Source organism: Pseudomonas sp. MB-090624 (genome assembly GCF_003205245.1).
In the GTDB taxonomy this organism is placed as follows: domain Bacteria; phylum Pseudomonadota; class Gammaproteobacteria; order Pseudomonadales; family Pseudomonadaceae; genus Aquipseudomonas; species Aquipseudomonas juntendi.
This window is the reverse complement of the sequence record NZ_QJRK01000040.1, coordinates 1-57,671: the sequence shown is the minus strand read 5'-3', so window position 1 is coordinate 57,671 and position 57,671 is coordinate 1. Positions and strand designations below refer to the sequence as shown.

The 57,671-nt window shown below is 62.7% G+C and carries 47 protein-coding genes and 4 pseudogenes (1 of these 51 running past the window's edge); 28 read left to right on the top strand and 23 right to left on the bottom strand.

The window, feature by feature from the left end:
• The 7 genes from DMX12_RS21105 to bioB all read right to left on the bottom strand — a co-directional run.
• Positions 1–1,625 carry the 5' portion of a phenylacyl-CoA dehydrogenase gene (locus DMX12_RS21105; protein WP_029886352.1) on the bottom strand. It extends 181 nt beyond the left edge of the window, so only the first 1,625 of its 1,806 coding nucleotides appear in the window; it begins with the start codon at positions 1,623–1,625; the stop codon falls past the left edge of the window.
• A 289-nt stretch (positions 1,626–1,914) separates the two neighbouring features.
• A complete protein-coding gene (locus tag DMX12_RS21100) occupies positions 1,915–2,211 on the bottom strand; it encodes a hypothetical protein (protein ID WP_009681533.1) in 297 nt (98 codons plus the stop codon).
• Positions 2,212–2,331: 120 nt separating this feature from the next.
• Positions 2,332–3,012 (bottom strand): dethiobiotin synthase, encoded by a 681-nt coding sequence (gene bioD, locus DMX12_RS21095; protein WP_110679374.1) that lies wholly within the window; start codon positions 3,010–3,012, stop codon positions 2,332–2,334.
• A 10-nt stretch (positions 3,013–3,022) separates the two neighbouring features.
• Positions 3,023–3,841: a malonyl-ACP O-methyltransferase BioC gene (gene bioC, locus DMX12_RS21090; RefSeq protein WP_110679373.1), complete on the bottom strand. Its 819-nt coding sequence runs from the start codon at positions 3,839–3,841 to the stop codon at positions 3,023–3,025.
• Positions 3,834–4,565 carry an alpha/beta fold hydrolase gene (locus tag DMX12_RS21085; RefSeq protein WP_110679372.1) on the bottom strand — a complete coding sequence of 244 codons (732 nt, stop codon included), beginning with the start codon at positions 4,563–4,565 and terminating at the stop codon, positions 3,834–3,836. Before DMX12_RS21085 ends, bioC begins: the two co-directional genes overlap by 8 nt.
• Entirely contained in the window at positions 4,558–5,730 is a 1,173-nt protein-coding gene (gene bioF, locus DMX12_RS21080) for an 8-amino-7-oxononanoate synthase (protein ID WP_110679371.1), read from the bottom strand. Before bioF ends, DMX12_RS21085 begins: the two co-directional genes overlap by 8 nt.
• Before the next feature lies 1 nt (position 5,731).
• A complete protein-coding gene (gene bioB, locus DMX12_RS21075) occupies positions 5,732–6,790 on the bottom strand; it encodes a biotin synthase BioB (protein WP_009681528.1) in 1,059 nt (352 codons plus the stop codon).
• Positions 6,791–6,879: 89 nt separating this feature from the next.
• Here bioB and DMX12_RS21070 point away from each other — a divergent pair, with 89 nt between their 5' ends.
• From DMX12_RS21070 to rarD, 4 genes are all read left to right on the top strand, one after another.
• Complete coding sequence (locus tag DMX12_RS21070) at positions 6,880–7,611, top strand: ComF family protein (protein ID WP_110679370.1); 732 nt, start codon at positions 6,880–6,882, stop codon at positions 7,609–7,611.
• A gap of 54 nt (positions 7,612–7,665) precedes the next feature.
• The gene (locus tag DMX12_RS21065) at positions 7,666–8,412 is read left to right on the top strand and encodes a TOBE domain-containing protein (protein WP_110679369.1); all 747 of its coding nucleotides are present in this window, start codon (positions 7,666–7,668) and stop codon (positions 8,410–8,412) included.
• Positions 8,413–8,511: 99 nt separating this feature from the next.
• Positions 8,512–9,486 carry a serine/threonine protein kinase gene (locus DMX12_RS21060; protein WP_009681525.1) on the top strand — a complete coding sequence of 325 codons (975 nt, stop codon included), beginning with the start codon at positions 8,512–8,514 and terminating at the stop codon, positions 9,484–9,486.
• A 64-nt stretch (positions 9,487–9,550) separates the two neighbouring features.
• Positions 9,551–10,438 carry an EamA family transporter RarD gene (rarD, locus tag DMX12_RS21055; protein ID WP_029886359.1) on the top strand — a complete coding sequence of 296 codons (888 nt, stop codon included), beginning with the start codon at positions 9,551–9,553 and terminating at the stop codon, positions 10,436–10,438.
• 294 nt (positions 10,439–10,732) lie between these two features.
• On the opposite strand, the gene DMX12_RS21050 is transcribed toward rarD, so the two are convergent.
• A complete protein-coding gene (locus DMX12_RS21050) occupies positions 10,733–11,251 on the bottom strand; it encodes a glycine cleavage system protein R (protein WP_110679368.1) in 519 nt (172 codons plus the stop codon).
• A gap of 449 nt (positions 11,252–11,700) precedes the next feature.
• Between DMX12_RS21050 and DMX12_RS21045 the strand changes: the two genes are divergently transcribed.
• Positions 11,701–13,878 carry a malate synthase G gene (locus DMX12_RS21045; RefSeq protein ID WP_110679367.1) on the top strand — a complete coding sequence of 726 codons (2,178 nt, stop codon included), beginning with the start codon at positions 11,701–11,703 and terminating at the stop codon, positions 13,876–13,878.
• Between the two features lie 446 nt (positions 13,879–14,324).
• Here the strand turns inward: DMX12_RS21045 and DMX12_RS21040 are convergent, their stop codons facing one another.
• The gene (locus tag DMX12_RS21040) at positions 14,325–14,864 is read right to left on the bottom strand and encodes a response regulator (protein WP_110679366.1); all 540 of its coding nucleotides are present in this window, start codon (positions 14,862–14,864) and stop codon (positions 14,325–14,327) included.
• A gap of 116 nt (positions 14,865–14,980) precedes the next feature.
• Between DMX12_RS21040 and DMX12_RS21035 the strand changes: the two genes are divergently transcribed.
• From DMX12_RS21035 to DMX12_RS21005, 8 genes are all read left to right on the top strand, one after another.
• On the top strand, positions 14,981–16,918 hold the full coding sequence (locus tag DMX12_RS21035) for a DUF294 nucleotidyltransferase-like domain-containing protein (protein ID WP_110679365.1): 1,938 nt from the start codon (positions 14,981–14,983) through the stop codon (positions 16,916–16,918).
• Positions 16,915–17,625, top strand: coding sequence for a PolC-type DNA polymerase III (locus DMX12_RS21030; RefSeq protein WP_009681519.1), 711 nt, complete (start codon positions 16,915–16,917; stop codon positions 17,623–17,625). The genes DMX12_RS21035 and DMX12_RS21030 overlap by 4 nt, the downstream gene beginning before the upstream one ends.
• A gap of 152 nt (positions 17,626–17,777) precedes the next feature.
• Positions 17,778–18,296 carry an RNA polymerase sigma factor gene (locus DMX12_RS21025; protein ID WP_029885025.1) on the top strand — a complete coding sequence of 173 codons (519 nt, stop codon included), beginning with the start codon at positions 17,778–17,780 and terminating at the stop codon, positions 18,294–18,296.
• Positions 18,293–19,249 carry a FecR domain-containing protein gene (locus tag DMX12_RS21020; RefSeq protein WP_110679364.1) on the top strand — a complete coding sequence of 319 codons (957 nt, stop codon included), beginning with the start codon at positions 18,293–18,295 and terminating at the stop codon, positions 19,247–19,249. The genes DMX12_RS21025 and DMX12_RS21020 overlap by 4 nt, the downstream gene beginning before the upstream one ends.
• 133 nt (positions 19,250–19,382) lie before the next feature.
• The gene (locus tag DMX12_RS21015) at positions 19,383–21,815 is read left to right on the top strand and encodes a TonB-dependent siderophore receptor (protein WP_110679363.1); all 2,433 of its coding nucleotides are present in this window, start codon (positions 19,383–19,385) and stop codon (positions 21,813–21,815) included.
• Positions 21,816–22,133: 318 nt separating this feature from the next.
• Entirely contained in the window at positions 22,134–23,246 is a 1,113-nt protein-coding gene (locus DMX12_RS21010) for a PepSY domain-containing protein (protein ID WP_110679362.1), read from the top strand.
• Positions 23,243–23,419 (top strand): hypothetical protein, encoded by a 177-nt coding sequence (locus DMX12_RS29535; protein ID WP_009683340.1) that lies wholly within the window; start codon positions 23,243–23,245, stop codon positions 23,417–23,419. The genes DMX12_RS21010 and DMX12_RS29535 overlap by 4 nt, the downstream gene beginning before the upstream one ends.
• Positions 23,420–23,490: 71 nt before the next feature.
• Complete coding sequence (locus DMX12_RS21005) at positions 23,491–26,301, top strand: dermonecrotic toxin domain-containing protein (RefSeq protein WP_110679361.1); 2,811 nt, start codon at positions 23,491–23,493, stop codon at positions 26,299–26,301.
• On the opposite strand, the gene DMX12_RS21000 is transcribed toward DMX12_RS21005, so the two are convergent.
• The 8 genes from DMX12_RS21000 to glnE all read right to left on the bottom strand — a co-directional run bounded on the left by DMX12_RS21000 (position 26,262) and on the right by glnE (position 36,380).
• A complete protein-coding gene (locus DMX12_RS21000; protein WP_110679360.1) occupies positions 26,262–27,704 on the bottom strand; it encodes a lipopolysaccharide kinase InaA family protein in 1,443 nt (480 codons plus the stop codon). The genes DMX12_RS21005 and DMX12_RS21000 overlap by 40 nt on opposite strands.
• Positions 27,704–28,456: a lipopolysaccharide kinase InaA family protein gene (locus DMX12_RS20995; RefSeq protein WP_029885031.1), complete on the bottom strand. Its 753-nt coding sequence runs from the start codon at positions 28,454–28,456 to the stop codon at positions 27,704–27,706. Before DMX12_RS20995 ends, DMX12_RS21000 begins: the two co-directional genes overlap by 1 nt.
• On the bottom strand, positions 28,453–29,187 hold the full coding sequence (locus tag DMX12_RS20990) for a lipopolysaccharide kinase InaA family protein (protein WP_110679359.1): 735 nt from the start codon (positions 29,185–29,187) through the stop codon (positions 28,453–28,455). Before DMX12_RS20990 ends, DMX12_RS20995 begins: the two co-directional genes overlap by 4 nt.
• A complete protein-coding gene (rfaP, locus tag DMX12_RS20985) occupies positions 29,187–29,993 on the bottom strand; it encodes a lipopolysaccharide core heptose(I) kinase RfaP (RefSeq protein WP_029885033.1) in 807 nt (268 codons plus the stop codon). Before rfaP ends, DMX12_RS20990 begins: the two co-directional genes overlap by 1 nt.
• Entirely contained in the window at positions 29,990–31,114 is a 1,125-nt protein-coding gene (locus DMX12_RS20980; protein WP_110679358.1) for a glycosyltransferase family 4 protein, read from the bottom strand. Before DMX12_RS20980 ends, rfaP begins: the two co-directional genes overlap by 4 nt.
• Positions 31,114–32,172 (bottom strand): lipopolysaccharide heptosyltransferase I, encoded by a 1,059-nt coding sequence (waaC, locus tag DMX12_RS20975; protein WP_110679357.1) that lies wholly within the window; start codon positions 32,170–32,172, stop codon positions 31,114–31,116. Before waaC ends, DMX12_RS20980 begins: the two co-directional genes overlap by 1 nt.
• Positions 32,173–33,222 (bottom strand): lipopolysaccharide heptosyltransferase II, encoded by a 1,050-nt coding sequence (gene waaF / locus DMX12_RS20970; RefSeq protein WP_110679356.1) that lies wholly within the window; start codon positions 33,220–33,222, stop codon positions 32,173–32,175.
• A gap of 224 nt (positions 33,223–33,446) precedes the next feature.
• The gene (gene glnE, locus DMX12_RS20965) at positions 33,447–36,380 is read right to left on the bottom strand and encodes a bifunctional [glutamate--ammonia ligase]-adenylyl-L-tyrosine phosphorylase/[glutamate--ammonia-ligase] adenylyltransferase (protein ID WP_110679355.1); all 2,934 of its coding nucleotides are present in this window, start codon (positions 36,378–36,380) and stop codon (positions 33,447–33,449) included.
• Between the two features lie 383 nt (positions 36,381–36,763).
• On the opposite strand from glnE, the gene aceE reads away from it, so the two are divergent.
• The 5 genes from aceE (at position 36,764) to DMX12_RS20940 (ending at position 45,456) form a co-directional block, all read left to right on the top strand.
• A complete protein-coding gene (gene aceE, locus DMX12_RS20960) occupies positions 36,764–39,409 on the top strand; it encodes a pyruvate dehydrogenase (acetyl-transferring), homodimeric type (protein ID WP_110679354.1) in 2,646 nt (881 codons plus the stop codon).
• 13 nt (positions 39,410–39,422) lie between these two features.
• Positions 39,423–41,063 carry a dihydrolipoyllysine-residue acetyltransferase gene (aceF, locus tag DMX12_RS20955; protein WP_054881578.1) on the top strand — a complete coding sequence of 547 codons (1,641 nt, stop codon included), beginning with the start codon at positions 39,423–39,425 and terminating at the stop codon, positions 41,061–41,063.
• Between the two features lie 249 nt (positions 41,064–41,312).
• Positions 41,313–44,003 carry a bifunctional diguanylate cyclase/phosphodiesterase gene (locus DMX12_RS20950; RefSeq protein WP_110679353.1) on the top strand — a complete coding sequence of 897 codons (2,691 nt, stop codon included), beginning with the start codon at positions 41,313–41,315 and terminating at the stop codon, positions 44,001–44,003.
• Between the two features lie 157 nt (positions 44,004–44,160).
• On the top strand, positions 44,161–44,829 hold the full coding sequence (gene msrA / locus DMX12_RS20945; protein WP_054904284.1) for a peptide-methionine (S)-S-oxide reductase MsrA: 669 nt from the start codon (positions 44,161–44,163) through the stop codon (positions 44,827–44,829).
• 3 nt (positions 44,830–44,832) lie between these two features.
• Entirely contained in the window at positions 44,833–45,456 is a 624-nt protein-coding gene (locus tag DMX12_RS20940) for a glutathione S-transferase (protein WP_110679352.1), read from the top strand.
• Between the two features lie 175 nt (positions 45,457–45,631).
• Here the strand turns inward: DMX12_RS20940 and DMX12_RS20935 are convergent, their stop codons facing one another.
• Positions 45,632–46,132, bottom strand: coding sequence for an ATP-dependent zinc protease (locus tag DMX12_RS20935; RefSeq protein WP_009682544.1), 501 nt, complete (start codon positions 46,130–46,132; stop codon positions 45,632–45,634).
• A gap of 182 nt (positions 46,133–46,314) precedes the next feature.
• Between DMX12_RS20935 and DMX12_RS20930 the strand changes: the two genes are divergently transcribed.
• Both DMX12_RS20930 and DMX12_RS20925 read left to right on the top strand, forming a co-directional pair.
• Positions 46,315–47,202 (top strand): acyltransferase, encoded by an 888-nt coding sequence (locus DMX12_RS20930; protein ID WP_110679351.1) that lies wholly within the window; start codon positions 46,315–46,317, stop codon positions 47,200–47,202.
• Positions 47,203–47,425: 223 nt separating this feature from the next.
• Positions 47,426–48,775: an APC family permease gene (locus DMX12_RS20925; protein WP_110679350.1), complete on the top strand. Its 1,350-nt coding sequence runs from the start codon at positions 47,426–47,428 to the stop codon at positions 48,773–48,775.
• A 219-nt stretch (positions 48,776–48,994) separates the two neighbouring features.
• On the opposite strand, the gene DMX12_RS20915 is transcribed toward DMX12_RS20925, so the two are convergent.
• Entirely contained in the window at positions 48,995–49,570 is a 576-nt protein-coding gene (locus DMX12_RS20915; protein ID WP_110679348.1) for a DUF2780 domain-containing protein, read from the bottom strand.
• Between the two features lie 210 nt (positions 49,571–49,780).
• Here DMX12_RS20915 and DMX12_RS20910 point away from each other — a divergent pair, with 210 nt between their 5' ends.
• Positions 49,781–50,398, top strand: a complete 618-nt coding sequence (locus DMX12_RS20910; protein ID WP_110679347.1) for an RHS repeat-associated core domain-containing protein — start codon at positions 49,781–49,783, stop codon at positions 50,396–50,398.
• Here the strand turns inward: DMX12_RS20910 and DMX12_RS20905 are convergent.
• Complete coding sequence (locus DMX12_RS20905; protein ID WP_110679346.1) at positions 50,392–51,408, bottom strand: IS30 family transposase; 1,017 nt, start codon at positions 51,406–51,408, stop codon at positions 50,392–50,394. The two genes, DMX12_RS20910 and DMX12_RS20905, sit on opposite strands and share 7 nt — an antisense overlap.
• A 372-nt stretch (positions 51,409–51,780) precedes the next feature.
• Between DMX12_RS20905 and DMX12_RS30045 the strand changes: the two are divergent.
• Positions 51,781–52,022 (top strand): annotated as a pseudogene (locus DMX12_RS30045) (hypothetical protein).
• Positions 52,023–52,048: 26 nt separating this feature from the next.
• Positions 52,049–52,195, top strand: a pseudogene (locus DMX12_RS20895) (Putrescine importer PuuP); the annotation flags it as partial.
• Positions 52,196–52,416: 221 nt separating this feature from the next.
• Here the strand turns inward: DMX12_RS20895 and DMX12_RS20885 are convergent.
• Positions 52,417–52,857, bottom strand: a pseudogene (locus DMX12_RS20885) (DUF2780 domain-containing protein); the annotation flags it as partial.
• Positions 52,858–53,017: 160 nt separating this feature from the next.
• Here DMX12_RS20885 and DMX12_RS30040 point away from each other — a divergent pair.
• The 3 genes and pseudogenes from DMX12_RS30040 to DMX12_RS29340 form a co-directional block, all read left to right on the top strand.
• Positions 53,018–53,998 carry an RHS repeat-associated core domain-containing protein gene (locus tag DMX12_RS30040; RefSeq protein ID WP_249122073.1) on the top strand — a complete coding sequence of 327 codons (981 nt, stop codon included), beginning with the start codon at positions 53,018–53,020 and terminating at the stop codon, positions 53,996–53,998.
• A 247-nt stretch (positions 53,999–54,245) separates the two neighbouring features.
• Positions 54,246–54,488, top strand: a complete 243-nt coding sequence (locus DMX12_RS20875) for a hypothetical protein (RefSeq protein ID WP_110679343.1) — start codon at positions 54,246–54,248, stop codon at positions 54,486–54,488.
• Positions 54,489–54,514: 26 nt separating this feature from the next.
• Positions 54,515–54,682, top strand: a pseudogene (locus DMX12_RS29340) (hypothetical protein); the annotation flags it as partial.
• Between the two features lie 201 nt (positions 54,683–54,883).
• Here DMX12_RS29340 and DMX12_RS20870 read toward each other — a convergent pair.
• The gene (locus tag DMX12_RS20870; protein WP_110679342.1) at positions 54,884–55,450 is read right to left on the bottom strand and encodes a DUF2780 domain-containing protein; all 567 of its coding nucleotides are present in this window, start codon (positions 55,448–55,450) and stop codon (positions 54,884–54,886) included.
• 202 nt (positions 55,451–55,652) lie between these two features.
• Between DMX12_RS20870 and DMX12_RS20865 the strand changes: the two genes are divergently transcribed.
• The gene (locus tag DMX12_RS20865; protein ID WP_110679341.1) at positions 55,653–56,654 is read left to right on the top strand and encodes an RHS repeat-associated core domain-containing protein; all 1,002 of its coding nucleotides are present in this window, start codon (positions 55,653–55,655) and stop codon (positions 56,652–56,654) included.
• Between the two features lie 326 nt (positions 56,655–56,980).
• Positions 56,981–57,175, top strand: coding sequence for a hypothetical protein (locus tag DMX12_RS20860; protein ID WP_110679340.1), 195 nt, complete (start codon positions 56,981–56,983; stop codon positions 57,173–57,175).
• Between the two features lie 200 nt (positions 57,176–57,375).
• Here the strand turns inward: DMX12_RS20860 and DMX12_RS20855 are convergent.
• On the bottom strand, positions 57,376–57,671 hold a 296-nt coding region (locus DMX12_RS20855; protein WP_146226857.1), incomplete at its 5' end, for a DUF2780 domain-containing protein.

Genomic DNA, 57,671 nt, shown 5'->3' with positions numbered 1-57,671 from the left:
AGGCGGGCGATGTCGGCCCAGAAGTAGGCCAGGCAGGCGTAGCCGGAATACATCACGTAATCGACCGAGGCCGCACCCACTTCTTCGCGGTCTTTCATGGCAGCCATGCCCACTTTCATGGTCAGCTCGCCCCATTCCTTGTTGATGGCTGCCAGCGGCTCGACGAACTCCTTGACCGCCTCGACACCTTCCTGCGCCTGGCAGAACTTGTGCACGATCTTGGTGAAGCCCTTCAGCGCTTCGCCCTGGGTCATCAGCACTTTGCGGCCGAGCAGGTCGAGGGCCTGGATGCCCGTGGTGCCCTCGTACAGCATCGAGATACGGCTATCACGCACGTTCTGCTCCATGCCCCACTCGGCGATGAAGCCGTGGCCGCCATAGATCTGCACGCCGTGGTTGGCCGCTTCGAAACCGACTTCGGTCATGAACGCCTTGGCGATCGGGGTGAGGAAGGCCAGCAGGGCATCGGCCTTCTTGCGCTCTTCTTCATCCTGGCTGTACTTGACGATGTCCACCTGCTTGGCGGTGAAGTAGACCATCGCGCGGTTGCCCTCGGCGAACGCTTTCATGGTCAGCAGCATGCGGCGCACGTCCGGGTGGACGATGATCGGGTCGGCGGCCTTGTCCGGTGCCTTGGGGCCGGTCAGGGAGCGCATCTGCAAACGCTCGCGGGCGTACTTCAGGCCACCCTGGAACGCGACTTCGGCGTGGGCCAGGCCCTGCAGCGCGGTACCCAGGCGCGCGGTGTTCATGAAGGTGAACATGCAGTTCAGGCCTTTGTTGGCCGGGCCGATCAGGTAGCCGGTGGCGCCATCGAAGTTCATCACGCAGGTGGCGTTGCCGTGGATGCCCATCTTGTGTTCGATCGAGCCGCAGCTCACGCCATTGCGCTCACCCACACCGCCCTCGGCATTGGGCAGGAACTTCGGCACGATGAACAGCGAAATGCCCTTGGTACCGGCCGGTGCATCCGGCAGGCGCGCGAGAACGATATGCACGATGTTCTCGGCCATGTCGTGCTCACCCGCGGAAATGAAGATCTTGGTGCCCGACACCTTGTAGCTGCCGTCAGCCTGCGGTTCGGCCTTGGTGCGCAGCATGCCCAGGTCGGTACCGCAGTGTGGCTCGGTCAGGCACATGGTGCCGGTCCATTCGCCCGACACCAGCTTGGTCAGGTAGGTGTGCTGCTGCTCGGCGGTGCCGTGCGCAGAAATGGTGTTCATGGCGCCGTGGGACAAGCCCGGGTACATGCCCCACGACCAGTTCGCACCACCGACCATCTCGCTCAGGGCCAGGCCCAACGACTCTGGCAGGCCCTGGCCGCCGTGTTCCACATCATGTGCCAAGCTGGGCCAGCCGCCTTCGACGAATTGTTCGTAAGCCGCCTTGAAGCCGGTTGGGGTTTTCACGCCCGACTCGCTCCAGGTGCAGCCTTCCTGGTCACCCACACGGTTCAGCGGCGCCAGTACCTGCTCACAGAACTTCGCACCTTCTTCAAGAATCGCGTCGACCATGTCGGGCGTTGCGTCCTGGCAACCCGGCAGGCTCTGATAGTGCGCCTCGTAGCCGAGCAGCTCGTCGCGAACGAAGCGGATATCACGCAAGGGGGCTTTGTAGTCAGGCATTGCGATGAACCTCTAGGTGAGTTCTGTGGGGTGACCCGCGTGCGCCGCGGCGTCTGTCAAACAGTTGTTTGAAACTTACGTTTAGCTCCGGCTTCTGTCAAGGAGGGACGATAGTGCCATTTACGCCACGAAAAATGGCGTTTATGCCAAGCTCAATAAAAACAATACCCTGTGGGAGCGGGCATGCCCGCGAAAGAGCTGGGCCAGACAATGGGGTTGCCTGAGCTGACGCTTTCGCGGGCACGCCCGCTCCCACAGGGGCTATGTGTTATTCGAAATCGGCGCTCTGTCAGGCGTAGGTATCGATGATCCGGCCGAGCATTTCGTCGGATGCCTTGACGACCTTTGCGCCAAGCTCGACTTCAGTCTTGCCGACCGCCTGTTGCACCAGGCTGGTGGCCAGGTCCATCTGCTGGCTGCGGTCGACCGCACGCAGGCGTTCGGCCTGGAAGTCGCTGGACTGGCTGGTGGCAGTACGTTCGGCGGTGGTGTTGGCGATCTGGCTGGCGGCCTGATCGACGCGGTTCTGGCCGGCTTGTATAGCGCTCAGGCCCGCGTAATAGGCGGAGCTACCGGTGATTTCCATGTCAGGACTCCATTGACGCTGGATAGGTACACAGCTCATTAAAACAGGCCGTCGGTAAAAAGGCCCGTTTAAATCGCTAATGGCCCGGTGCCAGTTGATAGGCCCTGAGTATTCCAGCACCTAATCCAGCAAATCCAGCTGCAAATGCTCAGCCACCTTGTTTGCACTGGCCTGCTTGAGCTTGGGCACCCGCCCCAGGCACGGCGCTGGCAAGCGCTCGGCCAGGCTGGCCAGGTTCTCTTCCAGCCGTGAAGTGCGCGGCTCGATGATGTTCGCCACCCAGCCTGCCAACTGCAGCCCGTCGCGCTCGATCGCCTCGGCGCTGAGCAAGGCATGGCTGATACACCCCAGCCGCACCCCCACCACCAGAATCACCGGCAACTGCAGGGCCACCGCCAGATCTGAAAGGTTCTCCAGCCCCGACAGCGGCACACGCCAGCCCCCAGCCCCCTCGACCAAGGTGAAATCGGCATTTTGTTGCAGCACATTGCGCATAGCCGCCAGCAGCGCTGGCACGTCCAATGTCACCCCCGCCTCGCGTGCTGCCACATGCGGCGCGATCGCAGGCTCGAACGCATACGGGTTGACCTGCTCATACGGCAACTTGATGGTGCTTTCATCAATCAGCGCCTGGGCGTCGCTGTTGCGTAAACCCTTGGGGGTCATCGTGCACCCCGAGGCCACCGGCTTGGCGCCCAGGGTGCTCAAGCCTTGCAACCGCACCGCATGCAGCAACCCGGCCGCGACAGTGGTCTTGCCGACATCGGTATCGGTACCGGCGATGAAATAGGCCTTGCTCATCTCGCTCCCCTTACGCCTGTAGCTTGCGCAACACACCATAGACCACCTGATAGGTGGCTGGCAGCCCGGCAGGCTGGCGAAATGCCTCGTACGCCTGCAGCAGGCCCTGCATGCGTGCCCGGCCAGTCAACCCGGACGGTCGCCCAGGATTGAGATTGTGCGCCCCCAACGCTTTCAGTTCGTGGGTCAGGCTGCGTACGTCCGGGTAATGCAGCACATGCGCACAGCGATGCAGCTCAAGCTGCTCAAAACCGCTGGCGGCACACAGGCGCTGGTAGTCCTCGAAACGGCGGAAGCGGTTTACATGCACCAGGCCGTCCACCGCCTGCCAGCTGGCACGCAGTTCGTCGAGGGTACCTACGCACAAGCTGCTGAAGGCCAGCACGCCGCCCGGGCGCAGTACCCGCAGCGCCTCGGCCAGCACACTGGCGAACTGGTCGCACCATTGCACGGCCAGGCTGGTGAACACCAGGTCGACGCTGGCATCGCGCAATGGCAAACGCTCGGCGTCGCCGGCCACGTGGTAGTGCGCCCCGCGTTGTTCATTGCGGGCATGGCGCAGCATGCCTTCGGCGATATCCACCGCCACACCGCTGGACTGGGCGAACCGCTCGGCCAGGATACGGCTGAAATGGCCGGTACCGCTGCCCAGGTCCAGCCAGCGCAATGGCTGCCAGCCTGCCGGCACTTGCCCCAACAGGCTCAAGCCCACGGCGCGCTGCAACGCGGCTACGCTGTCGTAGCTGGCTGCAGCGCGGGAGAACGAAGCCGCTACCTGGCGCTTGTCGGGCAGCGCGCCGGGCAGGGTCGGACAGGAAAGGTCAGTCATCGCCACTCTCATGCAGGAAACTCTTGATGCCCGCCGCCAGCTCTTGCGGGTACTCCAGCAAGAAGGCGTGGGAACTGTCTTCTACCAGGCCCACCTCCACATCGGGCAGCAGCTCGCTCAAGGCCTTGGCTGCCTCGCCAGGCACCAGCGCATCGCTGCCGGCGAACAGGTGCAGTTGCGGGCCGCCGTAGGCCTGCAGGGCGTCGCGGGTATCCAGCTTGGCCAGCACTTCAAGGCCGGTGGCGAGGTACAGAGGGTCGGTGTCTGGTACGCCGACACCCAGCTGGCGCAGCAGGGTACGCGGCTGCTGGGCGCCATCACTGCACAAGCTGCGAAAGCGCTTCAGGGTGACTCCGGTATGGCTGCGGCAGCCGTCGAGGAAGGTGCCGAAGGTGTCTTCGGCCATGCCATGCGGCCAGTCGCCACGGGCAACGAAACTGGGGTTGCTGGCCAAGGTGAGCAAGCCGCAGCAGTGGTCGCCACGCTTGTGTGCCAGGGCGCTGGCGAGCATGCCGCCCAACGACCAGCCACCTAGCCAGACATCGCCCGGCAATTTACGGTCGAGGTGCTCAAGCCAGCCCTCAACATCGCTGTGGGGCAATTCCGGCAGGGGCATCAGCTCTACCTGCAGACGGGGGTCCTGGGCGCGCAGGCTGGCGGCCAGCGGTTCCAGTGCGGCAGTGCCCAGGCCCCAGCCGGGCAGCAGTACAAGACGATTACGCATCGGCGTTCTCCAATTGTGGATAACACTCGGCCAATGCATTCAACAATAGCTGCACCTGCGCCTGGCTGTGGGCGGCGCTCAATGTTACGCGCAGACGGGCACTGCCCGCCGGTACGGTCGGTGGGCGGATGGCGGTGACCAGCAAGCCGCGTTCGCGCAACATGCGCGACAGGCGCAAGGCCTGCGCGCTGTCGCCAATCACGATCGGCTGGATCGGTGTGGGGCTGTCCATCAGTTCCAGGCCGATCTGCTGCGCGCCTTCACGGAACTGGCGAATCAACGCGGCCAGATGCTCGCGGCGCCAGCTCTCGCGGCGTAGCAGCTCCAGGCTCTTCAGCGTGGCGCAGGCCAGTGCCGGTGGCTGGCTGGTGGTGTAGATGTAGGGGCGGGCGAATTGCACCAGCGCCTCGATCAGTTCCTCGCTCCCGGCAACAAAGGCACCGGAAGTACCGCAGGCCTTGCCCAGCGTACCGATCAGCACCGGTACATCGTCCACGCCCAGGCCGAAGTGCTCGACGATACCACCGCCCCGAGCGCCAAGGGTGCCCAGGCCATGGGCATCGTCCACCATCAGCCAGGCACCCCGGGCCCGGGCGACCTCGGCCAGGGCCGGCAGGTCGGCCAGGTCGCCGTCCATGCTGAACACACCGTCAGTGACCACCAGGGTATTGCCAACGGCCTTGTCCAGGCGGCTGGCCAGGCTGGCCGGGTCGTTGTGCAGGTAGCGGTTGAACCGCGCACCGCTGAGCAGCCCGCCATCGAGCAGCGAGGCATGGTTCAGGCGGTCCTGCAGCACCGTGTCGCCCTGCCCCACCAGGGCGGTGATGGCGCCCAGGTTGGCCATGTAGCCGGTGGAAAACAGCAGCGCACGGGGCCGCCCCGTCAGCTCGGCCAGCGCCTCTTCGACCTGGTGGTGTGGGGTGCTATGGCCGATCACCAGGTGCGACGCACCGCCACCGACACCCCAGCGCTCGGCACCGGCCTGCCAGGCGCCAACCACCTCGGGGTGGTTGGCCAGGCCCAGGTAATCGTTGCTGCAGAAGGCCAGCAAGCGCTGGCCGTCGACCACCACCTCCGGGCCTTGCGGGCTTTCCAGCAGTGGCCGTTGCCGGTACAGGTCCGCAGCGCGCCGTTCGGCCAGGCGCGCCGCCAGGTCGAAAGCCATCTCAGGCGGTCGCGGCGTTGTAGAACATCTCGCTGCTGCGCTGCTCGACCAGCGCCTGCTCGATGGCGGCCTGGTGCACTTCGTCGGCGTGCTCCTCGCGTGCTTCAGGCTTGATGCCCAGGCGCGCGAACAGCTGCATGTCCTTGTCAGCCTGCGGGTTGGCAGTAGTCAGCAGTTTTTCACCGTAGAAAATCGAGTTGGCACCGGCCATGAAGGCCAGGGCCTGCATCTGTTCGTTCATCTGCTCACGGCCGGCAGACAGGCGCACATGCGACTTGGGCATCAACAGGCGGGCTACGGCCAGCATGCGAATGAAGTCGAACGGGTCGACATCTTCCTCCTCGGCCAGCGGCGTACCGGCCACCTTGACCAGCATGTTGATCGGCACCGACTCGGGGTGTTCGGGCAGGTTGGCCAGCTGGATCAGCAGCCCGGCGCGGTCGTCCAGCGACTCGCCCATGCCCAGGATGCCGCCCGAGCAGATCTTCATGCCCGCATCGCGCACGTAGGCCAGGGTCTGCAGGCGCTCGCTGTAGGTGCGCGTAGTGATGATGCTGCCGTAGAACTCCGGCGAGGTGTCGAGGTTGTGGTTGTAGTAGTCGAGGCCGGCTTGGGCCAGGGCCTGGGTCTGCTCCTGGTCGAGCTTGCCCAGGGTCATGCAGGTTTCCAGGCCCAAGGCCTTCACCCCTTTGACCATCTCCAGTACATAAGGCATGTCTTTGGCCGACGGGTGCTTCCACGCCGCGCCCATGCAGAAGCGGGTCGAGCCAATGGCTTTGGCGCGTGCTGCTTCTTCCAGCACCTTCTGCACTTCCATCAACTTCTGTTTTTCCAGCCCAGTGTTGTAGTGGCCGGACTGTGGACAATATTTGCAATCTTCCGGGCAGGCTCCGGTCTTGATCGACAGCAACGTCGAAACCTGCACGCGGTTGGGGTCGAAATGCGCGCGGTGCACCGTCTGCGCCTGGAACAGCAAGTCATTGAAAGGCTGCTGGAACAGGGCCTTGACCTCGGCCAGGGACCAGTCGTGACGTGTTGTTGCAGTTGTGCTGGCGCTCATCGGCGTTTCCTTGTTTAGGCTTAAGCTGGCGCGGGGACAGGAAAGCCCGCCAGCGCATCACGGATAACTCGCATAGTCACGGATGGCCTATGAACTGTCAACTCAACTGGAAACGACTGGTTTACAAGTGCTCACTTATTAACCAGATTTGTTTATTGTGCGACGCGCCTGCCGGGCAACACTACCCGCTGTGCGTCGGTTGTGAGCAAGAGCTGCCCTGGCTGGGCGACCATTGCCGCTACTGCGCCCTGCCACTGCCCATGGCCGGCCTCGCCTGCGCCCAGTGCAGCCGCCGCTTGCCGGTGTTCGAAAAGGTCTTTGCCCTGTGGCATTTCGGCTTTCCGGTCGACACGTTGATCAGCCGCTTCAAGCACAACCGGCAGTGGCCGTTGGGGCGTTTGATGGCCGAGTTGCTTGGGCAAGGGCTACGCTACCGCTATGCCGAGGGGTTGCCACGCCCTGAACTGCTGTTGCCTGTGCCCATGGCCAGGCGTCGACTGCGCGAGCGTGGGTTCAACCAGGCCGGGCTGCTGGCCCGCTGGCTGGCGGCGCACGTGGGCATACCGTGCGATGAGCGGGTACTGCTGCGCACTCGGGAAACCCCCGCGCAGCAGCGGTTGAGTGCCAAAGGCAGGCGGCGCAATCTGCGCCAGGCCTTTGCGGTCGCCGGTGACCTGCCTGGCAAGCACGTCGCCATCGTCGATGACGTGTTGACCACTGGCGCTACCGCCCAGTCCATTGCCCAGGTGTTGCGCAAAGCCGGGGCACAGCGGGTGGATGTGTATTGCCTGGCGCGTACGCCGAAGCCGGGGTATGTATAACCCTGCCGCTAGGCCACACTATTCGCCCCAGGCCCCTACAGCGACCGGATGCCCATGCCCTTGCCCACTCTACTCACCCAGCACATAACCCGGCGCCCGCAGCGCATCGCACTGCTGCAGCACATTGCCGAGCAAGGCTCGATCACCCGTGCGGCCAAGGCGGCGGGCATCAGCTACAAGGCAGCCTGGGACGCCATAGATGAGCTCAACAACCTGGCCAGTCAGCCGTTGGTCGAGCGCAGCACTGGCGGGCGTGGGGGTGGGGGCGCCCGGCTGTCGGTGGAGGGTCAGCGCGTATTGCGCCTGTACCAAAGGCTGCAGGCCCTGCAGGCGCAAATTCTCGAGGCCGCGGAAGAGTCCAGCGACCTCGACTTGCTTGGGCGCCTGATGCTACGCACCAGCGCGCGCAACCAGCTGCAGGGCCAGGTCAGCGGCCTGCGCCATGAGGGCCGCTATGACCGGGTCAGCCTGGCGCTGGGTGGCGGGCTGGAGATCGACGCGCTGATCACCCACGACAGCACCGCGCGGTTGGAGCTGACCTTGGGCAGCAGGGTGGTGGCGCTGCTCAAGGCAGGCTGGGTGCAGTTGCTGGCCGAGGGGGACAAGCCTGAAGCGGGGAGCAATTGCCTGCGGGCCACGATCGAAGACGTGCTGGTGGAGGCCGACGGGCCCAATGAAGTCCGGTTGGCGCTGGGCAACGGGCAAACGCTGTGTGCCATGGCAGAGGCGGGTTGGTTGGCCGGCCAGCAGGTACGGGTTCAGTTCCATCCTGCCTATGTGTTGCTCGGGGTGCCTGCCTAGGCCGGCCGTGGCACAGGCGGTTCGCGGGTAAACCCTACGGGTACGCTACAGGGATAACCCTGTACCATGGAGCCCATGCCGTATACCCCCGGAGCTCCCATGTCCCATCCGTTCGATACCCTCACCCCTGACCTGGTCCTGGACGCCGTGGAAAGCCTCGGCTTTCTCAGCGATGCCCGGGTGCTGGCACTGAACAGCTACGAGAACCGCGTCTACCAGGTGGGCATCGAGGGGGCGCAGCCGCTGATCGCCAAGTTCTACCGGCCTGGCCGCTGGAGCGATGCGGCCATCCTCGAAGAACACAGCTTTACCGCTGAACTGGCCGATTGCGAAGTGCCGGTCGTAGCGCCCATGCAGCACGCCGGCCGCACCTTGTTCGAGCACCAGGGCTTTCGCTTCACGTTGTTCCCGCGCCGTGGCGGCCATGCCCCGGAGCCTGGCAACCTCGACCAGCTCTACCGCCTGGGGCAACTGCTTGGCCGCCTGCATGCCGTCGGCGCCTGCAAACCGTTCGCTCACCGTGAAGCGCTGACTGTGGACAGTTTCGGCCATGCCTCGCTGAACACTGTGCTCGATGGGGGTTTTGTACCCCGCGAGCTGCTGCCGGCGTACGCGTCAGTGGCCCGCGACCTGCTCAAGCGGGTCGAAGACATCTACGCCCGCACCCCGCACCAGCTCATCCGCCTGCATGGCGACCTGCACCCCGGCAACCTGATGCACCGCGAAGACGTGTACCACGTGGTCGACCTCGACGACTGCCGCATGGGCCCCGCCGTACAAGACCTGTGGATGATGCTGGCCGGCGACCGCCAGGAGCGCCTGGGGCAGTTGGCCGAACTGATCGACGGCTACAACGAGTTCCACGACTTCGACCCGCGCGAGCTGGCCCTGATCGAACCGCTGCGGGCGCTGCGCCAGTTGCATTACAGCGCGTGGCTGGCGCGGCGCTGGGATGACCCGGCATTCCCGCCCAGCTTCCCCTGGTTCGGCCAGCCGCGCTATTGGGGCGATCAGATCCTCGCCCTGCGCGAACAAATGGCGGCGCTGGATGAAGCGCCACTGAAATTGTTCTAAAAGGGTGCACGCCTCTGTCTACAATAGGGGTCGCTTTATTTAGCTACCTAAGCAAGGATTCTGCATGCACGCCGCAAACCCGCGTCGCGGGTATCTCCTGGGCCTGAGCGCCTACATCATCTGGGGCCTGTTCCCGATTTACTTCAAGGCAATCCAGAGCGTCCCGGCGGTGGAGATCATCGTCCACCGGGTGCTTTGGTCGGCACTGTTCGGCTCGCTGCTGCTACTGCTGTGGAAACACCCCGGCTGGTGGCGCGAGCTGCGCGACAACCCGCGCCGGCTGGGGGTCCTGGCCCTGAGCGGGGCGCTGATCGCCTTCAACTGGCTGACCTATGTGTGGTCGGTCAACAACGGGCGCATGCTCGAGGCCAGCCTGGGTTACTACATCAACCCGCTGATCAACGTGCTGCTGGGCATGCTGCTGCTGGGCGAGCGGCTGCGCCGCCTGCAATGGCTGGCAGTGGGCATGGCTGCAGTTGGCGTGGCCCAGCAGGTGTGGCAGGTGGGCAGCCTGCCCTGGGTGTCGCTGGCGCTGGCGCTGAGCTTTGGCTTCTACGGGCTGATCCGCAAACAGGCCCCGGTCGCAGCGCTGCCGGGGTTGGTCGTGGAAACCTGGATGCTGGTACCGCTGGCCCTGGGCTGGTTGCTGCTGCACCCAACGGCCATGAGTGCACAAGGCGCATTCTACACCAGCAGCGAAGCACTCTGGCTGATGGCGGCGGGGCCGGTGACCCTGGTACCGCTGGTGTGCTTCAACGCCGCAGCACGGCACCTGCCCTACACCACCCTCGGCTTCCTGCAATACCTGGCGCCAACCCTGGTACTGCTGCAGGCGGTGCTGCTGTTCGATGAGCATTTGTCCTCCAGCACCCTGGTAGCCTTCATGTTCATCTGGGCTGGCCTGGCCATTTACAGCGTGGATGCCTGGCTAAGTTTGCGCAAGCGCGCCTGATCAAAAAACGATCAAAACTCTGCAGGCCATGGAGTACCTGGCCTGCAGAGACATCTCCAAAGGTTATCCACACCCTCGTCCCCGTGCTTTGTGCACAAGCTGCTGAATTTTGGGTGTTTTTTGAGCAAACCTCTGCAGCGGGCGCATTGCCTGGGCTGGAGAGGTGAACCCCCAGGTTATCCACAGGGCCTTCCCCGTGATACTGGGATAACCGCAAGGGATGTCTTTACCAAATCCCCTGTGGGAGCGGCCTTGCGTCGCGATGGGCCGCAAAGCGGCCCCCGGCCAATCCACTCAATCCTCCGCCCGCAACTGCAATTCCACCATCAAGTCATCCGCCAGACTCTCCAGCCGCTGCTGCAACTCGTCCAGCGGCAAGGCCAGGGGCAAGGCCAACAAGGCATCGGCATGGAACAACGACTCGCTGCTCATCGGTGCCGGCCGCACTTCTGTCGTGAACCGTTCCACGTTCACCTGCAACTCCGCCAGCAAACGAGTGATGTCCCGCACGATCCCCGGCCGGTCATTGCCGACCAGTTCCATGGCAATCGGCTTCCAGGTACACGAGGGTTCCACCCCGCTTTCTGCAACCAGCACGCGAATGTCGTACTGGGCCAGCCCCTGCAACGCCGCCACCAGCCCATCGTGATGTTCAGCCGGCACCGCCACCCGCAGGATCCCGGCAAACTGCCCGGCCATGCGCGACATGCGGCTTTCCAGCCAGTTGCCGCTGTGGTCGGCGATGCACTGCGCAACACGTTCCACCTGGCCGGCCTTGTCAGGGGCGATAACAGTCAGTACAAGATGATCCACAAGCCGTTCCTCGTGTCGAACCGCGCCAAGCGCAGAAAATCGGGGGGTCGGCTCAGTATAGGCAAGGCGCGGCAACCTGCCGCAGGGCAATCCGCACAGCCAATCGTGTACTGTTTCAAGATTTATCTGGAACAATCCACCCTTTTTTTGCGAACATACCTGCTCCCAGCGTGACCATACGCGACCAATGGGTCGCACAACGGCGCTTTTAGTCTGATTTTGCCCCGTCTACTGCATCATGTAGTATCCCGTGGCGCGGACTACAAAACGTCGTTTGGATGTCTGCCAAGGCGCCTGTGAAAATACGCACACTGTCTGCCAGCCAGTCTGGCGGGCTGCACCCAGCCGCGCTCGGGGTCTTCCCCGGGGGCAAGTACTGGTACGTGTTTAGAGAAGCGCTACAGGCTTAATACAGAAGAGCGAAATAGCTGAGCAGAGTGAGGCAAGCAATGACTGGATACGTTCAAGTCGGTGGCCTTCAGGTCGCCAAGGTCCTGTACGACTTCGTGAACAACGAAGCCATCCCCGGGACCGGCATCGTCGCCGAGCAGTTCTGGGCGGGTGCAGAGAAGATCATCAATGACCTCGCTCCAAAGAACAAAGCCCTGCTCGCCAAGCGCGACGAGCTGCAAGCCAAGATCGACGCCTACCACCAGGCACGCAAAGGCCAGGCCCATGACGCCGCAGCCTACAAAGCATTCCTTCAGGAAATCGGCTACCTGCTGCCACAAGCCGACGATTTCCAGGCCACCACCCAGAACGTGGACGAAGAAATCGCCCATATGGCCGGCCCGCAGCTGGTCGTGCCGGTGATGAACGCCCGTTTTGCCCTCAACGCCGCCAACGCCCGTTGGGGTTCGCTGTACGACGCGCTGTATGGCACCGATGCCATCAGCGATGAAGGCGGCGCCGAAAAAGGCCAGGGTTACAACAAAGTGCGTGGCGACAAGGTGATTGCCTTCGCCCGCGCCTTCCTTGACGAAGCCGCGCCGCTGGCGGCTGGGTCGCACGTCGACTCCACCGCCTACCGCATCGAAGCCGGCAAGCTGGTGGTCACCCTGAAGGGCGGCACCAACACCGGCCTGCGTGACGACGCCCAACTGATCGGCTTCCAGGGTGATGCCGCGGCACCGACTGCCGTGCTGCTGAAACACAACGGCCTGCATTTCGAAATCCAGGTCGATGCCAGCACCCCGGTCGGCAGCACCGACGCCGCTGGCGTCAAAGACATCCTGATGGAGTCGGCACTGACCACCATCATGGACTGCGAAGACTCGGTCGCCGCCGTCGATGCCGACGACAAGGTCATCGTCTACCGCAACTGGCTGGGCCTGATGAAGGGCGACCTGGCCGAAAGCGTGAGCAAAGGTGGCAAGACCTTCACCCGCACCATGAACCCCGACCGCGAGTACGCTGCGCCCAACGGTGGCAGCGTGACCCTGCACGGCCGTTCGCTGCTGTTCGTGCGTAACGTTGGCCACTTGATGACCAACCCGGCAATTCTCTACGCCCAGGGCAACGAAATTCCGGAAGGCATCCAGGATGGCCTGTTCACCAACCTGATCGCCCTGCACAACCTCAATGGCAACACCAGCCGCAAGAATACCCGCAGTGGCAGCGTGTACATCGTCAAGCCGAAGATGCATGGCCCTGAGGAAGTGGCGTTTGCCGCCGAGATTTTCAGCCAGGTCGAAGACCTGCTGGGCATGCCGCGCAACACCGTGAAGGTCGGCATCATGGACGAGGAGCGCCGGACCACGGTCAACCTCAAGTCCTGCATCAAGGCCGCTGCCGAGCGCGTCGCGTTCATCAACACCGGCTTCCTCGACCGCACGGGCGATGAAATTCACACCTCGATGGAGGCCGGCGCCGTGGTGCGCAAAGGTGCCATGAAGAACGAGAAGTGGATCGGTGCCTACGAAAACAACAACGTCGATGTCGGCCTGGCGACCGGCCTGCAAGGCCGTGCGCAGATCGGCAAAGGCATGTGGGCCATGCCCGACCTGATGGCCGCCATGCTCGAGCAGAAGATCGCCCACCCGCTGGCCGGTGCCAACACCGCCTGGGTGCCATCGCCCACTGCCGCCACCCTGCATGCCCTGCACTACCACAAGGTGGACGTACAGGCACGCCAGCGTGAACTGGCCTCACGCACCCCGGCGTCGGTGGACGATATCCTGGCCATCCCGCTGGCCGCCGACACCAACTGGTCAGCCGAAGAGATCCGCAACGAGCTGGACAACAATGCCCAGGGCATCCTCGGCTATGTCGTGCGCTGGATCGACCAGGGTGTCGGTTGCTCGAAGGTGCCAGACATCAACAACGTCGGCCTGATGGAAGACCGCGCCACCCTGCGCATCTCCGCGCAACTGCTGGCCAACTGGCTGCGCCACGGCGTGGTCAGCCAGGCGCAGGTGCTGGAAAGCCTCAAGCGTATGGCGGTGGTGGTCGACCAGCAGAACGCCGCTGACCCTCTGTACCGCCCGATGGCGCCGAACTTCGACGACAACATTGCGTTCCAGGCGGCAGTGGAGCTGGTGGTCGAAGGTGGCAAGCAGCCCAATGGCTATACCGAGCCAGTGCTGCACCGCCGTCGCCGCGAGTACAAGGCGCGTAACGGGTTGTAAGTTACACCTGCGTACGGGGGCCGCTTTGCGGCCCTATCGCCGGCAAGCCAGCTCCCACAGGGATCGCATCAGGGCTGACAGGTGTTTGCCACAAGGTATGCAGCGCCTGTTAGAGCGAGCGCCGCCCGCGCGGCGCATCGCGAGCTGCGCTCGCTCCTACGTTTGTTTCGGGCCAATTATTCCTGTGGGATTTGCGCGCGAACGCCTTGGCGCATGCCTCAAAATCGCGCCGTACACACAAGGCGGCCGCGCGCGCCTGTCACAGGCGTTACTGGCCCGAAACAAACGTAGGAGCGAGCGCAGCTCGCGATGCGCCGCGCGGGCGGCGCTCGATCTCACAGGCGCTGAAGGTGCTCCGGCTACCCTTGCCAGGAACCATAGAATCTCCCACAGGGGCTGCACAGGTTTCGGAATCTGTGCGGCCTCTGTGAGAGACGGGCGACTCTTCAATCGAGCTTCAGCTCTTTCTTCACCAGCTCCAGCAACTTGCCCAGGTCCACCGGCTTGAGCAGGAAGTCCACCACCCCCAGGTGCATCACGTCCACCGCCTCTGCCACATCGGTGTCGCCCGACACGACGATGATCGACAACGCCGCCCGCTCCGACCCGCGAATCTTGCGGATCAGCTCCAGCCCATCCTCTGGCTGCATGCGCAAATCGGTAATCATCAAACCGATGCGCTGCTGGAAATGCAGGTACAACCTGGCCTCCTCGGCCCCGTCCGCGCCCACACACTCAATGCCCCGGCTTTTCAGGTACAGGATCAAAGCCTCACGGTTCACCGCGTTGTCGTCCACCACCAGCACCAACGGCTTTACGACTACCGGCGCACTGGCCATACCCAATGCCTCGCGCTCTTCGTCGCTTAAAATATCGATTTGCTCAGGCATGGCCATCTCGTCAAAAAAATTCCGCTTCACCCATAGGACCGCAGAACTTGCGTCGCCCGGTTCGCCTTTCGTCGGGTCTTTGACAGGGGGGCTCATAGACTTACGTCCAATGGGCACCACCCCGCCGCAAGCCGACCATGGAGGCAGAGAACAACATGGCCGGCACCTATATATAGATATATATAGTTCGGCATAGCGATACGGTCGGTTTCATGAGCAAAAAGGACGCCTACAGCCAGGCGGGCAGGACCGCAGTGCTGCAGAACATTCAGGGCACGCTGCAGTTTCTGCAGCGCTTTCCGCCGTTCAACCAGATGGAACACAGCCACCTGGCCTACCTGGTCGAGCAGTGCCAGCTGCGCTTCTATGCCAGCGGCGAAAGCATCGTCAAGCCGGCAGACGGGCCGGTCGAGCATTTCTACATCGTCAAGCAGGGCCGGGTGGTGGGCGAGCGTCAGCACCTGGTGAAACCGGGGGTCGAAACCACCTTCGAAATCACCAGCGGCGAGTGCTTCCCGCTGGCCGCCCTGCTCGGCGAACGGGCCACCCGCACCGAGCACCTGGCCGGCGAAGACACCTTCTGCCTGCAACTGAACAAGGCAGCGTTCATCCGCGTGTTCTCGATGTCTGAAGTGTTTCGGGATTTTGCCCTGCGCGGGGTCAGTAGCCTGCTCGACCAGGTCAACCAGCAGGTTCGCCAGCGTGCGGTGGAAACCCTGGGTACCCAGTACTCGCTGAACACGCCGCTGGGCGAACTGGCCATGCGGCACCCGGTGGTGTGCAACGCGGATACGCCGCTGCGCGAAGCCGTGCGGCTGATGCACGAGCAGCAGGTGGGCAGTATCGTCGTGGTTGACGCGCAGCGCTACCCCACCGGCATCTTCACCCTGCGCGACCTGCGCCAGGTGGTGGCCGCGGCGGACGCCGAGCTGGGTGCGCCGATTGCCCGGCACATGACCGCCAAGCCGTTCTACCTCAGCCCACAGGCCAGTGCCTTCGACGCAGCCATGGCAATGACCGAGCGGCACATTGCCCACGTGTGCCTGGTGGAAAACGGCCGGCTGTGTGGCGTGGTTTCGGAGCGCGACCTGTTCTCGCTGCAACGGGTCGACCTGGTGCACCTGGCGCGCACCATTCGCCATGCACCGCGGCTGGACAGCCTGGTCTCGCTGCGCGGCGAGATCAGCCAACTGGTCGAACGGATGCTCGCCCACGGCGCGTCGTCCACGCAGATCACCCAGATCATCACCCTGCTCAACGACCATACCGTGTGCCGGGTCATCGAGCTGGCCCTGGCCGAACGGGGCGACCCTGGGGTGCCTTTCAGCTGGCTGTGCTTTGGCAGCGAAGGGCGTCGCGAACAGACCCTGCACACCGACCAGGACAACGGCATCCTCTTCGAGGCGCTGGACAGTGCCGAGGCCGACGCCATCCGTGCCCGCCTGCTGCCGCTGGCACAGTACATCAACCAATGCCTGGCCCAGTGTGGCTTCACCTTGTGTACGGGCAACATCATGGCCGGCAACCCTGCGCTGTGCCTGTCGCGTGCCGAGTGGGCGCGGCGCTTTGCCGGTTTTGTCCGCGAAGCCAGCCCGGAAAACCTGCTGGGCTCAAGCATCTACTTCGACCTGCGGGTGGTGTGGGGCGACGAGCAGGGCTGCGAGCAACTGCGCCAAGGCGTGCTGGCGCAGGTGGCCGACAACCGTATATTCCAGCGCATGATGGCGGAAAACGCCCTGCGCCAGCGCCCGCCAGTGGGCCGCCTGCGCGAGTTCGTGCTGACCCGCCAAGGCAATGACAAGGCCGCTACCCTCGACCTGAAGGTCCAGGGCCTGACGCCCTTCGTCGATGGTGCCCGGCTGCTGGCGCTGGCCAATGGCATCGGCGCGTGCAATACCCTGGAGCGCTTGCGCCAGCTGGTCGCCAAAGGGGTAATCGAAGCACTGGACGGCGCGGCCTATGAAGAGGCGTATCACTTCATCCAGCAGACCCGCATGCAACAGCATCAACGCCAGGCCCGCGCCAACCTGCCGTATTCCAACCGGCTTGACCCGGACAGCCTCAACCACCTGGACCGGCGTATCCTGCGCGAGTCCCTGCGCCAGGCCCAGCGCCTGCAAAGCAGCCTGGCCCTGCGGTACCAGTTATGAGCCTGTTCGCCTGGCTGCGCCCCGGCACACCCGAGCTGGACCCTGCCACGCGCCAGCGCCTGGCCCGGCAACCTAAACCCGCGCCCCTGGGTGTGTGCACGTTGCGTGAGCAGCGCTGGGTGGTGCTGGACCTGGAAACCAGCGGGCTCAACCCCAACCGTGACCAGGTACTGTCGATCGGCGCAGTGGCCATTGAGGACGGGGCCATCGACTTTGCCCAGCAATTCGAACGCACCCTGCAGCGGCCACTGTTGAAAACCAACGCCAGCGTGCTGATTCACGGGCTGGGGCCAAGCGCCCTGGCGGCCGGTTGCGAGCCCGCCGAAGCCTTGCTGGACCTGCTCGACTTCATTGGCGACAGCCCGGTGCTGGCATTCCATGCTCCGTTCGACCAGCGCATGCTGGCGCGGGCATTGAAAGAAAGCCTGGGTTACCGCTTGCAGTCGCCGTTTCTGGATGTGGCCGAGCTGGCGCCGATGCTCAACCCCGACACGGTTCTGCGCGAGGCGGGCCTGGATGACTGGGTGGCGCGCTTTGGGCTACAGGTGGAAGAACGCCACCACGCCAGCGCTGATGCCCAGGTCACCGCAGAACTTGTGCTGATCCTGTTCAGCCAGGCCCGGCGCCAACAACTGGACAGCCCGCTGCAACTGGAACAGCGCCTGCGCGGCTGGCGGCGACGCAAGGTGCAGAGCCATGGCATGTAAGGCCAGGGCTACGCAGCGCCGGTGAAACCGCAGGCCTTTGGCCAACCCCATGCAGGCGAACCGATAAGCGTCCATTGCACCCACCCCCTCCCCTCTGCAACAATCGCGAATAATTATCGTTAGTTAATGCATACGTTCCGGGGGGACGCTGCTTGCCTTCTGCACAGAGCCCACACGCCGATCTGGTTGGTACGCTGTACCGCGATCACCGCGGCTGGCTGCTCGCCTGGTTGCAACGCAACATGGCCTGCCGCCAACGTGCCGAAGACCTGAGCCAGGACACCTTCGTGCGCCTGCTAGGCCGCGAGCAGCTGGCCTCGCCCCGCGAACCGCGTGCCTTTCTTGCAGCCGTGGCCAAGGGGCTGATGTTCGACCACTTCCGGCGCGCCGCACTGGAACAGGCCTACCTCGCGGAACTGGCACTGGTGCCGGAAGCCGAACACCCCTCCCCCGAAGTACAGCACCTGATTCTGGAAGACCTCAAAGCCATCGACCGCCTGCTTGGCAAGCTGTCGAGCAAAGCCCGCGCGGCGTTCCTGCACAACCGCCTGGATGGCATGGGCCATGCCGAAATCGCCGAGCGCCTGGGCGTTTCGGTGTCGCGGGTGCGCCAGTACCTCGCCCAGGGTATGCGCCAGTGCTACGTGGCCCTGTACGGGGAGCCGACGTGAGCAACGTACCGGTCTCGTCGCGTGTACTGGAAGCTGCCATTGCCTGGAAACTCAACCTCGACGGCGGCAGCGACAGCCCTGCCGAACGTGGCGAGTTCATGCGCTGGCATGCCGCCAGCGAAGAACACGCGCGCGCCTGGCGACAGCTCGGCGCCATGGACCAGCGGCTCAGCGCAGCCGCCGGCCCGGCGCGCCAGGCGTTGCTGCAGTCGCGCGCCAGCCTGCGCCGGCGCATCGGCAAGGTGGGCGGCGGCCTGGCCGGCATGTTCCTGCTCGGCTCGCTGCTGGCCTGGGTCGGCGCACCGTCACTGGCGCCCAGCTACTGGCTTGCCGACCAGCGTACCGCCACCGGCGAGTTGCGCACCTTGCGCCTGGCCGACGGCACCCTGTTGAGCCTCAATACCCACACCGCGGTAGACATCGACTACGCCGGTGCGCAACGGGTGATCGTGCTGCACCAGGGTGAAATCTCGGTCGATACCGGCCACCAGGACCCACGCCCGCTGCTGGTGCGCACCGACGATGGCCGCTTGCGCCCACTGGGCACGCGCTTCCTGGTACGTCGTGAAGCCGCAGGCACGCGCCTTGAAGTGTTGCAAGCGTCGGTCGCGGCCATGCCGCATAACAGCGGTGACGAGCAGGTGTTGCGCGAAGGCCAGCAGGTGCTGATGCATACCGATGGCCTGGGCCAGGTCAGCGCAGTGCCGGCCGGTGCCGATGCCTGGACGCGCGGCATGCTGGTGGTCGACGACGTACGCCTTGGCGACTTGCTGGCGGTGCTGGGCAAGTACCGCAGCGGCTACCTGGGCGTGGATGCAGCGGTCGCCGACCTGCGGGTAAGCGGCAGCTTCCCGCTGACCGATACCGACCTGGCATTGGCCTCACTGGAGCCGGTGCTGCCGGTGAAGATCGAGCGGCATACCCAGTGGTGGGTGAAGGTCACGCCCAGGTAGCGCTGTAGCGGCCTGATCGCAGGCGCCCCTGCCTTTACAAACAATTCTCACTTTTTTTCAGATTCGCCCTGTCACTTTTCGATTCTCGCTCGGCAAGGATGCAGCAAGCACTTACCCGTCGAGGAACCGCCGCATGTCCCGTGCCGTAGATCGTATCCTGCGCCCCAGCCTGATGGCCCTGGCCATCGGCATGGCCGCGCCGCTGGTCAGCCCTGCCTTGTTCGCCGCCGAGCAATCCGCGCTGCGCGCCTACAACCTGCCCAGCGCACCGCTGGCCACTGCCCTGAACCAGATCGCCAGCCAGGCCGGCATCGCCCTGGCCCTGGACCCGGCGCTGGTCAGTGGCCGCACCTCGGCGCCGGTCAACGGCCGCTATGACGGCCTCGGCGCCTTGCAGGCAGCGCTGCTGGGCAGCGGCCTGCAATTGCAGCAGAGCAGCGCGGGCAGCTACAGCCTGGTCGCGGTGCCGGAGGGCAGCCTGGCCTTGCCGGAAATCACCGTGAACGCCAACAGCGCCAGTGAAAGCGCGTGGGGCCCGGTCGACGGCTACCTGGCCCAGCGCACGGCCGCCGGCACCAAGACCGACACCGCCCTGGTCGAGGTCCCACGGTCCATTTCCGTGGCGACCCGCGAGCAGATGAAAGACCGCGGCGTGCACAGCCTCGACGATGCCGTGCGCTATATGCCAGGCATCGTCTCTGCCAGCTTCGGCAGCGACACCCGCTATGACTGGATGCGTGTGCGCGGCTTCGAGCCCACCCAGTTCCTGGATGGCCTGCCGTTGCCACGTGGCGTGTACGCCAACCCGAAAGCCGAAACCTGGAACCTCGACCGCCTGGCGCTGCTGCGTGGCCCGGCTTCTTCGGTCTATGGCCAGACCCCACCCGGCGGCCTGCTGGACATGGTCAGCCGCCGCCCGCAAGCCGAAAGCGCGCATGAAATCGAACTGCAATATGGCAGTGACAACCACCGCCAGATCAACTTCGCCAGCACCGGCAAGATCGATGACGACGGCCGCTTGCTGTATGGCGTGAGCGGTGTGATCCGTGACAGCGGTACGCAGGTCGATCACATCGACAACAAGCGCTACAACATCGCCCCGAGCCTGACCTGGAACGTGGACGAAGATACCTCGCTGACCTTCCTCTCCCAATTCACCCGCGACGATACCGGGGTCACCAGCCAGTTCCGACCGATCCAGGGCACCAAGATCGACATGCCGTTCGGCAAGATCTCGCACCACAAGAACCTGGGTGATCCTAATTACGAATTCTACGACCGTACCTACTACGCGCTGGGCTACGCGTTCGAGCACCGTTTCAACGACGTGTGGCAGTTCCGGCAAAACTTGCGCTATACCAAGTCCGAGCTGTCGTTCCAGACGATCACCGTCAACAGCTACTTGCCAGAGTTCGGCATGGTCGTGGACGACCAAGGCAATGTGGGGCGTAGTACCACCAACGTTGACGAGGACATCAGCCAGTTCGCCGTCGACAACAACTTTCAGGGTGATTTCAGCACAGGCGCCATCAGCCACACCTTGCTGCTCGGCCTGGACCACCAACGTACCAACAACAATTTCCTGACGATCTATGGCGCTGCGCCGCCCATCAATGTCAACGACCCGGTCTACGGTTTGCCGATCAGCAGACCGGACCGTTCCACTGCCTACTACGACTACGACCAGAAAACCATTCAGACCGGCCTGTACGTGCAGGACCAGATGGCGCTGGGCAACTGGCGGCTGACCTTGGGTGGTCGGGAGGACTGGGTACACACCGGTACAACGTTCTTCAACAAAGGCGACGCTACCAACACCCAGCGCGACAGTAACTTCAGCGGCAACGCGGCGATCAGTTACGTCTTCGATTCGGGGTTTGTGCCTTACCTGTCCTATGCAGAATCTTTCCAGCCCGCCAGCAAGGCCGATGCGGACCCACTGAAGTCGTTCAAACCAACCGAAGGCAAGCAGTGGGAACTGGGTGTCAAATACCAGCCCCCCGGTTCAAATACGTTGCTCTCGGCCGCGGTGTATGACCTGACTCAAAAGAATGTGCTGGTCACCAGCAACGACGGCAATACCAGTGTCACCAGCCAGACCGGCGAAGTGAAAGTCCGCGGCCTTGAGCTTGAAGCGGTTTCCGACGTTACCGACAACCTGAAGGTAATTGCCGCCTACACCCTGGCCAAATCCGAAGTGCAGGATGGTCAGTTCAAGGGCAACCGCCTGCAACTGATGCCTAACCAGCAGGCCTCGGTGTGGGGCGACTACACCTTCCACTCGGGCGTACTGGACGGCTTCGGCATCGGCCTGGGGGCACGCTACACCGGTAATACCTATGGAGACCAAGGCAACACCTGGCTGGGCAAGGCCAATGCCTACACGGTGTTCGATGCGGCGGTGCATTACGACCTGGGCCGCCTGGACAACAGCCTGAAAGGGGCGTCGGTCGCGCTCAATGCGACCAACCTGCTGGACAAGGACTACCTCTCCACCTGTGACTCGTACTACTGCTACTACGGCGACGAGCGGAGTGTCGTGGCCAGCGCCACCTACAAGTTCTGAGTGAGCCGGGGCCGCGTTGCGGCCCAATCGCCGGCAAGCCAGCTCCCACAGGTCAGCGCAGGTCCTCGGGCCCCTGATTTACCTGTGGGGGCCAGCTCCCACAGGGACAGCGCATGTCCTCGGGCTCCTGATTTACCTGTGGGGGCCAGCTCTCACAGGTCAGCGCATGTCCTCGGGCTCCTGATTTACCTGTGGGGGCCAGCTCTCACAGGTCAGCGCATGTCCTCGGGCTCATGATTTACCTGTGGGAGCTGGCTTGCCGGCGATTGGGCTGCGCAGCAGCCCCCTCCAATTCCTCAGGCAAAAAACGGTACCGTGATGAAAAGCCCAACCATCCGCCGCTGGTCAGCGGTCCACACCTGGAGCAGCCTGGTTTGTACCCTGTTCCTGCTGTTGCTCGCCCTCACCGGCCTGCCGCTGATCTTCCACCACGAACTCGAACACCTGCTGGGCGACGCCGCCGAACTGCGCGAAATGCCGCCCGGCACCCCGCACCTCGACCTGCAACAGCTGGTGCTCAAGGCCGAGCAGCACCGCCCCGGCGAGGTCATGCAGTACTTTGGTTATGAAGAAGACCAACCCGACGGCGTGGTGGCCATCACCGCCGCCACCGCCGGTACCGAGCCCAACCTGTCGCACACCTTCATGCTCGACGCGCGCACAGGCGAAGCGGTAGCCATGCCCGCCGCCAACGGTGGCTTCATGATGCTGATGCTGCGCCTGCACGTGGACATGTTCGCCGGCCTGCCGGGCAAGTTGCTGCTGGCCTTCATGGGCGTGCTGTTCGTCGTCGCGATTGTGTCCGGCACCGTGCTGTATGCCCCGTTCATGCGCCGGCTGGGCTTCGCCAGCGTGCGCCACGACAAATCCCGGCGCCTGCGCTGGCTCGACCTGCACAACCTGATCGGCATCGTCACCTTGGCCTGGGCACTGACTGTCGGTGTAACCGGCGTGATCAGCGCCCTGTCCGACCTGGTGATCGCTGCCTGGCGCAACGACAGCCTGGCGGCCATGGTGGCGCCCTACCGCAACGCCCCACCGCTGGGCGAACGCGCTGCGGCCAGCGACCTGCTGGCCATCGCCGAACAGGCCGCCCCCGGCATGCGCCCAGACTTCATCGCCTTCCCCGGTACACGCTTCTCCAGTGAGCACCACTACGCGGTGTTCATGAAAGGTGCCACGCACCTCACTTCGCACCTGCTGACCCCGGTCCTGATCGATGCACGCACGCTGCAAGTGACCGCCGTCGGCGAACGCCCCTGGTACATGGATGCCATGGGCCTGTCGCAACCCCTGCATTTTGGCGACTACGGCGGGCGGCCCATGCAGGTGCTGTGGGCAGCACTGGACGTGCTGACGATCATCGTACTCGGCAGCGGCCTTTACCTGTGGTGGACCAAGCTGCGCAGCAGAAGGGGGGCGCGCCCGTGAGCCACACGTCACGCAGCACCAGGCAGATCTTCGCCTGGCCTGGGCTCATCGCCGCACTGGGCGCAGCCGGCCTGTTCGCCGCGCTGCTCGGGGACGGCGCCTGGGACGCCCTGGCCTGGCTGGGGCTGGGTATTCCGGCATGGCTCGGGTTCCGTGGCCTGAGCGGCAAATGAGGTAAACAGCTAACACGCCTGTATCAACAGCTGGAGCCAAGCTGCACGGCCTGTTCACCGTGGAGCCCGCCATGAGCCTGACACACTTCAAGTCCTTCGATGCGCAATTGAGCGCCCTGCTCACCCCACCCCCCGCGCCCGACCCGTCGCTGCCGCTGCTGAACGCACGGCAGCGCTACTTCGCCGACCTTGCGCAGTACTGGCTTGGCACCGCAAGCGGCGAAAGCCGGCGGGCACGCCTGGCTACGCTGCTGCGCCAGCAACTGCTGGGGCAAATCGCGTTGCGCAGCGATGACCATACGCTGGGTTCGAGCCATGCCGAGCTGGTCACCTGCTGCGCCAACAGGCCGCTGCCCTCGCAGCGCCAGCATTTACCAGCCGCGCAACGGCCGCAGATCTACCGCCCCGTACTGGACATCACCACACCCAATTGGCGTAGCTACCTGCCCGGCACCTTCGTGATCGTCGAAGGCGGGCCCGAGGGCCGCATGCCAGACACCCGCAACACCACCGACTACGCGCTGCTGTGCAGCCTGTCCCATGGCATCGAAGCATTCGATAGCCTTGCCGAGCTGCACACCGAGCTTTGCGAACGCCTGGACGACGTGCAGCAAAGCCGGCCACTGCTGCGGCACATGAGCAACGAACACGATCGCGACAACGCCCGCAACGCCGAGCGCCTGCGCTATGAATGGTTCAACGAGGACATGATTCAGGCACAGGCTCAGGCCTTGATCGACGGCCAGCACGCCGCGCTGACCCAGGCCTGGCAGGAAGTTGCGCAGCAGGCGACGGTGGACTGGCCCAAGCTGACAGCGGACCTGGTCGAGGCCGCCGATCTGCTGCCATGGGCCGACAGCCGCTCTGCGCTACAGACACGCTACGGCCTGCTGCTGGAGCGCAACTCGCCAGCCTGGCTGAAAAACGCCTCGGCACAGGGCCTCACGCACATCATGCAAACCCTGCAAGAGCTGGTGATCGCCATCGACAAGGCGGCGGCACCCGGTATCCTGAGCCTTGAGCAATTCGTCGACCGCAATGGCCTGCTCGCCTGGACGCGTGAACGCCTGCGCACGCAACTGCGCCAACGTCACCAGCTGGATATCGACCCGCTCGGCGTGTATGTCAGCGTTACCCTGGCCAGGCCCATAGGCCCCGTGTTGCCGCCCAGCATTACCGGCCCCTGGATACCCGTCGCCAGCCGCCCGCAGGTTGGCGACAGCATCGAGCTGGTCCAGCAGACCTACCGCATCGACGAGTTGGCGCTGATCAACGTCAGCTTGCTCGATATCGACTACTGGTTGACGGCGAGGGTGCACGACAAGCAGGGCGTGACCATCGCTGGCGTCAGCCCAAGCCAGGTCAAGCAGCTGGTGCGTGAGCTGGATGTGGGTGAAAGCTACAGCCAATACCTGCGCACCCATTTGCTGACATCGCCGCAGGCACAGTGGCGGCAGGACAGTTATGTCGCCATCAGCCATGCGCGCATGCGCGCTGAAGCGGCCAAGGCGCACTATGCCGGCCACCTTCTCGAAGACCCGTTCGAGCGCGGGTTCGCCTGGATCACCACCTTGCTCGAATACCCGCAAAGCCATGCCCGCCAACAGGCAGACGTAGCGCAACTGAGCGTGCGCCAGTTGCTGATCAGTGGGCATACGCTGCAAGGCATCATGCTGCTCACCCCAGACAGCCCAGGCTTCGCCCGCTTCATCGTCTACACCCCGGACGCCCCGGACCGCCGTGCCTGGCGTGAGTTTCGCAATACCCGGCACATGCTCAAGACCCTGCGCAAACAACCTGCCCTGCGCGATTACCTGAAAGACCGCCTGCCGCTGGCCGACCGTGAGCAAATCGAGCTATGGCTGACCAAAGGCGGCATGGGGCCCCATGTACAACGCCCGACGATCACCGGCGATTTCCAGCAGGCCCGCTACCTCGCGGAAGTGAATGCCATGCTGGCCGCGGTCGATGCCAGCACCAACACCCGGCGGGAACTGCTGGCCGAGCTCGGCCTGCGCGGGCTGACGCTCATTCTGGACTTGATCAGCTTCGTGTTGCCCAACCGGGCACTGGTGGCGGTATCGTTGGGGCGTTCGATCCTGTCGGTGATCGATGCGCACAAGGCCTTCAAGCAAGCGCAACGTACGGAGGTACTGAAGCACATCGTCGACGCCTTCACCTACGCCAACGACGCCGTCAACAACCTGGGTGGAACAACCGTGATGCGCCGCGCGTTGCGGGGAATACCCTCGCCTCCACCGCTGAAGTTGCCGCCTTCGGCAAGCGTGAACATCAACCGTGAAAAACTGCGCTACCGCGTGGATGGCATTCACAAAGAAGGTATCTACGAGCAACCCTCGCCGTACCCCGGCATGAGCTTCTACTACATCCGGGATGCCAGCGGGGCCACGTACCAGGTCGCTTTCGACGGCTACCGCTGGCGGGTAGTAGACCCGCGCATGCCAGACGCCTATACCAAGGTACCGGTCAAACGCCACGAAGACGGCGAATGGGTAGTGGACTCTGTGGTGCTGTGGCATGACGGGCTACCCGACTTGCAGGCGCTGTTCGAAGCGTGCCAACTGCCCACGTACCCCGCTGGCGCCGAGCCAACCGACACCGCTGGGCTGTACCGCCTGGGCCGGGAGTACTTTCTGGTGGCAGGCAGCCAGGCGTTGCCGCTGCGCGCGCACTTGCTGGACAACCATTACCATTTGCTGATGCCCGGGCAACCGCACAGCAGGCCCATTGCCTGGGCCATTGTGCGTTGGCAGGGGGACCAGTGGCGCATCCGGGTTCGCCAGCCCGGCCGAAGCAGTGACTGGCTGGCGTTTCCAGACTGTTATTCGGTAAGCCGCGGCAACAGCCCGTCCAACCGCTGATGCAAGGCACTGCCACTTGGCCAGTTGCGCAGCAGCCGTGCCCGGTCGCGGGCATAGGCGGGGGCGAAGCTGAGCTGGGTGGCATGCTGGCACATGGCGTCCAGGTCGATCAGCGACCAGCGCCCGTTGTCCCAGAACAGGTTGTGCCCCTTGAAGTCGCCGTGGCTGATGCGCTCGCGGATCAGCTGCTGCATCACCTGCACCAACGCATCGAGCTGTTCTTGCGGGGCCTCGCCACTCTCCACGTAGGGCGCAAAGCACGCGGTCAGGTCTGGGCCATCGACATACTCGGTGACCAGGTAGGCACGGCTGCGCAGGCCCAGCACCCGCTGCTCCAGCACCGCCAAGGGGCGTGGCGTGGCGATGTCGAGAAACTCCAGGCGGTGCCCTTCGATCCATGAATGCCAGGCCCGGCTCGGGCGCCAGAAGCGCTTGAGCCAGTGCGCGGTGTTCTTGATGTTGTAGCGTTTGAGCACCAACTGCCGGCCATTCACCTCGATACGCGCCACACTGGCGGCGCCACCGGTCTTGTACAGGTGGCCTTGGTCGATCAAGGCATCGGCCTGTTCCAGCACTGGCAGCATGGCGCCCACCTCGCTGCGGCGAACCGCACGCAAGCCCGACAAGCTGCGCTGTACGCTGAACAGGCTGCATTCGCGCCCGGCCTTTTCCAGGTAGTCCTTCTGCCGCCAGCTGCGCACTTTGTCCACCTGCTTCTGCAAGGCTTCCAGTGGCAGCGCGTGCTCGGCATTGGCCAGCAGGTAATGCACCAGCAACTCTTCGATGAACGGTTCCAGGCGCTTGGGCAACTGGGCGAAGAATACCCCGAGGTTTTCCAGCACCCGCGGGCGCGAGAGTTGCTGGCCAGGGGTTTCGGCCTTGATGCCGGCGCCATCGATCAGGTACAGCTTGCCGGCGTGGCGCAGCAGGTTGTCCAGGTGCAGGTCTTCCTGCCACAGGCCTTTGGCGTGCATGTGCGCCACGGCCGTCAGCGCCTCACCCAGCACCTGCTGCTGCGCGTCGGCCAGCACCGGCAGGTTTTCCACCGCGCCCCAGGCATCGGCCAGGCTTTGGGCACCGTCGAGGAATTCAAACAGCAGCCAGCCACCTTCGCCTTCCCTGAGCCCGTCGGCCAGCAGCCTGGGCGTGGTCAGCCCCTGCCCGGCCAACAGCTTCACGCCCTGCAATTCGCGCTGGAAATGCCGCGCCGCGTTAGCACCCACCAACAACTTGGCCAGTACCGGCGTCCCGCGCCACACACCGGCGCCGACATAGCGCTGGCCCGGTAGCACACGCAACAGGCTGAGCAGCTGCAGGTCGGCGCTGCCGGCGGCATCGGCCAAGGTCAGGGTCAGCGGCAGTGACGGGCTGCGCCCGGCAGCCTTGAGTTCAGACAAACGCATCAGCGGGCCTCTTTTTCACGACGGCGTTGCGTCAGGCGTTGCAGCCAGGTGTCGACCAGCGTGCCTTCGGCGGGCTGCGCCAGGTAGCTGGCCAGCAAGGTGCGGACATCCGCCTCGCTCCAGGCCCGGGCGCGGCGTAGCAGCGGCTCCAGGTCTTTGAGGCGGTCACGCATGCCGAACAGCAACGGCCGGGTCTTTTCCAGGTCGATCAGTTGCGCGTCCCACCCCTCGCGGCGCTGGCGCAGAAAGATGTGCTTGGGGTAGAAGCAGCCGTGCACCTGGCCGGCGCCGTGCAGGGTACGCGCCAGCTGGCCGCACGCCTGCAGGATGCCGTTGCGCTCGGCCTCGCCCAACTGCGGCCATTGGCCCAGCAGGCTGTCGAGGTCGGCCCACGTGTCCAGGGCACGGGTCATCAGAATCGCCCGGTGCTGGCCGCCCTGCTTGCGCTCACCGTAGAACACCGCCTGCAAGGCCGGAATGTGCAACTTCTGATAACGGCTGATATTGCGGAATTCGCGGGCGAAGGTTGGCTCGCCAAACGGCCGGTGCAGGGTGCGGGTCAGGTAGTCGCACTGGCGCTTGAGGTAGTACCCCTTGCCTTCGAGCTCCAGGCGGAACACGCTGCTCCAGCCGCCACGGCCGGTGTTGGGCTCGTCCACGGCGTCCAGTTGCAGCGCCCACAGCGCCTCGAAGTCATCCAGCCCATGGCGTTTGAGCAGCGCGAGTTCTGCGCTGGCCAGGTAGTCGGTCATTCCCTTCCCTCGAAAAAGCCCAGCACCTGGCGGATGCGTTTCTTGTCGCGCGCATCAAGCCGTTTACGGTCACGGTACTGCAGGTAGAAACGCAGGCGCTGGGTAGCCGAGAGGTGGTACTTGGCCACCTTGTCCAGGCAGGCCAGGTCTTTGATCAGCCGGTGCCGCCACATGAACCCGCGCCAGAAATCGCCGGTGGGGCAGTCGATGAAGAACAGCGTGCCTTGGTCATCGACCAGCAGGTTGCGCCACTTCAGGTCGTTGTGGGCGAAACGGTGTTCGTGCATCACCCGGGTATAGCGGGCCAACTGGCGGCTGATATGATCGACCCAGGCGCGATCTGCCAGCCGCGCATCGTTGCGCTCGGCCAGTGCCGACAGGTCTTCGGTGTTGGGCAGCTCGCGGGTGATCATCGCCCCGCGGCCAAAGGCCAGGCCATTGCGTTCAAGGCCCCAGGCCACCACTTCGGCGGTGGGAATGCCCCACTTGGCGAACTGCTTGAGGTTCTGCCATTCGGCCTTGATGCGCGGCCGGCCCAGGTAGCGGCGCATGTGCTTGCCGGCACCGGTGTACCGCTTGACGTAATAGTTGACCCCATCACGCTCGATGCGCACCACCTCGCTGAGGGGGTCGCGGGTCAGGCGTTCGCCCTGAATGGCAAATACCGCATCGAGGCTGCCGAAGTCCGCCGCCAGGTGTTTGTAACCCGGCGCCAGTGTCCAACTCGCCATTAGAGTGCATCCCCATAGCGTTGCTTGCGATCGTAGAGTTTCTGCGCCTTGCGCTCCAGCCAGGCCAGCAGCGCGGCTTCGTCCTTGAGGACTTGCCGCAGCGGGCGCTGGAAGTAAGCGCGCAGGAAGCGCAATTTGTCGCGTTGGGTAAGGCCGATGTCCAGCGCCGAGAAGTACAGCGCCGCCAGGTCCTTGTCACGCCAACGCCGGCTGATTGTCGCCCGGGTTTGCGCGCGGTGCAGGTCGATCACCGACAGTTTGAAATCATCCGCCGTCACCGGGCGGTCGGTGTGCAGCAGGAAGTGGCAGATGTAGCAGTCGCGGTGGTTGACCCCGGCGCGGTGCATGCCGCCGGTCATTTTCGCCACCTCGGCGATCAGCGCATGCTTCAGGCGCGGCTCGGGCGGCTGCCTGGCCCAGTCGATGCTGAAGTCTTCCAGGCTGATGGTCGGCGCCAGCTCTTCGGTGATGATGAACGAATGCTGCGCGGCTGGGTTGCTGCCGCGCTCACCGTAGGCGACCGCGGTCATGGTCGGCACGCCCACTTCATGCAAACGCTGGATCGCCTGCCACTCCTGGCCGGCACCGAGCACCGGCAGCTTGGCGGTCAGCAGGTTCTTGAAGATCTCGCCCCAGCCGATACCGCGGTGGATCTTGACGAAAAAGCCCTCGCCAGCCACCTCGGTACGCAGCGTGCGGCGGCCTTCGAGTTCGCGATAGACCTCGCCTTGCAGCGCCTCCACGGCGTCGAAGGCATCGCGCCCGGCCCACAGGTGTTTGAAGGGTTCGGCCAGTATCAGCTTCATGCGGTTTTCTGCCCCAGGATCACGTCGGCAGCATGCTGCGGCATGCTGTACAGATCGGCGGTTTCGGCGAATGCCAGGCCGTTGCGCGACCAGCTGGCGCGGGCCTGCGGGTCTTCCAGCATGCGCTGCAGGTAGCTGTTGAGCTGGTCCTGCTCGAATGGCTCGTCCAGCACCAGGCCACTGTCGGCCTCGGCAATGTAATGGGCATAGCCGCACACCCTGGACACCAGCACCGGCAAACCGGCCACCAGCGCTTCGAGCAGCACCGTACCGGTGTTTTCGTTATACGCCGGGTGAATCAGCACGTCGGCACCCAGCAGAAAGCGCGGGATGTCGCTACGGCCCTTGAGGAACTGCACCTGGTCGCCCAGGCCCAGGGTAGCGCTTTGCAGCTGGAATACCTTGGGGTCGTCCTGGCCGATGACCATCAACCGGGTGCGCTTGCGCAGCGCCGACGGCAGTGCCGCCAGCGCCTTGAGGCTGCGGTCCACGCCCTTGGTCTTGAAGCCCGAGCCGATCTGCACCAGCAGCAGGTCACCCTCGCCCAGGTTGAACTCCTTGCGAAACTCGGCGCGAATCTCGGCGGCATTGGCCGGCGCGCGGCGGTCGTGGGAAATGCCCGGCGGCAACAGGTGGAAGCGCTCCAGCGGGGTGCCGTAATGCTTGATGAACAGCGGCTGCTGCACTTCGGAAATCATCAGCACTTCGGTATGCGCGTCCTTGGCGAACACCGCACGCTCGTACTCGGCAAAGTGCCGGTAGCGGCCCCAACGGCGGTACAGGCCGCCACGCAGGGTTTGCGCCTTGTCCTCGAAGCAGCCGTCGGCGGCGTAGTACACGTCCAGCCCCGGCATCTTGTTGAAGCCGATCAGGCGGTCGACCGGGCGCTTGGCCAGGTCGGCGGCCATCCAGGCACTGAGCTTCTCGTTGCGCCGGTGGTTGAAGACCGCCTTGACCGGCGCCACCAGCACCTCGAAGCCTGGGGGAATGTCGCCCTCCCAGATCAACGTGTACACACGGATCTGGTGGCCGCGCTTCTGGCACTCCAGGGCAATGCGCATGAAGTCGCGTTGCAGCCCGCCAAAGGGGAAATATTTGTAAAGTACGAAAGCCAGTTGCATCAACGGACATCCTCAGCCAGCAGCAACGCGCTCAAGCGGCTCGCCACATGCTCGGGATTCAGGCGAGTGAAGCACAGTGGCCACTCGCGTTTGAGATCGAACCGGGCCAGGTCATCGGCGCTCGGTTTGTAGGTGCACTTCTTCTGCAGGCAGGGCGCACAGGGCCAGTCACTGGCCTGGTGAATCTGGGTCCGTCCGTAGGCGCCGGTCAGGCCCGGGTTGGTCGGGCCGAATAACGAAATGGTCGGCACATCGAGTGCCGCGGCCAGGTGGCCAAGGCCGGTATCGACCGCCACGCAGGCCTTTGCCGCTGCCAGCACGCGGGCAACACCGGCAAGGTTCAATTTGGGGAGCACCTGGCAATTGTTCAAGCCTTGGGCAATGCGCTCGGCCCGCGCCTTCTCCGCCGGGTTGCCCCACGGCAGGCGCACCTCCAGCTTGCGCCTGCCCATGCGCTCGGCCAGTTCGCGCCAGTAGGCTTCCGGCCAGTGCTTGGTCGCCCAGGTGGTGCCATGCAGAAACACGACATAGGGCGCCGCTGGCGGCAGTTGCAGGCGCTCGAGGTCCAGGCCGTAGCTGCCGATGCCTTCGGGCAGGTCGTAGGCCAGGGCCATGGCGAACAGCTGGCGCACCCGCTCGACCGCATGCTGGCCGGTAGCAACCGACAGGCGCCGGTCATAAAAGCGGCTGGCCCAGCCTTCACGAGCCGAGTAGCGGTCCAGGCCAGCCACCGGGGCCTTCACGTAGCGGGTGAGCCAGGCCGACTTGACCAAGCCCTGGGCGTCGATCACCAGGTCGTACTTGCGCGCGCGTAAGCGCTTCTTGAAGGCCTTCCATTCGCCGCTCTTGAGGGTTTGCCAAAGGTTCTTGCGCCAGCGGCGGATGGCCACCGGGATGACCTGGTCAACCGCCGGGTGCCAGCTGGGGATTTCGGCGAAGCCTTCTTCCACCACCCAGTCGAACCGGATGCCCGGGAGCGCATGGGCGGCATCGGTCAGTGCCGGCAGGGTATGGATCACGTCACCCAGGGATGAGGTCTTGATGATCAGTACCCGCACTTAGTCGACCTCGGCCACGGCATCGATCAGGTCCGGCCCGCTCAGGCTATGCAGGGCGGCGATGACTTTACCGGGCTCCAGCAGGCGCAGGCAGTTGTAGTGGCCGAAGCGGCAGGTGCGGTCAAAGCACGGGCTGCACTCGATACCGGTGCGCACCACCTCCACCTGTTCGGCCAGCGGTGGGGTGAAGCCGGGCGAGGTGGAGCCATACACGGCCACCAGCGGGCGGTTGAGCGCAGCCGCCACGTGCATCAGCCCCGAGTCGTTGGACACCACGGCCTGCGCGCACGACATCAGGTCAATAGCCTCGGCCAGCGAGGTTTCGCCAGCCAGGTTGGCCGACTCTTCGCGCAACCCCGGGATCAGCCGGTCGCGGATCTGCTCGCCCACCGGGTGGTCGTTTTTCGAGCCGAACAGCCATACCTGCCAGCCCTGGCGGATCATCGCATCCGCCACGGCGGCGTAGTGTTCGGCCGGCCAGCGCTTGGCCTCGCCAAACTCGGCACCGGGGCACAGCGCCAGTACCGGGCGGTCGAGCTCCAGGCCGAACTTGGCCAAGGCGGCCTCGCGGCTCTGGGCTTCGATTTGCAGGTGCGGGCGCGGGTACGGTTGCGGCAATTCGGCACCAGGGGCGTAGGCCAGGGCCATGAAACGCTCGATCATCAGCGGGTAGCGGGCCTTGTCCAGCTTGCGCACGTCATTGAGCAGGCCGAAACGCATTTCGCCGCGCCAACCGGTGCGCTTGGGAATGCCGGCGAAGAAGGGGACCAGCGCCGACTTCAACGAGTTGGGCAGCAGGATGGCCTGATCGTACTGGCCGGCCAGGGACTTGCCGATACGCCGCCGCGTGGCCAGCTCCAGTGCGCCGTGGCCGAGCGGAAAGCTCAAGGCCTGGCGCACTTCGGGCATGCGTTCGAGGATCGGCCGGCTCCACTCGGGTGCCAGCACGTCGATCACGCAGTCGGGGTGCTGCTGTTTCAGGCTCTGGAACAAGGTCTGCGCCATCACCATGTCGCCGACCCAGCTGGGGCCAATGATCAGTATTCTCATGCTTAGTCCAGAAACGCTCGGGGAGGCTACAGGCTGCGGTTCAGCCTGGCCTCCCCTCTTTATATTCAGGCTATGTGGCGGACAGTGTACCACCGGTGGTGAAGCATGAGCCTTTGGGGCTGCTTTGCAGCCCATCGCGACACAAGGCCGCTCCTACAAGGGAATGCGTTCTCCTGTAGGAGCGGCCTTGTGTCGCGATGGGCCGCAACGCGGCCCCAACATTCTCAAGTCAAACCCAGCTCACCCCAGATCCGCCGCACCTCACGGCGTTCATCGGCAAACTGCGCCGCATCGATCACCCCGGCCTGTTTCTGCAGGGCCTGGCGGTGCGAGGCCGAGCGGAACGCCTTGTACACTTCACGCAACAGCACCGCGTCACTGGCCGGCAGCAAACCTGCCTGCTCCAGCTCTTCCAGAATGCGGATGTTATCGGTCCATCGGAGTATGGCCGGGTGCTCGTGGCCCCAGGCCAAAGCGGCGTATTGCACCATAAATTCGATATCGACGATACCGCCGGCATCCTGCTTGATATCGAACGGCATGCCAGCCTCGAAGGCATTGGCTGCAGTACCGGCGGCGGTGGCCTTGGTGCCCAGGTTGTCACGCATCTTGGCGCGCATTTCGCTCACTTCGCTGCGCAGCTTCCCAAGGTCACGGGCCTGGCCCAGCACCTTGGCGCGAACACCCTCGAACGCAGCCCCCACCTGCTTGCAACCGACCAGCACACGGGCCCGCACCAGGGCCTGGTGCTCCCAGGTCCAGGCTTCATTCTGCTGGTAGCGCTCGAAGGCCCCCAGCGAACTGACCAGCAGGCCCGAAGCCCCTGACGGGCGCAGGCGCATGTCCACGTCATACAGCTGCCCCGAGTTGGTCTGGGTGGTCAGCAGGTGAATGATGCGTTGGCCAAGGCGGGTAAAGAACTGCGCACTGTCGATCGGCTTGGCCCCGTCGGTTTCTGCCTGCGGGTCGCCATCGTGGATGAACACCAGGTCCAGGTCCGAGCCGTGGCCCAGTTCCAGCCCACCCATCTTGCCGTAGCCGATGATGATGAACCCCGGGTCGCACAGGCTGCCGTCACTGCGCTTGGGCTGACCGTGGCGGGCCACGGTCTGGCGCCAGGCCAGCGCCAGCACCTGGTCGAGGATGGCCTCGGCCAGCCAGGTCAGGTAGTCGCTGACCTTCATCAAGGGCAGGTTGCCGCTGATTTCCGAGGCCGCCACGCGCAGGCTGTGGGCCAGCTTGAAATGACGCAGCGCCTCCATCTGCTGCTCAAGGTCGTCTTCGGGGATGCGCGTCAGGCGCTCGCGCAGTTCGCTGGCCAGCTCTGGCGCCAGTGGGGGGCTGAACAGGCGGCCCTCATTGAGCAACTCATCGAGCAGCAGCGGGTAGCGGGCCATCTGCTCGGCGATCCAGGGGCTGGCGGCGCACAGGGTCAACAGTTGGCGCAGTGCACCCGGGTTTTCCGTCAGCAGCACCAGGTAGGCCGAACGCCGCGCCACCGCCTCTACCAGCGGCAATACCCGCTCGAGTACCAGGTCGGGGTTGTCGTGCTCCACCGCTTGCGCCAGCAAGCGTGGAATAAAGGCATCCAGGCGCTCGCGCCCGATGCGTTGCATGGAGCGCAGCTGCGGGCTTGAGCGCAACGCGGCCAGGCGCCGCAAAGCGTCCACAGGCGCCTTGAAACCGGCCTCCTCCAGCTGGCGACCAGCCGCTTCCTCGTCCTGGGCCTGCTCCCACAGCGGCGACCATTCGCCGCCCACCACCAGCTCGCCTTCACCGTCTTCATCGTCCGGGTCGGCAATGACCTGGCGGAAATGCCAGTCGATGCGGCCACGCCAGTAGGTCAGCTGGTCGTGGAAGCTCTGCCAGTCGGCAAAGCCAAGCATGAAGGCAACCCGCGCCTGATCGATCTCGCCCTCGGGCAGCATCTGTGTCTGGCGGTCGGCGATGGCCTGGATGGCGTGCTCGGTATAACGCAGGAACTCATAGCCTTCGCGCAGCTCAGCCACCACTGCCGGCGGCAGGTAGCCCTGGCCTTCGAGGGTTGCCAGCACCTTGAGCAACGGCCGCTGCTGCAGGCTGAGGTCACGCCCACCGTGGATCAGCTGGAACGCCTGGGCGATGAACTCGACCTCACGAATGCCGCCAGCACCGAGCTTGATGTTGTCGGCCATGCCCTTGCGCCGGACTTCCTGCTGGATCAACTGCTTCATGGTGCGCAGCGCTTCGATGGCGGAAAAGTCCAGGTAGCGGCGGTACACGAACGGGCGCAGCATTTCCTGCAACTGCGCGCCAGCAGCCTGATCGCCGGCCACCACCCGGGCCTTGATCATGGCGTAGCGTTCCCAGTCGCGCCCCTGGTCCTGGTAATACTGCTCCAGGGCATTGAAGCTGAGCACCAGGGCCCCGGCAGAGCCGTAAGGGCGCAACCGCATGTCGACGCGGAACACGAAGCCGTCGACGGTCACCGGGTCCAATGCCTTGATCAGGCGCTGGCCCAGGCGGGTAAAGAACTCCTGGTTGTCCAGCGAGCGCTTGACCCCTTCGGTTTCACCGCCCTCGGGGAAACCGAAGATCAGGTCGATGTCCGAGGACAGGTTGAGTTCGACCGCGCCCAGCTTGCCCATGCCCAGCACAACCATGTGCTGCGGCTGGCCACTGCGGTTGCCGATGGGCGTCCCGAATTGCTGGCAGTGGCGCGGGTAAAGCCATTGGTAGGCTTCGTCGATGCAGGCATCGGCCAGGTCCGACAGGTCGCGGCAGGTTTCGCCAAGTTCCGCCTGGCGGGTAATGTCACGCCAGATGATGCGCACTTGCTGCCGGTTGCGCGCGCGGCGCAGGTTGCGCGCCAGTTCCTCTTCGCTTTGCGCCGCCTGCGCCGCCGCGGCAATTTGCCCGCGCAGCTCCCCCGGGGCATAGCGCCGTTCCAGCTCACCGCTGGCCAGCAGGGCAAACAGCATGGCCGGGTCGCGCTGGGCCACGCCCAGCACGAAGTCGCTGGCCGCGGCCACCTGGTCGAACTGGTGCCGCTGGGCTGCATTGCAATCGTTCAGGTCCAGTTCGGGGTGAGCCGCCACGGCATCGCGCAGGAACTGCTGGTTGCGAGAAACCAGCGGCTGCAAGCTGGCAGGCAGATCGGAGGGCAAAGGTAGGCGCATGGTCTATCCTTGATCGGCGTGAAATAGAGGGAAAAAAGCGGCCAAGGGGAAGCCGGACCACGGTTGGACTGTCGTACAAAAGTTGGAAATAGCTGAAAAAAATGCAAAATTGGCAACAAACATCAAGAAACACCTGTTCGCGACACAATGCCAACCAACATGAACGTTTTTCCTCACAAGCCAATGTGCGACCAAACGTCGCACAATTGTAGTTTTACTACTACTCGTGTCGTGTAAAAGCATGAAATGCGCAAGCAAATGTAGTAAAACTACAACGCGCCGGACGACACCCCGGTAATCCAAGAATTCACGACGTCTGCCCATAAGGCCAGTCGCAATCTCAGGCAATCGATTCTGGTTGCCTTTCCGCCCTGGAGCAAGCCATGCAAGACCTCGATCCAATCGAAACCCAGGAATGGCTGGATGCCCTGGAGTCGGTCCTCGACAAAGAAGGCGAAGACCGCGCTCATTACCTGATGACCCGTATGGGCGAGCTGGCCACCCGTAGTGGTTCCCAGCTGCCGTATGCGATCACCACGCCATACCGCAACACCATCCCTGTCACCCACGAAGCACGCATGCCTGGCGACCTGTTCATGGAACGCCGCATTCGCTCGATGGTGCGTTGGAACGCCCTGGCCATGGTCATGCGTACCAACCTGAAAGACTCGGACCTGGGCGGACACATCTCCAGCTTCGCCTCCAGCGCCACCCTGTACGACATCGGCTTCAACTACTTCTTCCAGGCCCCGACCGAAGAACACGGCGGCGACCTGATCTTCTTCCAGGGCCACGCCTCCCCAGGCATCTATGCCCGCGCCTTCATGGAAGGCCGCATCAACGAAGAGCAGATGAACAACTTCCGCCAGGAAGTGGACGGCAACGGCTTGTCTTCGTACCCGCACCCATGGCTGATGCCTGACTTCTGGCAGTTCCCGACCGTTTCGATGGGTCTGGGCCCGATCCAGGCCATCTACCAGGCCCGCTTCATGAAGTACCTGGAAGCGCGCGGCTTCATCCCTGCCGGCAAGCAGAAAGTCTGGTGCTTCATGGGCGACGGCGAGTGCGACGAGCCGGAATCGCTGGGTGCAATCGCCCTGGCCGGCCGCGAGAAGCTGGACAACCTGATCTTCGTCATCAACTGCAACCTGCAGCGCCTCGACGGCCCGGTTCGCGGCAACGGCAAGATCATCCAGGAACTCGAAGGCGTGTTCCGTGGCGGTGGCTGGAACGTCAACAAGGTCGTCTGGGGCCGCTTCTGGGACCCACTGCTGGCCAAGGACACCAACGGTGCCCTGCAGCGCCGCATGGACGAAGTCATCGACGGCGAGTACCAGAACTACAAAGCCAAAGACGGCGCGTACGTTCGTGAGAACTTCTTCAACACCCCGGAACTCAAGGCCATGGTCGAAGACCTGTCCGACGACGAGATCTGGAAGCTCAACCGTGGCGGCCACGACCCGTACAAGGTCTACGCGGCTTACCACCAAGCGGTGAACCACAAAGAGCAGCCGACCGTCATCCTGGCCAAGACCATCAAGGGTTACGGTACCGGTGCCGGCGAAGCCAAGAACACCGCGCACAACACCAAGAAGGTCGACGTCGACAGCCTGCGTCACTTCCGTGACCGCTTCGACATCCCGGTCAAGGATGCCGACCTCGAGAACCTGCCGTTCTACAAGCCCGAAGAAGGTTCTGCCGAAGCCAAGTACCTGGCCGAGCGCCGTGCTGCCCTGGGCGGTTTCGTGCCTCAGCGCCGCGCCAAGAGTTTCAGCGTGCCAACCCCGCCACTGGAAACGCTGAAAGCGATCCTGGACGGCTCGGGCGACCGCGAAATCTCCACCACCATGGCCTTCGTGCGTATTCTGGCGCAGCTGGTCAAGGACAAGGACATCGGCCAGCGCATCGTGCCGATCATCCCGGACGAAGCCCGTACCTTCGGTATGGAAGGCATGTTCCGCCAGCTGGGTATCTACTCGTCGGTCGGCCAGCTCTACGAGCCAGTCGACAAAGACCAGGTGATGTTCTACCGCGAGGACAAGAAGGGCCAGATCCTGGAAGAAGGCATCAACGAAGCCGGCGCCATGTCGTCGTTCATCGCTGCCGGTACCTCGTACAGCTGCCACAACCAGCCGATGCTGCCGTTCTACATCTTCTACTCGATGTTCGGCTTCCAGCGTATCGGCGACCTGGCCTGGGCCGCTGGCGACAGCCGCACCCGTGGCTTCCTGATCGGCGGTACCGCCGGCCGCACCACCCTCAACGGTGAAGGCCTGCAGCACGAAGACGGTCACAGCCACATGATGGCGGGCACCATCCCGAACTGCCGCACCTACGATCCAACCTACGGCTACGAGCTGGCGGTGATCATCCAGGACGGCATGAAGAAGATGACCGAAGAGCAACAGGACATCTTCTACTACATCACCGTGATGAACGAATCCTACCAGCAGCCAGCCATGCCGGCCGGTGTCGAGGAAGGCATCATCAAGGGCATGTACCTGCTCGAAGAAGACACCCGCGAAGCGGCACACCACGTACAGCTGATGGGCTCCGGCACCATCCTGCGCGAAGTGCGCGAGGCGGCGAAGATCCTGCGTGAAGAGTTCAACGTCGGTGCCGACGTGTGGAGCGTCACCAGCTTCAACGAACTGCGTCGCGACGGCCTGGCCGTAGAGCGCGCCAACCGCCTGAAGCCTGGCCAGAAGCCACAAGCGACCTACGTCGAGCAGTGCCTGGCCGGTCGCAAAGGCCCGGTCATTGCCTCTACCGACTACATGAAGCTGTTCGCCGAGCAGATTCGCCAGTGGGTACCGAGCAAAGAGTTCAAGGTCCTGGGTACCGACGGTTACGGTCGCAGCGACAGCCGCAAGAAGCTGCGTCACTTCTTCGAAGTTGACCGCCACTTCGTGGTGCTGGCTGCCCTGGAAGCCCTGGCTGACCGTGGCGAGATCGAACCCAAGGTTGTTGCAGACGCTATCGTCAAGTTCGGCATCGACCCGGACAAGCGCAACCCACTGGACTGCTGAGGAGTATTTTTAAGTGAGCGAACTCATTCGCGTACCTGACATCGGCAGCGGTGAAGGTGAAATCATCGAGCTGTTCGTCAAGGTCGGTGACCGTATCGAGGCTGACCAGAGCCTGCTGACCCTGGAGTCCGACAAGGCCTCCATGGAGATCCCGGCGCCCAAGGCCGGTGTCATCAAGGAGCTGAAGGTCAAGCTGGGCGACCGCCTGAAGGAAGGCGACGAACTGCTGGTGCTGGAAGCCGAGGGCGCCGCTGCTGCGGCCCCTGAGGCGCCAGCCGCTGCACCGGCCGAGGCTGCTGCCCCGGCCCCGGCCGCTGAAGCCGCCCCTGCCCCAGCGGCAGCGGCTGCACCGGCTGCCGCCGCCGTGCAGGACATCCACGTGCCAGACATCGGTTCGTCGGGCAAAGCCAAGATCATCGAAGTACTGGTCAAAGTCGGCGACACCGTCGAAGCCGACCAGTCGCTGATTACCCTGGAGTCCGACAAGGCCTCCATGGAAATCCCGTCGCCGGCTGCCGGCGTGGTCGAAGAAGTCCTGTGCAAGCTGGAAGACGAAGTCGGCACTGGCGACCTGATCTTCAAGCTGAAGGTCGCTGGCGCAGCACCTGCTGCTGCCCCGGCACCTGCCGCCGCTGCCCCGGCCAAGGCTGAGGCTGCCCCGGCTGCCGCACCTGCTGCTGCCGCCCCAGCGGCAGCCCCTGCGCCGGCTACCACCGCGCCGGCTGCCGGTAGCAACGCCAAGGTCCACGCAGGCCCGGCGGTGCGCCAACTGGCCCGTGAATTCGGTGTCGACCTGGGCGCAGTCGCGGCCACCGGCCCGCACGGCCGCATCCTGAAGGAAGACGTGCAGGTCTACGTCAAAGCGATGATGCAAAAGGCATCGAGCGCCCCGGCAGCTGCCGGCGCGACCGGTGGCGCCGGCATCCCGCCGATCCCTGCCGTGGACTTCAGCAAGTTCGGTGAAGTGGAAGAAGTGGCCCTGACCCGCCTGATGCAGGTCGGTGCCGCCAACCTGCACCGCAGCTGGCTGAACGTGCCGCACGTGACCCAGTTCGACTCCGCCGACATCACCGAGCTGGAAGCCTTCCGCGTGGCGCAGAAGGCCGTGGCCGAAAAGGCTGGCGTGAAGCTGACCGTGCTGCCACTGCTGCTCAAGGCCTGCGCATTCCTGCTCAAGGAACTGCCAGACTTCAACAGCTCGCTGGCGCCAAGCGGCAAGGCCATCATCCGCAAGAAGTACGTGCACATCGGCTTCGCCGTGGATACCCCGGACGGCCTGCTGGTCCCTGTGATCAAGAACGTCGACCAGAAGAGCCTGCTGCAACTGGCTGCCGAAGCTGCGGCACTGGCTGAAAAAGCCCGTACCAAGAAGCTCTCGGCGGACGAGATGCAGGGTGCCTGCTTCACCATCTCCAGCCTCGGCCACATTGGCGGCACCGGTTTCACGCCGATCGTCAACGCGCCGGAAGTGGCGATCCTTGGCGTGTCCAAGGCGACCATGCAGCCGGTCTGGGATGGCAAGGCCTTCCAGCCCAAGCTGATGCTGCCACTGTCGCTGTCCTACGATCACCGTGTGATCAACGGCGCTGCCGCCGCGCGCTTCACCAAGCGCCTGGGCGACGTGCTGGGCGACATCCGCACCATGCTGCTGTAAGGCGGCCCACTGCCCCTGCATGCAGGGGCAGTTCCTTTTTCGAGCTGCCACGCTCGTACCTCAACCCCGTCGATTGGCGGGGCTTTTTTTGCCCGCCGGAAAACCAGGCCAAACTACAGATTCCGGCCAGGCCGCCGATAACCCCTACACAGCATCACACATGGCTGCTTGCCAGCCCTTGGCACATGATGCAACCTTGCCAGACCCGCAGCGGCCCTACGCAGCATTCCCTCTTCAAGCGAGTCTTCGATGAAAAGCCAACCCGATGCCGCCAGCCGTGTGGCGGCCGAGGTCGTCACGCCGTTACCCGTGCCCTCGCGGCTGGGCATGCTGCGTTTCGAAAGGCTCAACGAAGCCAGCTGGGCCATGCTTTACCTGGACCCAGCCTGCGAGCGGCAGTTCGGCCTGCATGCCGGCACCTTGTGCGCACAGTTCGAGGCGCCCTACGCCAGCCTGATGGAACCCGAGGCACGCTACCGCCTGCACGACGAGATCCAGCAGCAACTGGCCCAGCGCGGTTACTACCGGGTGCGCTATACCCTGCATACGCCCAATACCGCACTGCGCCTGCTGGAGGCGGGTGAAGCCTACAAGCAGCACAACCGCCTGCTGCTGCGTGGCTACCTGAGCGTGCTCGACGAGCAGCCGCACGACGCCGCCGAGCAGGATGCCAACGACCTGGAGTCGCGCAACAACCGCCTGCAGTTGGCCCTGCAACTGAACCAGCGCGCCCAGCAGGAGCAACTCGAGCACCTGGAACGCGTACGCGGCCAGCAGGACCTGATCCTGCGTTTGGCCCGCCAACGTTACAGTGCCGAAAACTCGCTGCTGGAAGCCGCCCAGCTGATCACCCAGAGCGCTTGCGAAATCTACAACGTAGACAGCGCCAGCATCTGGCACCTGGAAGACCAGCGCCTGGAGCCGATCACCGCGTGGAAACGCGACACCCAGGAACACCGCCGCCCCGAAGCCATCGACGCCAGCCGTTTCCCAGACTACCTCGACGCGCTGCACGCCAGCCGCGCCATCGATGCCCATAACGCCGGCCATGACCCGCGCACCCGTGAGCTGGCACGAAGTCTGTGCCCGGAAAACAAGGCCATGCTCGACGCCAGCATTCGTGTCGACGGCCAGGTGGTGGGTGTGCTGTGCCTGGAGCAGACCGGCCAGCCCCGTGCCTGGCAGTCGGATGAAATCGCCTTCGCCGGCGAACTGGCCGACCAGTTCGCCCAGGTCATCACCAACCACAACCGCCGCGCTGCAGCCAACGCCCTGCACCTGTTCCAGCGTGCGGTCGAACAAAGCGCCAGCGCGTTCCTGCTGGTCAACCGCGATGGCCGGGTGGAGTACGTCAACCCAAGCTTTACCGCCATTACCCAGTACAGCACCGACGAAGTACAAGGCCGCCACCTCGGCGAGCTGCCGGCGCTGGAAAACCTCAATGAGTTGTTGTTCGACTCACCGTCAAGCCTGGCCATGGGCAACAGCTGGCAAGGCGAATTCAAGAGCCGGCGCAAGAACCTCGAGCCCTACTGGGGGCAGCTGTCGATTTCCAAGGTGTACGGCGACAACCGTGAGCTGACCCACTACATCGGCATCTATGAAGACATCACCCAGACCAAACTGGCGCAGCAGCGCATCGAACGCCTGGCGTACACCGACAACCTGACCAACCTGGGCAACCGCCCGGCGTTCATTCGCAGCCTGGATGAGCGCTTTGCCCGCGACGGCGAACACTCGATGTGCCTGCTGCTGGTAGACATCGACAACTTCAAGCGCATCAACGACAGCCTTGGGCATCAGACCGGCGACAAGCTGCTCATCAGCCTGGCCCGGCGCCTGCGCAACAGCCTGCACAGCGGCGGTATCCTGGCACGCTTTGCGAGCAACGAGTTCGCCGTGCTGCTGGACAACACCATCCTGGAAGATGGCCAGGGCGTGGCCCTGCAGTTGCTGCGCACCCTCGACAAGCCGATGTTCGTCGACAACCAGTTGATCAACGTTACCGCCTCGGTCGGCCTGGCCTATGCACCCTTGAACGGCAGCGACCCGGCCAGCCTGATGAAGAACGCCGGCCTGGCGCTGCACAAGGCCAAGGCCAACGGCAAGCACCAGGTGCAGGTGTTCACCGAAGTGCTCAATGCCGAGGCCAGCTACAAGCTGTTCGTCGAGAACAACCTGCGGCGCGCGCTGACCCAGAACGAGCTGGAGGTGTTCTACCAGCCCAAGCTGTGCCTGCGCAGCGGTCGCCTGCTGGGCCTGGAGGCGCTGCTGCGCTGGAACCACCCCGAGCGCGGCATGATCCGCCCGGACCAGTTCATCAGCGTGGCCGAGGAAACCGGCCTGATCATCCCCATTGGCAAGTGGGTCGTGCGGCAGTCCTGCCGCATGAGCCAGGAATTGCGCGCCGCTGGCATGGGTAACCTGCATGTGGCCATCAACCTGTCGCCCAAGCAGTTTTCCGACCCGGACCTGGTGGCGTCGATCAGCAGCATCCTCAAGGAAGAAGCCCTGCCCCCGCACCTGCTGGAGCTGGAGCTGACCGAAGGCTTGCTGCTGGAAGCCAGCGAAGACACCCACCGCCAGCTGGAGGAACTCAAGGCCTTGGGGCTGACCCTGGCCATGGACGACTTTGGCACCGGCTACTCGTCGCTGAGCTACCTCAAGAAGTTTCCAATCGACATCCTCAAGATCGACCGTAGCTTCATCAACGAGATCCCCGACAACCAGGACGACATGGAAATCACCTCGGCAGTGATCGCCATGGCCCACAACCTGAAGCTGAAGGTGGTGGCCGAGGGCATCGAAACCCCGGAGCAGCTGGCATTCTTGCGCAGGCACCGGTGTGATGTGGGCCAGGGCTACCTGTTCGACCGGCCGATCCCGGGGCGCGAGCTGGCCGAGCGGTTGAAGCGCTATCCGCGTGGACCGGTGGCCTGACAGCGGCGTAAACCTCGGGCACTATAGAAGCCATTCGGGCCTCTTCGCGGGCACGCCCGCTCCCACAGGCTCCCCACAACATCCAGATCCTGTGGGAACGGGCATGCCCGCGAAAGCCCCAACCCCTATCCAACTGGTTAAACACAGAGGAACGGCTATGGTCCTGCGTTCGGAAATCCTGGTGAACAAAAACGTCATGCCTACCGCGGAACAGGCCCTGCCTGGCCGCGAAACGCCAATGAGCCTGCCCGAGTTCCACTACGTCTTCAAGGACACCCCATTGCTCGGCCCGTTCTTCGAAGGCAGCATCGACTTCGCCATCTTCGGCCTGGGCTGCTTCTGGGGTGCCGAGCGCCGTTTCTGGCAGCGCGAAGGGGTGGTCAGCACCGTGGTGGGCTACGCCGGCGGCTTTACCCCGAACCCAACCTACGAAGAGGTCTGCTCGGGCCTGACCGGCCACACCGAAGTGGTGCTGGTGGTGTTCGACAAGGACAAGGTCAGCTACCGCGAGCTGCTGGCGATGTTCTGGGAGCTGCACAACCCGACCCAGGGCATGCGCCAGGGTAACGATGTCGGCACCCAATACCGCTCGGCCATCTACTGCACCAGCCCGGAACAGCTGGAACAGGCCAAGGCCAGCCGTGACGCCTTCCAGGCCGAGCTGAGCAAGGCCGGGTTCGGCGAAATCACCACCGAAATCGACCAGGCACCGACGGTGTACTTCGCCGAGGCCTACCACCAGCAGTACCTGGCCAAGAACCCGGACGGCTACTGCGGTATCGGCGGCACCGGCGTGTGCCTGCCACCCAGCCTGCAAGGTAACTGAAGCATGAGCACGATGACGCTGTTCCACTCGCCCTTGTCGCCGTTCGTGCGCAAGGTGATGGTTGTGCTGCACGAAACCGGCCAGTTGCAGCGGGTGCAGCTGCAGCCGGTCAACATCAGCCCGGTGAGCGGCGACCCGCAGCTGAACCAGGACAACCCGATCGGCAAGATCCCGGCGCTGCGCCTGGAAGACGGCACCGTGCTGCACGACAGCCGGGTGATCTGTGAGTACCTCGACCAGCAGCACGTCGGCCTGCCGCTGCTGCCACGCGAAGGCTCGGCGCGCTGGCGGCGCCTGACGCTGGTGTCGCAGGCCGATGCGGTCCTGGATGCAGCGGTATCGTGCCGTTATGAAAGCTTCCTGCGGCCTGAAGACAAGCGCTGGGACGGTTGGCTGCAGGCGCAGGGCGACAAGATTCGCCGAAGCCTGGCCAACCTGGAGCAGGAGCATTTGCCTGAGCTGATGTCCGGGTTCGACCTGGCGGCGATAGGCGTGGCCTGTGCGCTGGGGTATCTGGACCTGCGTCAGCCCGAGTTCGGCTGGCGCGAGCACCAGCCCGGGCTGGCCGCGTGGTATGCCGAGGTGAGCAAGCGGCCGTCGATGGTCGCCACTTCTCCGCAGGCCTGAAGGGCCTCTTCGCGGGCACGCCCGCTCCCACAGGGACATCACAGTATTCGAGAGCTGTGCAGTACCTGTGGGAGCGGGCATGCCCGCGAAGGCCTCACCTGGGTACCACAGGAAAAAAGTGCCCAATCCTGATCCAATCAGCGCCCGACCTGTTTGCCCTCCCTCAAGCTACGTATCAGCAGTCTGGCTTGCCAGCAGTAAATTTCTTCGCCGGGTTGACCGCCGCCTTGAACTCGCGCAGCGCCTTGGAGCCAATCAACAGCGGGTAGTTGAAGTTGCTGCGGTCCACCAGGTTCACTTCGACAGTGCGTTTCACGTCACCCAGGCACAACTGCAGGTCGACCACCGGGCGCTTGGAAACTTCCGGCGTATCCCCTTCGTCTTCCTCATCGGCCCGCCCTTTGATCTTGCTGATACGCGAGACCTTGTGCTCGTAAACTTTGCCATCGGCGTCCTTGGTCGCCAGGCGAAAGCGCACCCACTCATCGCCATCGCGGGTGAACAACTCGATATCCTTGGCCGACAGCGAGGCGGTAAAGGCGCCGGTATCCATCTTGGCTTTCAACGTTTCGCCCAGCTCGGGCAGGGCGATGTTCTCGTAGCGGCCGTAGAGGGTAGGGTCGGCGGCCATTACCGGCAGTGACAACAACGACAACAGGGCAAGCAAAGGTTTCACAGGCAGGCTTCCTTCAAAGAGGTCAGTGCTTAGACTGCACTGGCAGGATAGGTTCGTTGTCACAAGGTTATCCAACATGTTGTGAAACATTTGTTCCTGCCGCCGGGCATTGGACATTTGGCGTAGGCCACGGCGCTGCTTATCATTGCGCCCTGCCAACTTCATACAACAAGAGTTTCCTTATGCGTCGCCTGCTTACCGGCATTCTTACGACCACCCTGCTGCTGCTCAACACCTTGGTGCTGATCTGCCCGCTGCTGGTCTTCGCCCTGCTCAAACTGGTGTTGCCGGGCCGTGGCCGTGACTATGCCTCGTGGGCGGTGATGTGGGTGGCCGAAACCTGGTCGGAAATCGACAAGGCCATCTTTGCCCTGTGCATCCCCACCCAGTGGGATATCCGCGGCGTCGAGAACCTGCGCAAGGACACTTCCTACCTGGCGGTTAGCAACCACCAGTCCTGGGTGGACATTCCTGCCTTGATCGAAAGCCTCAACCGGCGCACGCCGTTCTTCAAGTTCTTCCTGAAAAAAGAACTGATCTGGGTACCGCTGCTGGGGCTGGCCTGGTGGGGGCTGGATTACCCGTTCATGAAGCGCTACAGCAAGGCCTTTCTGGCCAAGCACCCCGAGCTGAAGGGCAAGGACCTGGAGATTACCAAGGCCGCCTGCGAGCTGTTCAAGCGCCAGCCGGTGACCGTGGTCAACTACCTCGAAGGCACGCGCTTCACCGACGCCAAGCGCCAGGCGCAACAGTCGCCATACCGTTACCTGCTCAAGCCCAAGGCCGGTGGCGTGGCGTTCGTGCTGGCGGCGCTGGGTGATCAGCTCGATGCGCTGCTGGACGTGACCATCGTGTACCCAGGCAACAAGGCGCCGGGGTTCTGGGATTTGCTCAATGGCAGCATTAGCCGGGTGATTATCGACATTCAGGTGCGTGAGCTGGACCCTGGATTGTGGGCGGGGGATTACGAGAACGATCCTGAATTCCGCCAAACTGTGCAGGCCTGGGTGAACCAGTTGTGGTGGGACAAGGACCAGCGGATCGAGCAACTGCGGGGGGAGATGGGCTGAGGTCTTTACCGCCTGATGGGGCCTCTTCGCGGGCGAACCCGCTCCCACGCAGGGTGGTGCTACCTTCGGGCTTGCGCTGCCACCCGCGGCCCGCTCAGGCAGCCCAACAATCCGATTAAAACCCAGGCTAATAATCAACATAAGGATTACTTTTTTGTCATCCCCCACCCAAGTGGATAAAAATCGACCAAAGCACAACTAAAAAAACGCTCTGGATCGATCGATGGCCAACCCACCCAGCTCCAACTCCGCTCAGCTTCGCCGTGTTCTCGGCCTTCCGGCCCTGGTGTTCTTCGGCCTGGTGTACATGGTCCCGCTGACCATCTTCACCACTTATGGCATCGTGACAGAGCTGACCGGCGGCCGCACCGCGAGCGCCTACATGGTCACCCTGGTGGCCATGCTGTTCACCGCCGCGTCCTACAGCTTCATGGTCAAGCGTTTCCCAGTGGCAGGCTCGGCGTACTCCTACACCAACATGGCTTTCGGCCCCAACATCGGCTTCCTCGCTGGCTGGTCGTTGCTGCTCGACTATCTATTCCTGCCGATGATCAACTACCTGTTGATAGGCTTGTTCCTCAATATCGCCTTCCCGGCCATCCCGGCGTGGTCCATTGCGCTGGCCTCGATCGCCCTGGTCACCGTGCTCAACGTGGTCGGCATTCATTCGGTGGCCAAAACCAGCAACCTGATCGTCGGCGCGCAGATCGTCTTCATCGTGGTATTCGTGGCGCTGTCATGCCAAACGCTGGCCGGCCAGCCGCTCGACCTGCTGTCGCCGCTGCTGGGTGACGGCTCACAACCTGGCTTTGGCGCGCTGATGGCCGGTGCGGCGGTGTTGTGCCTGTCGTTCCTCGGCTTCGATGCCGTTTCGACCCTGGCTGAAGAATGCCGCGATGCCCGCCGCGACGTGCCACGGGCGATCATCCTCACCACCCTGTTCGCTGGCGTACTGTTCACCGTACTGGCCTATGTCAGCCAGCTGGTCATGCCGGGCACCACATTCGCCAATGCCGATGCGGCGGCCAACGAGGTGATGTTCAAGGCGGGTGGGCAGTTCCTGGCCAACTTCTTCACCGCAGCTTTTGTTGCCGGCAGCCTGGGCTCGGCGCTGGCCTCGCAGGCGGCAGTGTCGCGCATCCTGTTCACCATGGGCCGTGACAACGTGCTGCCGCGGCGCAGCTTCGGTTACCTGTCGCCACGGTTCGGTACCCCGGTGTTCGCCATTTTGCTGGTGTCGGCGTTTTCGCTGCTGGCGTTGGTGATCGACCTGGCGACCCTGGCCTCGCTGATCAGCTTTGGTGCGCTGGTAGCGTTTTCGGCGGTGAACCTGGCGGTGGTGAAGACCCACTTGATGGATGACGGGGCGCATCGCAACCTCAAGGGGCTGCTGTGCTATGGCCTCGTGCCGCTGGTAGGTTTGGGGCTTACGCTGTGGTTGTGGACCAGCCTGTCGGCGCTGACGCTGGTGATTGGCCTGTGCTGGTTTGCCTTGGGCCTTGCCTACCTGGCGGTACTGACCGCCGGCTTCCGCCGCCCGGTGCGGCTGGTGGACTTCACAGAAACAGCCTGACTCCGCTTTCCTGGGCTTGACTCCGCTTTCCCGGGCTTGCGCGGTCGCTTGTAGGAGCGGCCTTGTGTCGCGAAAGGGCCGCGCAGCGGCCCCGGCAATCTTTGACGCGAAGCTGAAATCCTGGGGCCGCTGCGCAGCCCTTTCGCGACACAAGGCCGCTCCTACAGGACAGCGCCAGCTTTCAACGGCGGTGATGCCAGCCCTGGCGCTAAAGAACCATCAGACCGAAGGCTGAGCCAACGGCGCTGGCGTGGTCCACAAACTCCCCAGGTTCTGCAGCAACGAACCAGCAATCCCCTGCTGCCCCAGGTACTGCAGCAACAACGGCGCGAACTGCCCGATCATGCCGGTATCCATGCCCAGGGCCTTGAAGGCATTGTCCAGGTCGCTACGGTTCTGCACGTCGTTACCCAATGCCTTGTCCAAAGCCGACTGGCTACCCTTGTTGCTGCCCAGCAAATCCCCCAAGCCACTTAGCCCGCCCAGGGCATTGGCACCCGACAACAGGTCCAGGCCCGGTACCGCCTTGGTCAGCTGGCCATAGTCCTCGCTGCTCAGGCTGTTGCGTGCCAAACCCAACATCGCCCCCGCCCCGCCCACGGCCTGCTCGGGGGTAATGTTCAACTGACTGCCCAGGGTGTTGAGCAAATCGGCCTGCGCCTGGGGCGCCTGTACCTGGCCTTGCTGTTGCTGGTTCTGCATGGCGGATACGGCGTTGGCGGCGTCGCTGAAGTTGAAGGCGAACACCGGGCTTGCGGCCAGGGTTAACAGGGTTGCCAGGGTGAATGCTTTCATTGGGAGGGACTCTCGTGGGCCGGGATGGCCTGGGAAACGAGCGATTGGACTAGTGATTCAGGGGTTTGTTCCGGCTGATTTTCACATAACTGCAGGAGCGCATTGCAGCCCTTTTCACCTGATATTTTTAATAGTGGCGCCATGAGCATTTTACCGAAATACTGAAACCTTCGTGTTCTCAGCAATAGTACACAAAACTGGTACTCCCCAATGAAAATGAATCTATCGTATGCCTACACACCCTATGGCTATACTGTGCATCGCTCAACAAATAAGAGCTTACTCGGATTTAATGGCGAACTTTCCGACCCGATGACGGGCCTATATATATTGGGCTTAGGATATAGGCCGTACAGCGTGATCTTGATGCGCTTCATCGCAACGGATAGCTTGGCCCCCTTTGGCATAGGAGGCCTGAACGCGTACAGTTATATCAATGGCGACCCCATCAACTACACTGACCCTTCGGGCCATTCGGGCCGTTTAAATGCGCGCGCACTAATCGCAAGACGACAGTTTCAAAAACCTCCGACACACGAAAAAATCGTGATGAACCTTGACAGGCCAGCCCAATTTAGCGCTCCTAATCTAACAGACGCGCCACCCTCTTATTCCTCTCATCCACAAGCATTTTCATCACCTGTTTCGCCACCACCCTATACCCGCTATGCCACCGCAAAACTGCCGCGTTACACCAGTGACCTACCACCAGGCCATCATCGCATCATAACTCCAACGCGTGACTCTTCCGGTAAGTTTGAAAAACCACCTGCCCCGCCAATTTACCCTTGGCGGTTTCAGAGGCTGAGTGCAACACCACGTTACTGAGTTAAGGCGGAGTTCTCGTGATGTTTAGCCATCATCTGCGTCATCATTTCGATCGGGCATTGGTAATCAAAACGTTGGCGCGGACGGATGTTCAACTGGTACGCAATAGCGTCCAACTGCTCCTGGCTATGGGCCGATAAGTCTGTTCCTTTGGGTAAGTACTGCCGGATCAAGCCGTTGATGTTTTCGTTGCTGCCCCGCTGCCAAGGGCTGTGCGGGTCACAGAAGTAGACAGCTACGCCGGTGCGCTGGGTGATTTCGGCATGGCGCGCCATCTCACGGCCTTGGTCGTAGGTAAGCGTCTTACGTGCTGCCAGCGGCATTCGGTTCAGTGCAGCACTGAAGCCTTCTACGGCCGAGGTGGCGGTGGCGTCATGCATTTTCACCAGCATCAGGTAGCCCGTGCTGCGCTCCACCAGGGTGCCCACTGCAGAGGCGTTGCCTTTGCCTTTAATCAGATCGCCTTCCCAGTGCCCCGGCGTCAAACGGTCTTCCACCTCTGGCGGGCGAACATGAATGCTGACCAAGTCGGGAATTTGGCCGCGCCGGTCAACCCCACCCGAGCGCGGGCGGCGACTGGTTTTGCCTTGCCGCAGGCAGATGATCAGCTCTTTACGAAGCTCGCCCACCGGCAAGGCGTAGATAGCGTTGTAAATCGTTTCGCGACAGACGTAGGCGTCTTCAAGCTTCGGGAATTCCATGCGTTTGAGTTTGCCGGCAATTTGCTGAGGAGAAAAGCATTGTCGCAACAGGTAGACCACAAGGTCGAACAGTTCGCTACCTGGCTCAAGCTTGCGCGCGGGCCGACAGCTTTTGCGGCGTTGGCGCATCTGCTGATGGGCTTGGCTGGCAGAATAGCGCTCGGTGTTGCCACCATTACGGCGAAGTTCGCGGCTGATGGTCGAAGGACTGCGATCAAGCATCTTGGCGATGGCTCGTTGGCTCAGCCCCTGAAGCTGGCCAAGCTGGAGGGTGATGCGTTCTTCAATACTGAGTTCGTGATAAGACATAGGCACACCGTACCGGATTGGTCAGGTGTTGCACTCAGTTTTTGCCGCCGCCCTTTGGAACTTCTGTCTCGCCGTGTAAGCACTCGACCACCTTCTGTCGCATTTGAACGCCTTAATGCTCAGCTTAACCAAGAGGAGGCAATGTATTATAGGTTTAGCACCATCATCGACATTCTAGAGAGAAATAACATGAGCGTCCCTGAAAATCTCCGTCGAAACCTTTATACCCTTCAGCAGGATCGAGACATTCTCCGTGACGCGCTCGACATATAAAATCACAAAATATATTCAATTATTTTTCATCACCTCAAACTTTAGGAGCTGGATGATGAGAAAGCAAATAATGACGAGACCGATTCAGTTCGTTCCATCATGCTCAAGATCGTCTCCGATGCCCCCCAGCACTTACCATCCCTCGAAGACAAACTCATCCAGCCCGCAGAGTACGTGATGTGCGCGCGAACTGCTGCGCAGCAGGCGGGGTGCTGCAATCCCAGTTGTCCGGGCCGGTACTGATCATGGCGACGATACATGAACTCGAGGCGCTAAAGGCGTTGTTAGAGGCGGCCTTGATCCAGGTCCAGTTGCCTTCTGAATCGAGAACGTTGCATTAAGGGCTCCAAGCCTTGCGTAGCCTGAGCTGGCTCTGTGGCTGTGGACCAGCCTGTCGGCACTGACGCTGGTGATTGGCCTGTGCTGGTTTGCCCTGGGTCTTGCCTACCTGGCGGTACTGACCGCCGGCTTCCGCCGCCCGGTGCGCCTGGTGGACTTTACAGAAACAGCCTGACTCCGCTTTCCTGGGCTTGACTCCGCTTTCCCAGGCTTGCGCGGTCGCTTGTAGGAGCGGCCTTGTGTCGCGAAAGGGCTGCGCAGCGGCCCCAGGATTTCAGCTTCGCGTCAAAGATTGCCGGGGCCGCTGCGCGGCCCTTTCGCGACACAAGGCCGCTCCTACCAGCGACCGCGCCAGCCTTCAACGGCAGTGATGCCAGCCCTGGCGCTAATGAACCATCAGACCGAAGGCTGAGCCAACGGCGCTGGCGTGGTCCACAAACTCCCCAGGTTCTGCAGCAACAACGGCGCGAACTGCCCGATCATGCCGGTATCCATGCCCAGGGCCTTGAAGGCATTGTCCAGGTCGCTACGGTTCTGCGCGTCGTTACCCAATGCCTTGTCCAAAGCCGACTGGCTACCCTTGTTGCTGCCCAGCAAATCCCCCAAGCCACTTAGCCCGCCCAGGGCATTGGCAACCGACAACAGGTCCAGGCCCGGTACCGCCTTGGTCAGCTGGCCATAGTCCTCGCTGCTCAGGCTGTTGCGTGCCAAACCCAACATCGCCCCCGCCCCGCCCACGGCCTGCTCGGGGGTGATGTTCAACTGGCTGCCCAGGGTGTTGAGCAAATCGGCCTGCGCCTGGGGCGCCTGTACCTGGCCTTGCTGTTGCTGATTTTCCGAGAGGGGCCTCGTTGGCCAGAATGGCCTGAAAAACAAGAGATCTGACTGGCGCTCATTGGGCTTGTTCCCACCGTCTAACAACTAGCAAAACTACCAGTTGTGGTTATGCAATGCTTCGCGCAGCATCAAGCACTCCGACAACTGTTGGGTGAATGTTATGCCGAACAAAACAAACGGAAGAACCGAACCAGCTTGCGAAGCGACCGGCCTCCGCTTTAAAAAATTGTCAAATGACAATTCTCTACACTTCTATCAAAATGGTCATTTAAACACTACAGTATCTCCGCACGGGTGCCGTCATATTGTTCGCGTGCAAGATACAGTTTTGGCGCAACTCGAAAGAGCGCAGGCGACAAAAATATTGACGAGCGATCGCGCCAATTCTGTCTTGGGCCTGCTCGACAGGGTCATGACGTACTCACCTTACGGCCATCTGGAAACCTCGGAAGACGCCGTGCTATTGGCCTTCAACGGTCAATGGCGTGACCCGCGGACCTTATGCTACCTATTAGGTAGCTATCGGCTGTTCAGTCCGCAACTACAGCGGTTTTGTAGCCCAGACTCTTTTAGTCCCTTTGCCAGTGGTGGTTTGAACGCTTATAGCTACTGCTTTGGCGACCCCACAAACCATACAGATAATTCGGGGCATATAGCATACAGAATATTTAGGCGTCTCTTGCCCATGTTCAGGAATACTGAGTCAGAATCCAAATACTACAAATCAAAAATTAAAAATTTGGTAAACAAGGCCAACAAGGCACAGAGAAAAGTATACAATATTGAAAATGAATACCGACACAAACCTTACACTTATAGACAACTCAAAGATACCGTGAATATGAGAGAAAACCCCGATAAATACGAAAAGGGTCTTAGCAAATACATAGCAAAGTTAGTACCTGCCGTAGACAATCGCGATAAGCTCTATAGAAAGCAGCAAGAAAAACTTCCCAGCTACGTAGACAAGTCTGTTGGGCCCGAACAGAGCTCTCAGCTACAGGAGGACTTAGCCAAGGCTTTCAATGCACGGCGGCAGGCTAGGAGGGATAAAACCGCAGAGCCGGAGTGGATTGGAGAGTTTTTTGAGAGCTTATCCCATCAAGCTTCCGCCGTCAGGAGGCCTTATTCAACTGAGTAGTGACTTTCCAGGGCTGGAACGGGATGATCTGGGCTGGGCTCTAGTATCGGGCGGTCGCTGCGAAATCAGCGACCGGCTTTGACAGGCCGCACTCGTCAACCACATGGCTTTTGCCGTTATGGCAGCTGTGCATGGGGCACTCATGTGCGCCGGGTTTTGGTTCACCTACCGGTCTGTCAACCCATGTACCGCTGCCACCAATTGTTTGACAGCAGATGGTGATGGCCTCCATTTAAGGTGTTCCATCATGCTTAAGATCGTCCCCGATCCACCCCACACTTACCATTCCCTGGAAGACACACTCATCCAGGCCGCGGAGTACGCCCTGTGCGCGCAAACGGTCGCGCAGCAGGCGGTGCTGCTGCAGCCCAAGTCGCCATGCTCGGTACTGATCATGGCGACGATGCATGAACTCGAGGCGTTGCGAGCGCTGCTTGAGGCAGCCTTGATCCAGGTCCAGTTGCCTTGTGAGCCGCGGACGTTGCATTAAGGGCTTCAAGCCTTGCGTTGCCTGAGCTGGTTCTGTGGCTGTGGACCAGCCTGTCGGCGCTGACGCTGGTGATCGGCCTGTGCTGGTTTGCACTGGGCCTTGCCTACCTGACGGTACTGACCGCCGGCTTCCGCCGCCCGGTGCGCCTGGTGGACTTCACAGAAAACAGCCTGACTCCGGTGTCCTGGGCTTGACTCCGCTTTCCCGGGCTTGCGCGGTCGCTTGTAGGAGCGGCCTTGTGTCGCGAAAGGGGCGCGCAGCGGCCCCGGCAATCTTTGACGCGAAGCTGAAATCCTGGGGCCGCTGCGCAGCCCTTTCGCGACACAAGGCCGGTCCTACCAGCGACCGCGCCAGCTTTCAACGGCGGTGATGCCAGCCCTGGCGCTAAAGAACCATCAGACCGAAGGCTGAGCCAACGGCGCTGGCGTGGTCCACAAACTCCCCAGGTTCTGCAGCAACGAACCAGCAATCCCCTGCTGCCCCAGGTACTGCAGCAACAAAGGCGCGAACTGCCCGATCATTCCGGTATCCATGCCCAGGGCTTTGAAGGCATTGTCCAGGTCGCTGCGGTTCTGCACGTCGTTACCCAATGCCTTGTCGAGGGCCGACTGGCTACCCTTGTTGCTGCCCAGCAAATCCCCCAAGCCACTTAGCCCGCCCAGGGCATTGGCGCCCGACAACAGGTCCAGGCCCGGTACCGCCTTGGTCAGCTGGCCATAGTCCTCGCTACTCAGGCTGTTGCGTGCCAAACCCAGCATGGCCCCCGCCCCGCCCACGGCCTGTTCGGGGGTAATGTTCAACTGGCTGCCCAGGGTGTTGAGCAAATCGGCCTGCGCCTGGGGCGCCTGTACCTGGCCTTGCTGTTGCTGGTTCTGCATGGCGGATACGGCGTTGGCGGCGTCGCCGAGGTTGAAGGCGAACACCGGGCTTGCGGCCAGGGTTAACAGGGTGAATGCTTTCATTGGAAGGGACTGTCGTGGGCCGGGATGGCCTGGGAAACGAGGTGTTTTACTAGAGCGGGAAGGGTTTGTTCCAGGCAGATTGTCTGCTGGCCATTCATTGCCGCCTCTCGGCGAAATCTACCTGTCATTTTTGTCAGTAGCCAATAATGTGAGAGTACCCAATACTCCAGCTTCAGAACTGTTCAACCACACGGACTCTGTCATGAGAAAAAAATCGACAAGCGATCTTTTCTACAGAGAAAATCAAATTGTAAATGTGATAACGGAAATTAACTCTCGCAGATTATTTTCCGTTTCAAAACGATGCCTTGCTGAGCACAACGCTCATGGCGTTCACATACTTGCAGTCGACGAAAATGGCTCTGTAATACGTGAGCACAGTACCTCTGATCGCGAACTGCACAACTATACGACCTATGGATATGCTTCAACGCTTCCGTCCATCAACACGCTAAAAGGATTCAATGGCGAATATTTTGACCCCATATGTCGAAATTATGTATTAGGCGCCGGCTACAGAGCGTTCAGCTCAACGCTTCGTCGCTTCAACAGCCCTGATAATATCAGTCCATTTGGGCTAGGTGGATGGAACGCTTATACTTATTGCTATGGCGACCCAGTAAATATCACCGACCCAAGCGGGCATAGCGGCATTTTCATGAGGATGCTCAAAGGTTTAGGCAATATGCTTGGCCTGAGGCGCCCACGGCAGTCTCCCACAACCGCCGATCCATCTATAGCTGGCCGGCTCTTTGACTCTGCCAGCGGGATGAAAATTAACTGGGGAGAGTCTACACCGCGCACTTCATACCGCGCCGAGAGCATTGGTACGCGTTCTATGATTTCTCTTACCCCACCCACTTCAGTAAAGCGACTTTCCGTAAATTCCAGCTCGGGCAACACTATCGGATTTGCCGATTTCAGCGCAATTGAAAAGATAGATCCCGCAATTCGCACTGAATCATGGGCCGCAGCTGCAAAGCGACGCGCCAACCTCAGCCCATTTGAAGGTAACGATTTTGAAATCACGGTGTATTCAGTAAATGAAAGCCTTATAAGTCAAAACCACGGACGTGTAAAAAGCAAATTAACAATGAACACCGCAAGGCGATACAAAGTAGGCAAGCTTTACATGATCGACGAAGTGATCTACACAGGCGCACACATAATTCAACGGCGCATACGAGACCTGAAGAACTACTAAACAAGCACTGCCGGCCACCCGACCCTGAGCAAAAAATAGACAGAATTTTTCTTTATCTTCTACAGCCCAGCTACCGATTGTCCCGAGCGTTCACGATTTCATCCATGGTCGTCTACGGAGGTTCTAGTCTCAGGCGGTCAATGCGGAATCAGCGACCGGCTTTGACAGGCCGCACTCTTCAACCACATGGCTTTTGCCGTTATTGCAGCTGTGCACAGGGCACTCATGTGCGCCGGGTTTTGGTTGACTACCGGTCTGTCAACCCATGTACATAGCCTCCCTCTTGTTTAACAGCAGGCCGGTGGTGGCATCAGAGGTCATCCAGCATGCTTAACCTCGTCCCTGATCCACCCCACACTTACCATTCATTAGTAGACACGCTCATTCAGGCCGCGGAGTACGCCCTGTGTGCGCAAACGGTCGCGCAACAGGCGGTGCTGCTGCAACCCAAGTCGCCAGGCTCGGTACTTGTACCCTTCCGGCCCCCGGTGCGCCTGGTGGACTTCACAGAAACAGCCTGACTCCGCTTTCCCGGGCTTGCGCGGTCGCTTGTAGGAGCGGCCTTGTGTCGCGAAAGGGGCGCGAAGCGGCCCCAGGATTTCAGCTTCGCGTCGAAGATTGCCGGGGCCGCTGCGCGGCCCTTTCGCGACACAAGGCCGCTCCTACAAGTACAGCGCCAGATTTAAACGGCGGTGATGCCAGCCCTGGCGCTAAAGAGCCATCAGACCGAAGGCTGAGCCAACGGCGCTGGCGTCGTCCAAAAACTGCCCAGGTACTGCAGCAACAACGGCGCGAACTGCCCGATCATTCCGGTATCCATGCCCAGGGCCTTGAAGGCATTGTCCAGGTCGCTGCGGTTCTGCGCGTCGTTACCCAACGCCTTGTCCAAGGCCGACTGGCTACCCTTGTTGCTGCCCAGCAAATCCCCCAAGCCACTTAGCCCGCCCAGGGCATTGGCACCCGACAACAGGTCCAGGCCCGGTACCGCCTTGGTCAGCTGGCCATAGTCCTCGCTGC

Bases quoted from the DNA above. Each gene is read 5' to 3' on its own strand.
- bioF (WP_110679371.1), bottom strand. From the start codon at position 5,730: ATGGCTTTCGACCTGGCGGCGCGCCTGGCCGAACGGCGCGCTGCGGAC.
- DMX12_RS20995 (WP_029885031.1), bottom strand. From the start codon at position 28,456: ATGACCGACTACCTGGCCAGCGCAGAACTCGCGCTGCTCAAACGCCAT.
- DMX12_RS20980 (WP_110679358.1), bottom strand. From the start codon at position 31,114: ATGCAACTGGCTTTCGTACTTTACAAATATTTCCCCTTTGGCGGGCTG.
- DMX12_RS21060 (WP_009681525.1), top strand. From the start codon at position 8,512: ATGTCCCATCCGTTCGATACCCTCACCCCTGACCTGGTCCTGGACGCC.
- DMX12_RS20940 (WP_110679352.1), top strand. From the start codon at position 44,833: ATGAGCACGATGACGCTGTTCCACTCGCCCTTGTCGCCGTTCGTGCGC.
- bioD (WP_110679374.1), bottom strand. From the start codon at position 3,012: ATGAGCAAGGCCTATTTCATCGCCGGTACCGATACCGATGTCGGCAAG.
- DMX12_RS20910 (WP_110679347.1), top strand. From the start codon at position 49,781: ATGAAAATGAATCTATCGTATGCCTACACACCCTATGGCTATACTGTG.
- bioC (WP_110679373.1), bottom strand. From the start codon at position 3,841: ATGACTGACCTTTCCTGTCCGACCCTGCCCGGCGCGCTGCCCGACAAG.
- DMX12_RS20990 (WP_110679359.1), bottom strand. From the start codon at position 29,187: ATGGCGAGTTGGACACTGGCGCCGGGTTACAAACACCTGGCGGCGGAC.
- DMX12_RS20925 (WP_110679350.1), top strand. From the start codon at position 47,426: ATGGCCAACCCACCCAGCTCCAACTCCGCTCAGCTTCGCCGTGTTCTC.
- DMX12_RS20930 (WP_110679351.1), top strand. From the start codon at position 46,315: ATGCGTCGCCTGCTTACCGGCATTCTTACGACCACCCTGCTGCTGCTC.
- rfaP (WP_029885033.1), bottom strand. From the start codon at position 29,993: ATGAAGCTGATACTGGCCGAACCCTTCAAACACCTGTGGGCCGGGCGC.
- aceE (WP_110679354.1), top strand. From the start codon at position 36,764: ATGCAAGACCTCGATCCAATCGAAACCCAGGAATGGCTGGATGCCCTG.
- rarD (WP_029886359.1), top strand. From the start codon at position 9,551: ATGCACGCCGCAAACCCGCGTCGCGGGTATCTCCTGGGCCTGAGCGCC.
- DMX12_RS30040 (WP_249122073.1), top strand. From the start codon at position 53,018: ATGCCGAACAAAACAAACGGAAGAACCGAACCAGCTTGCGAAGCGACC.
- DMX12_RS21045 (WP_110679367.1), top strand. From the start codon at position 11,701: ATGACTGGATACGTTCAAGTCGGTGGCCTTCAGGTCGCCAAGGTCCTG.
- DMX12_RS20950 (WP_110679353.1), top strand. From the start codon at position 41,313: ATGAAAAGCCAACCCGATGCCGCCAGCCGTGTGGCGGCCGAGGTCGTC.
- DMX12_RS21015 (WP_110679363.1), top strand. From the start codon at position 19,383: ATGTCCCGTGCCGTAGATCGTATCCTGCGCCCCAGCCTGATGGCCCTG.
- DMX12_RS21035 (WP_110679365.1), top strand. From the start codon at position 14,981: ATGAGCAAAAAGGACGCCTACAGCCAGGCGGGCAGGACCGCAGTGCTG.
- DMX12_RS20870 (WP_110679342.1), bottom strand. From the start codon at position 55,450: ATGAAAGCATTCACCCTGTTAACCCTGGCCGCAAGCCCGGTGTTCGCC.
- DMX12_RS21085 (WP_110679372.1), bottom strand. From the start codon at position 4,565: ATGCGTAATCGTCTTGTACTGCTGCCCGGCTGGGGCCTGGGCACTGCC.
- DMX12_RS20905 (WP_110679346.1), bottom strand. From the start codon at position 51,408: ATGTCTTATCACGAACTCAGTATTGAAGAACGCATCACCCTCCAGCTT.
- DMX12_RS21040 (WP_110679366.1), bottom strand. From the start codon at position 14,864: ATGAGCCCCCCTGTCAAAGACCCGACGAAAGGCGAACCGGGCGACGCA.
- msrA (WP_054904284.1), top strand. From the start codon at position 44,161: ATGGTCCTGCGTTCGGAAATCCTGGTGAACAAAAACGTCATGCCTACC.
- DMX12_RS21005 (WP_110679361.1), top strand. From the start codon at position 23,491: ATGAGCCTGACACACTTCAAGTCCTTCGATGCGCAATTGAGCGCCCTG.
- DMX12_RS21070 (WP_110679370.1), top strand. From the start codon at position 6,880: ATGAACTGTCAACTCAACTGGAAACGACTGGTTTACAAGTGCTCACTT.
- DMX12_RS21100 (WP_009681533.1), bottom strand. From the start codon at position 2,211: ATGGAAATCACCGGTAGCTCCGCCTATTACGCGGGCCTGAGCGCTATA.
- DMX12_RS20865 (WP_110679341.1), top strand. From the start codon at position 55,653: ATGAGAAAAAAATCGACAAGCGATCTTTTCTACAGAGAAAATCAAATT.
- waaF (WP_110679356.1), bottom strand. From the start codon at position 33,222: ATGAGAATACTGATCATTGGCCCCAGCTGGGTCGGCGACATGGTGATG.
- DMX12_RS21030 (WP_009681519.1), top strand. From the start codon at position 16,915: ATGAGCCTGTTCGCCTGGCTGCGCCCCGGCACACCCGAGCTGGACCCT.
- DMX12_RS21010 (WP_110679362.1), top strand. From the start codon at position 22,134: ATGAAAAGCCCAACCATCCGCCGCTGGTCAGCGGTCCACACCTGGAGC.
- glnE (WP_110679355.1), bottom strand. From the start codon at position 36,380: ATGCGCCTACCTTTGCCCTCCGATCTGCCTGCCAGCTTGCAGCCGCTG.
- DMX12_RS21065 (WP_110679369.1), top strand. From the start codon at position 7,666: ATGCCCTTGCCCACTCTACTCACCCAGCACATAACCCGGCGCCCGCAG.
- DMX12_RS20875 (WP_110679343.1), top strand. From the start codon at position 54,246: ATGCTTAAGATCGTCCCCGATCCACCCCACACTTACCATTCCCTGGAA.
- DMX12_RS21000 (WP_110679360.1), bottom strand. From the start codon at position 27,704: ATGCGTTTGTCTGAACTCAAGGCTGCCGGGCGCAGCCCGTCACTGCCG.
- DMX12_RS20915 (WP_110679348.1), bottom strand. From the start codon at position 49,570: ATGAAAGCATTCACCCTGGCAACCCTGTTAACCCTGGCCGCAAGCCCG.
- DMX12_RS20860 (WP_110679340.1), top strand. From the start codon at position 56,981: ATGCTTAACCTCGTCCCTGATCCACCCCACACTTACCATTCATTAGTA.
- bioB (WP_009681528.1), bottom strand. From the start codon at position 6,790: ATGAGCGCCAGCACAACTGCAACAACACGTCACGACTGGTCCCTGGCC.